The 54996-nt window shown below is 67.7% G+C and carries 68 protein-coding genes (2 of these 68 only partly in view); 56 read left to right on the forward strand and 12 right to left on the reverse strand.

The annotated features are described in order from the left end of the window. Both DMC64_RS04185 and DMC64_RS04190 read left to right on the forward strand, forming a co-directional pair. Positions 1-174 carry the end of an MmpS family transport accessory protein gene (locus DMC64_RS04185; RefSeq protein ID WP_125732157.1) on the forward strand. The gene continues 318 nt to the left of window position 1, outside the view, so the window shows 174 of its 492 coding nt (coding positions 319-492); its start codon lies off the left edge, out of view; it ends in the stop codon at positions 172-174. A 73-nt stretch (positions 175-247) separates the two neighbouring features. Continuing rightward, positions 248-742 (forward strand): GNAT family N-acetyltransferase, encoded by a 495-nt coding sequence (locus tag DMC64_RS04190; protein ID WP_125732159.1) that lies wholly within the window; start codon positions 248-250, stop codon positions 740-742. Positions 743-793: 51 nt separating this feature from the next. Here the strand turns inward: DMC64_RS04190 and DMC64_RS04195 are convergent, their stop codons facing one another. The 4 genes from DMC64_RS04195 to DMC64_RS04210 all read right to left on the reverse strand — a co-directional run bounded on the left by DMC64_RS04195 (position 794) and on the right by DMC64_RS04210 (position 3683). After that, positions 794-1414: a hypothetical protein gene (locus DMC64_RS04195; RefSeq protein WP_125732161.1), complete on the reverse strand. Its 621-nt coding sequence runs from the start codon at positions 1412-1414 to the stop codon at positions 794-796. Between the two features lie 3 nt (positions 1415-1417). Further along, the gene (locus DMC64_RS04200) at positions 1418-2605 is read right to left on the reverse strand and encodes a hypothetical protein (RefSeq protein ID WP_125732163.1); all 1188 of its coding nucleotides are present in this window, start codon (positions 2603-2605) and stop codon (positions 1418-1420) included. A 15-nt stretch (positions 2606-2620) separates the two neighbouring features. Continuing rightward, the gene (locus DMC64_RS04205; protein WP_037332695.1) at positions 2621-2980 is read right to left on the reverse strand and encodes a type VII secretion target; all 360 of its coding nucleotides are present in this window, start codon (positions 2978-2980) and stop codon (positions 2621-2623) included. A gap of 130 nt (positions 2981-3110) precedes the next feature. Beyond that, the gene (locus DMC64_RS04210) at positions 3111-3683 is read right to left on the reverse strand and encodes a YbaB/EbfC family nucleoid-associated protein (protein WP_037332693.1); all 573 of its coding nucleotides are present in this window, start codon (positions 3681-3683) and stop codon (positions 3111-3113) included. A 180-nt stretch (positions 3684-3863) separates the two neighbouring features. Between DMC64_RS04210 and DMC64_RS04215 the strand changes: the two genes are divergently transcribed. The 40 genes from DMC64_RS04215 (at position 3864) to truA (ending at position 28966) form a co-directional block, all read left to right on the forward strand. Next, positions 3864-4010 carry a hypothetical protein gene (locus DMC64_RS04215; protein WP_016331086.1) on the forward strand — a complete coding sequence of 49 codons (147 nt, stop codon included), beginning with the start codon at positions 3864-3866 and terminating at the stop codon, positions 4008-4010. Between the two features lie 323 nt (positions 4011-4333). Then, positions 4334-4708 carry a 30S ribosomal protein S12 gene (rpsL, locus tag DMC64_RS04220; RefSeq protein ID WP_003102113.1) on the forward strand — a complete coding sequence of 125 codons (375 nt, stop codon included), beginning with the start codon at positions 4334-4336 and terminating at the stop codon, positions 4706-4708. Further along, complete coding sequence (rpsG, locus tag DMC64_RS04225) at positions 4708-5178, forward strand: 30S ribosomal protein S7 (RefSeq protein WP_007031033.1); 471 nt, start codon at positions 4708-4710, stop codon at positions 5176-5178. The genes rpsL and rpsG overlap by 1 nt, the downstream gene beginning before the upstream one ends. A 63-nt stretch (positions 5179-5241) precedes the next feature. Then, complete coding sequence (gene fusA, locus DMC64_RS04230) at positions 5242-7341, forward strand: elongation factor G (protein ID WP_037332689.1); 2100 nt, start codon at positions 5242-5244, stop codon at positions 7339-7341. Positions 7342-7465: 124 nt separating this feature from the next. Further along, positions 7466-8659: an elongation factor Tu gene (gene tuf, locus DMC64_RS04235; protein WP_016331088.1), complete on the forward strand. Its 1194-nt coding sequence runs from the start codon at positions 7466-7468 to the stop codon at positions 8657-8659. A gap of 410 nt (positions 8660-9069) precedes the next feature. After that, positions 9070-9375 (forward strand): 30S ribosomal protein S10, encoded by a 306-nt coding sequence (rpsJ, locus tag DMC64_RS04240; protein ID WP_003102098.1) that lies wholly within the window; start codon positions 9070-9072, stop codon positions 9373-9375. A 34-nt stretch (positions 9376-9409) separates the two neighbouring features. Further along, positions 9410-10060 (forward strand): 50S ribosomal protein L3, encoded by a 651-nt coding sequence (rplC, locus tag DMC64_RS04245; RefSeq protein WP_007031036.1) that lies wholly within the window; start codon positions 9410-9412, stop codon positions 10058-10060. A 2-nt stretch (positions 10061-10062) separates the two neighbouring features. After that, on the forward strand, positions 10063-10749 hold the full coding sequence (gene rplD, locus DMC64_RS04250) for a 50S ribosomal protein L4 (protein ID WP_016331090.1): 687 nt from the start codon (positions 10063-10065) through the stop codon (positions 10747-10749). Beyond that, positions 10746-11057 (forward strand): 50S ribosomal protein L23, encoded by a 312-nt coding sequence (rplW, locus tag DMC64_RS04255; RefSeq protein WP_005166778.1) that lies wholly within the window; start codon positions 10746-10748, stop codon positions 11055-11057. The genes rplD and rplW overlap by 4 nt, the downstream gene beginning before the upstream one ends. Positions 11058-11073: 16 nt before the next feature. Beyond that, positions 11074-11907: a 50S ribosomal protein L2 gene (gene rplB, locus DMC64_RS04260; RefSeq protein WP_005166779.1), complete on the forward strand. Its 834-nt coding sequence runs from the start codon at positions 11074-11076 to the stop codon at positions 11905-11907. Positions 11908-11925: 18 nt separating this feature from the next. Further along, on the forward strand, positions 11926-12207 hold the full coding sequence (rpsS, locus tag DMC64_RS04265) for a 30S ribosomal protein S19 (protein WP_003102083.1): 282 nt from the start codon (positions 11926-11928) through the stop codon (positions 12205-12207). A 29-nt stretch (positions 12208-12236) separates the two neighbouring features. Then, positions 12237-12653, forward strand: a complete 417-nt coding sequence (rplV, locus tag DMC64_RS04270; RefSeq protein ID WP_005166780.1) for a 50S ribosomal protein L22 — start codon at positions 12237-12239, stop codon at positions 12651-12653. Continuing rightward, on the forward strand, positions 12653-13510 hold the full coding sequence (gene rpsC / locus DMC64_RS04275) for a 30S ribosomal protein S3 (protein ID WP_037332686.1): 858 nt from the start codon (positions 12653-12655) through the stop codon (positions 13508-13510). The genes rplV and rpsC overlap by 1 nt, the downstream gene beginning before the upstream one ends. A gap of 3 nt (positions 13511-13513) precedes the next feature. After that, complete coding sequence (gene rplP, locus DMC64_RS04280) at positions 13514-13933, forward strand: 50S ribosomal protein L16 (protein WP_005166782.1); 420 nt, start codon at positions 13514-13516, stop codon at positions 13931-13933. Continuing rightward, entirely contained in the window at positions 13933-14181 is a 249-nt protein-coding gene (rpmC, locus tag DMC64_RS04285; RefSeq protein WP_007031040.1) for a 50S ribosomal protein L29, read from the forward strand. Before rplP ends, rpmC begins: the two co-directional genes overlap by 1 nt. Then, entirely contained in the window at positions 14178-14459 is a 282-nt protein-coding gene (rpsQ, locus tag DMC64_RS04290; RefSeq protein ID WP_007031041.1) for a 30S ribosomal protein S17, read from the forward strand. Before rpmC ends, rpsQ begins: the two co-directional genes overlap by 4 nt. A gap of 79 nt (positions 14460-14538) precedes the next feature. Beyond that, positions 14539-14907: a 50S ribosomal protein L14 gene (rplN, locus tag DMC64_RS04295; protein WP_005166785.1), complete on the forward strand. Its 369-nt coding sequence runs from the start codon at positions 14539-14541 to the stop codon at positions 14905-14907. Between the two features lie 3 nt (positions 14908-14910). Then, the gene (rplX, locus tag DMC64_RS04300; protein WP_005166786.1) at positions 14911-15225 is read left to right on the forward strand and encodes a 50S ribosomal protein L24; all 315 of its coding nucleotides are present in this window, start codon (positions 14911-14913) and stop codon (positions 15223-15225) included. A 2-nt stretch (positions 15226-15227) separates the two neighbouring features. After that, a complete protein-coding gene (rplE, locus tag DMC64_RS04305) occupies positions 15228-15791 on the forward strand; it encodes a 50S ribosomal protein L5 (RefSeq protein ID WP_016331092.1) in 564 nt (187 codons plus the stop codon). Positions 15792-15795: 4 nt separating this feature from the next. Further along, positions 15796-15981: a type Z 30S ribosomal protein S14 gene (locus DMC64_RS04310; RefSeq protein ID WP_005166789.1), complete on the forward strand. Its 186-nt coding sequence runs from the start codon at positions 15796-15798 to the stop codon at positions 15979-15981. Positions 15982-16061: 80 nt separating this feature from the next. Then, entirely contained in the window at positions 16062-16460 is a 399-nt protein-coding gene (rpsH, locus tag DMC64_RS04315; RefSeq protein WP_007031043.1) for a 30S ribosomal protein S8, read from the forward strand. A gap of 16 nt (positions 16461-16476) precedes the next feature. Beyond that, on the forward strand, positions 16477-17016 hold the full coding sequence (gene rplF, locus DMC64_RS04320; RefSeq protein WP_125732165.1) for a 50S ribosomal protein L6: 540 nt from the start codon (positions 16477-16479) through the stop codon (positions 17014-17016). 2 nt (positions 17017-17018) lie between these two features. Then, entirely contained in the window at positions 17019-17417 is a 399-nt protein-coding gene (gene rplR, locus DMC64_RS04325; RefSeq protein WP_007031045.1) for a 50S ribosomal protein L18, read from the forward strand. Positions 17418-17448: 31 nt separating this feature from the next. Beyond that, the gene (rpsE, locus tag DMC64_RS04330) at positions 17449-18093 is read left to right on the forward strand and encodes a 30S ribosomal protein S5 (protein WP_007031046.1); all 645 of its coding nucleotides are present in this window, start codon (positions 17449-17451) and stop codon (positions 18091-18093) included. Between the two features lie 2 nt (positions 18094-18095). After that, positions 18096-18281 (forward strand): 50S ribosomal protein L30, encoded by a 186-nt coding sequence (gene rpmD / locus DMC64_RS04335; RefSeq protein WP_007031047.1) that lies wholly within the window; start codon positions 18096-18098, stop codon positions 18279-18281. Then, positions 18278-18724 (forward strand): 50S ribosomal protein L15, encoded by a 447-nt coding sequence (gene rplO, locus DMC64_RS04340; RefSeq protein WP_038519824.1) that lies wholly within the window; start codon positions 18278-18280, stop codon positions 18722-18724. The genes rpmD and rplO overlap by 4 nt, the downstream gene beginning before the upstream one ends. Before the next feature lie 334 nt (positions 18725-19058). After that, positions 19059-19829, forward strand: coding sequence for a hypothetical protein (locus DMC64_RS04345; protein WP_233629561.1), 771 nt, complete (start codon positions 19059-19061; stop codon positions 19827-19829). 50 nt (positions 19830-19879) lie between these two features. Next, positions 19880-20512, forward strand: coding sequence for a LysE family translocator (locus DMC64_RS04350; protein ID WP_125732167.1), 633 nt, complete (start codon positions 19880-19882; stop codon positions 20510-20512). Positions 20513-20834: 322 nt separating this feature from the next. Continuing rightward, positions 20835-22142, forward strand: a complete 1308-nt coding sequence (secY, locus tag DMC64_RS04355; RefSeq protein ID WP_007031051.1) for a preprotein translocase subunit SecY — start codon at positions 20835-20837, stop codon at positions 22140-22142. Then, on the forward strand, positions 22139-22693 hold the full coding sequence (locus DMC64_RS04360; protein ID WP_007031052.1) for an adenylate kinase: 555 nt from the start codon (positions 22139-22141) through the stop codon (positions 22691-22693). The genes secY and DMC64_RS04360 overlap by 4 nt, the downstream gene beginning before the upstream one ends. Positions 22694-22737: 44 nt before the next feature. Then, a complete protein-coding gene (map, locus tag DMC64_RS04365; protein WP_125732169.1) occupies positions 22738-23514 on the forward strand; it encodes a type I methionyl aminopeptidase in 777 nt (258 codons plus the stop codon). 511 nt (positions 23515-24025) lie between these two features. Beyond that, entirely contained in the window at positions 24026-24247 is a 222-nt protein-coding gene (gene infA / locus DMC64_RS04370; protein ID WP_005166804.1) for a translation initiation factor IF-1, read from the forward strand. 36 nt (positions 24248-24283) lie between these two features. Continuing rightward, the gene (gene rpmJ, locus DMC64_RS04375) at positions 24284-24397 is read left to right on the forward strand and encodes a 50S ribosomal protein L36 (RefSeq protein WP_004558882.1); all 114 of its coding nucleotides are present in this window, start codon (positions 24284-24286) and stop codon (positions 24395-24397) included. Positions 24398-24602: 205 nt separating this feature from the next. Then, complete coding sequence (rpsM, locus tag DMC64_RS04380) at positions 24603-24983, forward strand: 30S ribosomal protein S13 (protein WP_005166805.1); 381 nt, start codon at positions 24603-24605, stop codon at positions 24981-24983. Beyond that, positions 24980-25165, forward strand: a complete 186-nt coding sequence (locus DMC64_RS04385; RefSeq protein WP_005166807.1) for a hypothetical protein — start codon at positions 24980-24982, stop codon at positions 25163-25165. The genes rpsM and DMC64_RS04385 overlap by 4 nt, the downstream gene beginning before the upstream one ends. Before the next feature lie 18 nt (positions 25166-25183). Beyond that, on the forward strand, positions 25184-25591 hold the full coding sequence (rpsK, locus tag DMC64_RS04390; RefSeq protein ID WP_004558885.1) for a 30S ribosomal protein S11: 408 nt from the start codon (positions 25184-25186) through the stop codon (positions 25589-25591). 23 nt (positions 25592-25614) lie between these two features. Next, positions 25615-26220: a 30S ribosomal protein S4 gene (gene rpsD / locus DMC64_RS04395; RefSeq protein WP_007031054.1), complete on the forward strand. Its 606-nt coding sequence runs from the start codon at positions 25615-25617 to the stop codon at positions 26218-26220. 127 nt (positions 26221-26347) lie between these two features. Beyond that, on the forward strand, positions 26348-27421 hold the full coding sequence (locus DMC64_RS04400; RefSeq protein WP_005166811.1) for a DNA-directed RNA polymerase subunit alpha: 1074 nt from the start codon (positions 26348-26350) through the stop codon (positions 27419-27421). A 74-nt stretch (positions 27422-27495) separates the two neighbouring features. Next, complete coding sequence (gene rplQ, locus DMC64_RS04405) at positions 27496-28059, forward strand: 50S ribosomal protein L17 (protein WP_038519813.1); 564 nt, start codon at positions 27496-27498, stop codon at positions 28057-28059. 73 nt (positions 28060-28132) lie between these two features. Next, positions 28133-28966, forward strand: a complete 834-nt coding sequence (gene truA, locus DMC64_RS04410; protein WP_125732849.1) for a tRNA pseudouridine(38-40) synthase TruA — start codon at positions 28133-28135, stop codon at positions 28964-28966. On the opposite strand, the gene DMC64_RS04415 is transcribed toward truA, so the two are convergent. The 3 genes from DMC64_RS04415 to eccE all read right to left on the reverse strand — a co-directional run bounded on the left by DMC64_RS04415 (position 28936) and on the right by eccE (position 32038). Then, positions 28936-29895: an endonuclease domain-containing protein gene (locus DMC64_RS04415; RefSeq protein ID WP_125732171.1), complete on the reverse strand. Its 960-nt coding sequence runs from the start codon at positions 29893-29895 to the stop codon at positions 28936-28938. The genes truA and DMC64_RS04415 overlap by 31 nt on opposite strands. 242 nt (positions 29896-30137) lie before the next feature. After that, positions 30138-30860 (reverse strand): hypothetical protein, encoded by a 723-nt coding sequence (locus tag DMC64_RS04420; RefSeq protein WP_007031058.1) that lies wholly within the window; start codon positions 30858-30860, stop codon positions 30138-30140. Then, positions 30857-32038, reverse strand: coding sequence for a type VII secretion protein EccE (gene eccE, locus DMC64_RS04425; RefSeq protein ID WP_037335877.1), 1182 nt, complete (start codon positions 32036-32038; stop codon positions 30857-30859). Before eccE ends, DMC64_RS04420 begins: the two co-directional genes overlap by 4 nt. Before the next feature lie 558 nt (positions 32039-32596). Here eccE and eccB point away from each other — a divergent pair. The 3 genes from eccB (at position 32597) to DMC64_RS04445 (ending at position 35750) form a co-directional block, all read left to right on the forward strand. Continuing rightward, positions 32597-34210: a type VII secretion protein EccB gene (gene eccB, locus DMC64_RS04435; protein WP_081975680.1), complete on the forward strand. Its 1614-nt coding sequence runs from the start codon at positions 32597-32599 to the stop codon at positions 34208-34210. Between the two features lie 68 nt (positions 34211-34278). Continuing rightward, a complete protein-coding gene (locus tag DMC64_RS04440) occupies positions 34279-34593 on the forward strand; it encodes a hypothetical protein (protein ID WP_037332667.1) in 315 nt (104 codons plus the stop codon). Between the two features lie 5 nt (positions 34594-34598). Further along, the gene (locus DMC64_RS04445) at positions 34599-35750 is read left to right on the forward strand and encodes a WXG100 family type VII secretion target (protein WP_125732173.1); all 1152 of its coding nucleotides are present in this window, start codon (positions 34599-34601) and stop codon (positions 35748-35750) included. A 95-nt stretch (positions 35751-35845) separates the two neighbouring features. On the opposite strand, the gene mycP is transcribed toward DMC64_RS04445, so the two are convergent. Then, entirely contained in the window at positions 35846-37486 is a 1641-nt protein-coding gene (gene mycP / locus DMC64_RS04450; protein ID WP_125732175.1) for a type VII secretion-associated serine protease mycosin, read from the reverse strand. A 23-nt stretch (positions 37487-37509) separates the two neighbouring features. After that, positions 37510-38874: a type VII secretion integral membrane protein EccD gene (gene eccD, locus DMC64_RS04455; protein WP_081975679.1), complete on the reverse strand. Its 1365-nt coding sequence runs from the start codon at positions 38872-38874 to the stop codon at positions 37510-37512. A 512-nt stretch (positions 38875-39386) separates the two neighbouring features. Between eccD and DMC64_RS04460 the strand changes: the two genes are divergently transcribed. From DMC64_RS04460 to DMC64_RS04480, 5 genes are all read left to right on the forward strand, one after another. Next, positions 39387-43394, forward strand: a complete 4008-nt coding sequence (locus DMC64_RS04460; protein WP_037332658.1) for a type VII secretion protein EccC — start codon at positions 39387-39389, stop codon at positions 43392-43394. 68 nt (positions 43395-43462) lie between these two features. Continuing rightward, positions 43463-45412: a type VII secretion-associated protein gene (locus tag DMC64_RS04465; RefSeq protein WP_199754873.1), complete on the forward strand. Its 1950-nt coding sequence runs from the start codon at positions 43463-43465 to the stop codon at positions 45410-45412. 12 nt (positions 45413-45424) lie between these two features. Further along, positions 45425-45787, forward strand: coding sequence for a hypothetical protein (locus DMC64_RS04470; RefSeq protein WP_125732177.1), 363 nt, complete (start codon positions 45425-45427; stop codon positions 45785-45787). Positions 45788-46020: 233 nt separating this feature from the next. Next, on the forward strand, positions 46021-46341 hold the full coding sequence (locus tag DMC64_RS04475; RefSeq protein WP_081975678.1) for a WXG100 family type VII secretion target: 321 nt from the start codon (positions 46021-46023) through the stop codon (positions 46339-46341). Positions 46342-46393: 52 nt separating this feature from the next. Continuing rightward, positions 46394-46678 carry a WXG100 family type VII secretion target gene (locus tag DMC64_RS04480; RefSeq protein WP_037332651.1) on the forward strand — a complete coding sequence of 95 codons (285 nt, stop codon included), beginning with the start codon at positions 46394-46396 and terminating at the stop codon, positions 46676-46678. A gap of 121 nt (positions 46679-46799) precedes the next feature. Here DMC64_RS04480 and DMC64_RS04485 read toward each other — a convergent pair whose 3' ends face one another. Together DMC64_RS04485 and DMC64_RS04490 are read right to left on the reverse strand one after the other, a co-directional pair. Beyond that, on the reverse strand, positions 46800-47546 hold the full coding sequence (locus DMC64_RS04485; protein WP_037332650.1) for a DUF4333 domain-containing protein: 747 nt from the start codon (positions 47544-47546) through the stop codon (positions 46800-46802). A gap of 3 nt (positions 47547-47549) precedes the next feature. Beyond that, positions 47550-48440: a hypothetical protein gene (locus DMC64_RS04490; RefSeq protein WP_037332648.1), complete on the reverse strand. Its 891-nt coding sequence runs from the start codon at positions 48438-48440 to the stop codon at positions 47550-47552. Between the two features lie 276 nt (positions 48441-48716). Here DMC64_RS04490 and rplM point away from each other — a divergent pair, with 276 nt between their 5' ends. The 6 genes from rplM to DMC64_RS04520 all read left to right on the forward strand — a co-directional run bounded on the left by rplM (position 48717) and on the right by DMC64_RS04520 (position 54734). Beyond that, complete coding sequence (gene rplM / locus DMC64_RS04495; protein WP_016331117.1) at positions 48717-49169, forward strand: 50S ribosomal protein L13; 453 nt, start codon at positions 48717-48719, stop codon at positions 49167-49169. A gap of 14 nt (positions 49170-49183) precedes the next feature. Beyond that, a complete protein-coding gene (rpsI, locus tag DMC64_RS04500) occupies positions 49184-49678 on the forward strand; it encodes a 30S ribosomal protein S9 (RefSeq protein ID WP_007031073.1) in 495 nt (164 codons plus the stop codon). Positions 49679-49935: 257 nt separating this feature from the next. Further along, positions 49936-51270, forward strand: a complete 1335-nt coding sequence (glmM, locus tag DMC64_RS04505; protein WP_125732179.1) for a phosphoglucosamine mutase — start codon at positions 49936-49938, stop codon at positions 51268-51270. Positions 51271-51406: 136 nt separating this feature from the next. Then, complete coding sequence (locus DMC64_RS04510) at positions 51407-51718, forward strand: hypothetical protein (RefSeq protein ID WP_037332644.1); 312 nt, start codon at positions 51407-51409, stop codon at positions 51716-51718. Further along, a complete protein-coding gene (locus DMC64_RS04515) occupies positions 51715-54222 on the forward strand; it encodes a hypothetical protein (RefSeq protein ID WP_125732181.1) in 2508 nt (835 codons plus the stop codon). The genes DMC64_RS04510 and DMC64_RS04515 overlap by 4 nt, the downstream gene beginning before the upstream one ends. Positions 54223-54251: 29 nt before the next feature. Then, positions 54252-54734, forward strand: a complete 483-nt coding sequence (locus tag DMC64_RS04520) for a hypothetical protein (RefSeq protein WP_037332639.1) — start codon at positions 54252-54254, stop codon at positions 54732-54734. Between the two features lie 4 nt (positions 54735-54738). Here the strand turns inward: DMC64_RS04520 and DMC64_RS04525 are convergent, their stop codons facing one another. Further along, positions 54739-54996: the end of a cytochrome P450 gene (locus DMC64_RS04525; RefSeq protein ID WP_125732183.1), read on the reverse strand. The gene runs 675 nt beyond the window's last position; 258 of the gene's 933 nt are visible here — the last part of the coding sequence; its start codon lies off the right edge, out of view; it ends in the stop codon at positions 54739-54741.

A 54996-nucleotide genomic window follows, 5' to 3' on the forward strand; every position in this document is an offset into this window, starting at 1 on the left:
TGGCGCAAGGAGCTCACGTGGAAGAACACCGGCACCCCGCCGACCGTCCAGCTGATGGGGCAGGGCGAGGGTGCCGTCGAATGCCGGGTGGTCGTGGGCGGCGCCGTCGTCACGTCGGAGAAGGCCGCCCCCGGGGAGGTCGCCACCTGCGCCGGCCGCCTCGCCCCCTCCTGACCTGCGTTTAGCCCCCTAATCGCGATCTGGCGGCAGGGGGAAAACCGGTGGCCAGGGTCGGCAGAATGTAGGCATGACCTGGAGCTTCGAAGTCACCCCCGTCGATCACCCGGACGCCGCCCAGCTGCTGCGCGAGTACCTGGACGAAATCGCGTCCCGCTTCTACGAGCGCCAGGTCACCGAAGAGGAGCTCGACGGCTTGCTCCTGGAGCACCACAGCCGTGATCTGGTCCCGCCGACCGGCACCTTCCTCCTCGCCTGGCGCGACGGGGTGCTCGCCGGATGCGCCGGGCTGCGGGTCGTCTCGCCCGACATCACCGAGCTCACCCGCGTCTTCCTGCGGAAGTCCGAACGCGGCAAGGGCGGCGCCGCGCTGCTCGTGGCCGCCGCCGAAGACGTCGCCCGCGGCCTCGGCGCCACATTGATCCGTCTCGACACCAGGCGCGACCTGGTCGAGGCGAGGGCCCTGTACGCGCGCCTCGGCTACGACGAGGTCGAGCCCTTCAACAACGAACCCTTCGCCCACCACTTCTTCGCGAAGTCCCTGGAAGTCCCGGATCGCGTTTAGCCCGCGAAAGGCGATCCGGCGGCGCGGGCGGCCTGACCTGCGTTTAGCCCCCTAAACGCGATCCGGTGGGGTGGCGGTGAGCGGGGCCCGGTCGGCGACGTCGGCCAGGTAGTCCAAAGTGCGCAGGAGCTGTTTCCCGCTCGGCAGCACCTTCGGGACCACCGCCACCGTCCGCCCGGACGTATGGAACTCGCGGCACCGGCCCGCGTTCCCCGTCAGCCAGTCACGGACCTCGGGACGCAGGACGAACGCGGGATTCGAACAGTCCACTTCGGATCCGCTGATCGAGAGCGTGCAGTCCGGCATGGCCGCGCCCGTCTCGACGTGCACGACCGTCCGCAGCGAACCGGACTCCCGGGTGCCGTCCTGCCGGAACCCGGCGCCCGGCCGGTGATACCGGTAGACACCGAACGGCTTCCCCCGGTGCGTGCCCACCACCGCCTGGTCGATCGACTCGCCCGCCCGCCGCAACGGGGCGGGCGCCCGGCCCGTCGCGGGCTGCTCGTGCCGCCCGCCCGTGGCACCGAGCCTGGCACCGCTGTAGAAGTCCCAGCCCCGTTCCCGCGCCAACGTGGCCAGCCCGCGTTTCTTCGCCGCCCCGGCGAGGATCCACCAGACGGCGAGCACGATCGGCAACGCCACCGCGGCGATGGCGATGATCCACGCGGTCACGGCTCAGAAGTCCAGATTGTCGGAGGCTTCCTCGGGTGTCTGTTCGTCGTCACCCACCGAACCGTACTGGCCCGCCTTGATCCCGCCCGACGTGTACGTGCCGGCCTTCCCGGCGACACCCGCCGCGACCTCGCCCTTCTCGCGGCCCGTCTCCGGCGTCTTCCAGCTGCCGTCCGAATTCGTGGCCTTGCCGAGCCCGACGGTGTTCAGCGCGGCCTTCTTCGTGGCCGACGTCATCCGCTCGCCGAAACCGTCCGCGAGCCTGCCGCCCATGGCGCCGTCCTTCGAGGCGAACTTGCCCCACGCGGACGCGCCCGGCCCGGCCGCGAGCTGCGCGGTGGACTTGTTGTGGGCCATCAGCTCCTTGTAGTTGCCCTTCCACTTGCCGAAGAACTCCTTGAGCTTGCCGAGGAACTGCTTGATCTTGTCGAGCAGCTGGCGGAGCTTGTTCAGGAACTTCTGCACCTTCGACGTCGTCGAGACCGCGCGCGTGGCCGTCAGCCCGCCCGCGGTCGCCGTCGAACCACCGCAGGTCGGGACGGCCGCGGCCAGCGCCGGGATCCAGATCATGATCAGCCAGGTGATGAACTCGGTGAGGATCGCCTTGATGAACTCCTCGATCACCGTCATCACCATGCTGGAGATCTGCAGCAGCTGGGCGATGTCCCCGGCCTGCGCGGCGATCCCGTCGATGCCCTGCGCGAACTTCGCCAGCTTCTCGCCCGCCGCGTTCGCCGCGTCACCGGTCCACTGGGACAGCGACGTCTTCGCGTCCTCGCCGAACTTCTTGCTGTAGTTCTGCAGGTAGACGCCGATGTTGTTGAAGTTGCCCGCCGCGTTCGACAACGCCGGACCGTCGCCGCTCACCATGTGGATGGCGTCCTGGATCGGCTGGCACACGTTCATCAGGAAGCTGAGCCCCTGGCCGACCAGCCAGCCGATCGGGTCGCTGGCGATGTCCGCCACGCCCATGCACGAGCTGACGAAGCCGGCGCCGCTGGCCGCGATGGTCCCGATGTCGCTCGCCTGGAACCCGTCCGCGGTCGCCTTCTTGACGGTGTCGAAAGTGCTGAAACCACTGCCGATCGGCCCGGGCAGAGAGGTCAGCATCTTGTCCGTGCGGATGGTGTCCGGGTTGTAGTCGTTGATCTCGATCTTGGTGTGTTCGCCGGTGATCTTCTGATCGGCCACGATCAGTCCCCCTCGCTACTTGGCCGGCCCCATCTTCGGTGTCCTCGACTGCGCCGGCTGCTCCAGCAGCTTGAGGATTTCGTTGAGCGCCTTGACGTTGTCGTCTTCGTTCCGCTCGTAGGCGGTGGCGGCGTTGCCGAGCTTCTCCGAAGCCGCGGTCAGCCCCGCGGACATCTCGATCAGCAGATCCTGCAGATCGGTGAGCATCGACGTGTACTCGTGCTTCACGAACAGGCCGACGACTCCCCATGACTCATCGCCGACGTCGGACTGCTGCGTCAGCCGTCCGACCTCGTTCGGGATCTGGACGTCCTGCCCGAGCTTGCCCGAGTAGGTGCGCAGAGCGCTGATCACCACCTCATGCCCTCCGGCCATCGGCGGTCCCTCCCTTCGCGCACCTTCCGATGCGGCTCGTCGTGATCGGCGCCTTGGACCCGGCTGCCCCGCCCGCGGTTCCCAGCGCCCCGGATCGCGTTTAGCCCGCGAAACGCGATCCGGCCCGGGATCAGTGGTCGTCGTCGAAGAGGTTCTTCAGGAAACGGTCGCCGTCCGAGCCGCTCGACGCCGGGGGCGGCGGGGTCTGTGGCCGCTGCGGTTCGTCGGCGGATTTGAGGACGGAACGCTCGGAGTAGTCGTCGGCCTGCTGCTCGGCGGCCGGCTGCGAAGGCGACTCCTCTTCCATCCGCGCCCGCATCTCCTCGACGGTGGTGCCGAACAGGTCCGCCTGGGTCTCCAGCACCTGGTCCACCAGATTGAGGTCGTCGCCCATGTGTTCTTCGACGATCGTGGCCTGTTTGCGGGCCGCTTCGGCCACGGCCTGCTGGATGGTCGACATCAGCGCCGCGGAAAGCGCGTCCGGACGCTGGCGAAGGGCGTCTTCGGTGAACTTGACGTCCATGATCGCGCCGCCGGGCCCCGCGACCACCGTCACCGAACGGTCCGAAGAGGACGCCGTCGCCTCGATCCTGCTGAGTTCGTCCTGCATCCCGCCGATGCTCGCGAGCCGATCGTCGACGTTCCGGAGCTGCGACTGGAACTGGTCGAATTGCGCGACCAGCTGCTCGAACTCGGCGGACATGGAGCCTCCCCATACTTGCGGTACGCCGGGCGAACCGACGCTGTGACCAGTCTCATCGTGACTCATTCACCGGTTCGACGCGACGGGGTGGTTATCGGATCCATCCGGCTCACCCGATAGGGGAATAGGTAGCGTGGTCCGCCGAGCAGGGCGGTATCAGTACTAACGAGGGGAGGCGTCATGGACGCCGAGAAGCAGGAAAGCACCGAGGAGCCCAGGCGGGGGAGTCACGCGGCGCCGGAGGGGGCTCCCGTGCATCCGCTGATCGATCTTTCCCGTGACCCGCACCCGGGCCGGGCGGATCACGCCAAGCCCGAAGAGGAATGAAAGCGGCCGAAACGCCGTTCCATCAGGGTGGCCGCGGCGTCGCGCCCGGCACGATATAGTTATCGACCCCCCGATTTGGCCGGTCCGGAAGTGGCCGGGTATCTTTGGAGACCGTGCCCGGCAGGCGTCGGGCCGTCCCGTGTGCCGTGCGGCACGGACGGGGTGCTCAGGCATCCGGTCCGAAGGCTTCGCCCACGCGGGATCCGACGGAAAATCCCTACGGGAAGTTACCGGTCGCAAGACCGTGACGCGGGCCGACACGCCCGACCGCGGGGGCCGGAGACAACACGTAGTAGCAAGATCGCGAACAGAAAGCTGGTCCATTGCCCACGATCCAGCAGCTGGTCCGTAAGGGCCGCCAGGACAAGGCTGCCAAGCAGAAGACCGCGGCCCTCAAGGGGAGCCCGCAGCGGCGTGGCGTGTGCACTCGCGTGTACACCACAACCCCCAAGAAGCCGAACTCGGCGCTTCGCAAGGTCGCTCGTGTGAAGCTGACCAGCGGCATCGAGGTCACCGCCTACATTCCCGGTGAAGGCCACAACCTGCAGGAGCACTCGATGGTGCTCGTGCGCGGTGGTCGTGTGAAGGACCTGCCGGGTGTCCGCTACAAGATCATCCGCGGTTCGCTCGACACCCAGGGTGTCAAGAACCGTAAGCAGGCGCGCAGCCGGTACGGCGCGAAGAAGGAGAAGAGCTAATGCCCCGCAAGGGTCCGGCCCCGAAGCGGCCGCTGATCTCTGACCCCGTCTACGCATCCCCGCTGGTCACCCAGCTGGTGAACAAGGTGCTGAAGGACGGCAAGCGGTCCCTGGCCGAGCGCATCGTCTACGGCGCCCTCGAAGGCGCTCGCGAGAAGACCGGCACCGACCCGGTCGTCACGCTGAAGCGCGCCCTCGACAACGTGAAGCCCACCATCGAGGTGAAGAGCCGCCGCGTCGGTGGTGCCACCTACCAGGTGCCGATCGAGGTCAAGCCGGGCCGCTCCACCACGCTCGCGCTCCGCTGGCTGGTCTCCTTCTCGCAGGCTCGCCGTGAGAAGACCATGATCGAGCGTCTGCAGAACGAGCTCCTCGACGCGAGCAACGGCCTCGGCGCCAGCGTGAAGCGGCGTGAGGACACCCACAAGATGGCCGAGTCCAACAAGGCCTTCGCGCACTACCGCTGGTGATATCCGCCCGGCTGCCGATCAAAGCCTTGCCGGGCCCCAATTTTGAGACAGGGGAACACTCTCGTGGCACGTGAAGTGCTGACCGACCTGAACAAGGTCCGCAACATCGGCATCATGGCCCACATCGACGCCGGTAAGACCACCACCACCGAGCGGATCCTGTTCTACACCGGGATCAACTACAAGATCGGCGAGGTGCACGACGGCGCCGCGACGATGGACTGGATGGAGGAGGAGCAGAAGCGGGGTATCACCATCACCTCGGCTGCCACCACCACCTTCTGGGCCGACCACCAGATCAACATCATCGACACCCCGGGCCACGTCGACTTCACCGTCGAGGTGGAGCGTTCGCTGCGGGTGCTCGACGGTGCCGTCGCCGTCTTCGACGGCAAGGAAGGTGTCGAGCCGCAGTCCGAGCAGGTCTGGCGTCAGGCGGACAAGTACGAGGTTCCTCGTATCTGCTTCGTCAACAAGATGGACAAGCTCGGCGCGGACTTCTACTTCACCGTCCGCACCATCGAGGAGCGCCTCGGCGCCCGCCCGCTGGTCATCCAGCTGCCGATCGGCGCCGAGAACGAGTTCGAAGGCGTCATCGACCTGGTCCGCATGAAGGCGCTGACCTGGCGCGGCGAGGTCCAGAAGGGCGAGGACTACTCGGTCGAGGACATCCCCGCGGAGCTGGCCGACAAGGCCGCCGAGTACCGCGAGAAGCTCGTCGAGACCGTCGCCGAGACCGACGACGCGCTGATGGAGAAGTTCCTCGAAGGCGAGGAGCTCACCGAGGCCGAGATCAAGGCCGGCATCCGGAAGCTCACCGTCGCCCGCGAGGCGTACCCGGTGCTCACCGGTTCCGCGTTCAAGAACAAGGGCGTCCAGCCCATGCTCGACGCGGTCATCGACTACCTTCCGTCGCCGCTGGACGTCCCGGCCGTCGAGGGCACGCTGCCCGACGGCGAGACCCCGGTCACCCGGAAGCCGTCCGTCGACGAGCCGTTCTCCGCTCTGGCGTTCAAGATCGCCGCGCACCCGTTCTTCGGCAAGCTGACCTACATCCGGGTGTACTCGGGCAAGGTCGCCTCCGGCGCGCAGCTGATCAACGCCACCAAGGAGCGCAAGGAGCGCATCGGGAAGCTCTTCCAGATGCACTCCAACAAGGAGAACCCGGTCGACGAGGCCCAGGCCGGCCACATCTACGCGGTCATCGGCCTGAAGGACACCACCACCGGTGACACCCTGGCCGACCCGCAGAACCCGGTCGTCCTCGAGTCGATGACGTTCCCGGCGCCGGTCATCCGCGTCGCGATCGAGCCGAAGACCAAGGCCGACCAGGAGAAGCTGTCCCTGGCGATCCAGAAGCTGGCCGAAGAGGACCCGACGTTCCAGGTCAACCTGGACGAGGACACCGGCCAGACGATCATCGCCGGTATGGGCGAGCTGCACCTCGAGGTGCTGGTCAACCGCATGAAGTCCGACTACAAGGTCGAGGCGAACATCGGTAAGCCGCAGGTCGCCTACCGCGAGACGGTGCGCAAGACGGTCGAGAAGCTCGACTACGTGCACAAGAAGCAGACCGGTGGTTCCGGTCAGTTCGCGAAGGTCATCGTCAAGCTCGAGCCGCTCGAGTCCACCGACGGTGCCCTCTACGAGTTCGACAACAAGGTCACCGGTGGCCGCGTGCCGCGGGAGTACATCCCGTCGGTCGACGCGGGCGCGCAGGACGCCATGCAGTACGGCGTGCTGGCCGGCTACCCGCTCGTCGGGTTGAAGTTCACCTTGTTGGACGGCGCGTACCACGAGGTCGACTCTTCGGAAATGGCCTTCAAGATCGCCGGCTCCATGGCGATGAAGGAAGCCGCGAAGAAGGCCGGTCCGGTCATCCTCGAGCCGCTGATGGCCGTCGAGGTCACCACGCCCGAGGACTACATGGGCGATGTGATCGGCGACCTCAACTCCCGCCGTGGCCAGATCCAGGCCATGGAGGAGCGCGCCGGTACCCGTGTCGTCAAGGCACTGGTCCCGCTGTCGGAGATGTTCGGTTACGTCGGCGACCTGCGTTCGCGTACGCAGGGACGTGCCAACTACTCCATGGTGTTCGACTCCTACGCCGAGGTTCCCGCGAACGTCGCGAAGGAAATCATCGCGAAGGCGACGGGGGAGTAGTTCCCGTCCGCTCGCGGGCATAAGGAACACTCCTGAACGTCCGCAGCATCCGTCAAGAAACGAATCCCCGTCCGACAGCCACGTTGGCCGGTGAGTAAGCAAAACAGTCCAGGAGGACATTCCAGTGGCGAAGGCGAAATTCGAGCGGACCAAGCCGCACGTCAACATCGGGACCATCGGTCACGTCGACCACGGTAAGACCACTCTGACCGCGGCGATCACCAAGGTTCTGCACGACAAGTACCCCGAGCTGAACACCGCTTCGGCGTTCGACCAGATCGACAACGCGCCCGAAGAGAAGCAGCGCGGTATCACGATCAACATCTCGCACGTCGAGTACCAGACCGAGAAGCGTCACTACGCCCACGTGGACGCCCCCGGTCACGCGGACTACATCAAGAACATGATCACCGGTGCGGCGCAGATGGACGGCGCGATCCTCGTGGTCGCGGCGACCGACGGTCCGATGCCGCAGACCCGTGAGCACGTGCTGCTCGCGAAGCAGGTCGGCGTGCCCTACATCGTGGTCGCGCTGAACAAGGCCGACATGGTCGACGACGAGGAGATCCTGGAGCTCGTCGAGCTCGAGGTCCGCGAGCTGCTGTCCTCCCAGGACTTCCCGGGTGACGACGCTCCGGTCATCAAGGTCTCCGGCCTGAAGGCCCTCGAGGGCGACGCCAAGTGGGGCGAGAGCGTTCTCGAGCTGATGGAAGCCGTCGACGAGAACGTGCCGGACCCGGTCCGCGAGCTCGACAAGCCGTTCCTCATGCCGATCGAGGACGTCTTCACCATCACCGGCCGTGGCACGGTCGTGACCGGTCGCATCGAGCGCGGCCGCGTCAACGTGAACGAAGAGGTCGAGATCGTCGGCATCAAGGAGAAGTCGACCAAGACCACCGTCACCGGTGTCGAGATGTTCCGCAAGCTGCTGGACACCGGCGAGGCGGGCGACAACGTCGGTCTGCTGGTCCGCGGTATCAAGCGCGAGGACGTCGAGCGCGGCCAGGTCGTCGTGAAGCCGGGCACCACCACCCCGCACACGGAGTTCGAGGGCTCGGTCTACATCCTGTCGAAGGACGAGGGTGGCCGTCACACCCCGTTCTTCAACAACTACCGCCCGCAGTTCTACTTCCGTACCACGGACGTGACCGGCGTCGTCACCCTCAAGGAGGGTGTCGAGATGGTCATGCCGGGCGACAACACGGACATCAGCGTCGTGCTGATCCAGCCGGTCGCCATGGACGAGGGCCTGCGTTTCGCCATCCGCGAGGGTGGTCGGACCGTCGGCGCCGGCCAGGTCACCAAGATCATCAAGTGATTTAGGCGCCCCGCCCGGGGGTAATACACCCCCGGGTTAGGGGCGTCAAATCACGTGTGCGACACTATTCAGGTTGCTCGTCCTGGGGCGGCCGAACTCGTACTTCTTCGGAAGACAGGTTCCGGCCGCCCTGGTATGAGCGGCCACGGTCCGCGGAGCACTTCCTTCGGGTGAGGCTAGCGGGCAAGGGCGTTTGAGACGGCGATCCAAGCTTTTCCGCCGGCTCGATGCCTCCTCACGTTGAGGAAGACCAGGCAAGACGAAGATCCCGCGGGATCCGTCTGTGCGTCGGGCACGACACGCCCGACCGCGTGGACCGGGGACAGGGCCGTTGAACTGGGAAAACCTCAGCCAGGCTGAGGTTTGAAAAGACAAAAGCGGCACGAGACGACAAGGAACGAGCAGCCACCATGGCGGGACAGAAGATCCGCATCCGGCTCAAGGCCTACGACCACGAGGCGATCGACACCTCGGCACGCAAGATCGTCGAGACGGTCACGCGTACCGGCGCCCGTGTTGTCGGGCCGGTGCCGCTGCCCACCGAGAAGAACGTTTACTGCGTCATCCGCTCGCCGCACAAGTACAAGGACTCGCGCGAGCACTTCGAGATGCGCACGCACAAGCGTCTGATCGACATCCTCGACCCGACGCCGAAGACGGTCGACGCGCTCATGCGCATCGACCTGCCGGCGAGCGTCGACGTCAACATCCAGTAGCAGCGGCTGGCGAGCGGCGGAGAGTAAGAGACTCATGTCTGACAGGCAAGTGAAGGGCATCCTGGGCACCAAGCTCGGCATGACCCAGGTCTTCGACGAGAACAACCGGGTCGTCCCGGTGACCGTCGTCCAGGCCGGGCCGAACGTGGTCACCCAGGTTCGGACCCAGGAGAACGACGGCTACAAGGCCGTGCAGCTGGCTTTCGGCGCGGTCGACCCGCGCCGGGTGAACAAGCCGCGCACCGGCCACTTCGACAAGGCGAGCGTGACCCCGCGCCGTTACCTTGCGGAGCTGCGTACCACCGACGCCGAGACCTACGAGGTCGGCCAGGAGATCACCGCCGAGGTGTTCGAGGCCGGTATCGAGGTCGACGTGACCGGTACCAGCAAGGGCAAGGGCTACGCCGGTGTCATGAAGCGTCACGGCTTCAAGGGCCAGGGCGCGAGCCACGGTGCCCAGGCCGTGCACCGCAAGCCCGGCTCGATCGGTGGCTGCGCCACCCCGGGCCGCGTCTTCAAGGGCCTGCGCATGGCGGGCCGGATGGGCAACGACCGGGTCACCACGCAGAACCTGACCGTGCACGCGGTGCGTGCCGAGGACGGCCTGCTGCTGATCAAGGGCGCCGTGCCCGGTCCCAAGGGCGGCCTGCTGTTCGTTCGCAGCGCCGCGAAGGGTGGTAACTGAACATGACCAGCGTCGAGCTGAAGACCCCGGCCGGTAAAGCCGACGGCACGGTCGAGCTCCCCTCGGAGATCTTCGACGTGCAGGCCAACGTGCCCCTCATGCACCAGGTCGTGGTGGCCCAGCTGGCCGCCGCGCGCCAGGGCACGCATGACACCAAGACCCGCGGTGAAGTCCGCGGTGGTGGCAAGAAGCCGTACCGCCAGAAGGGCACCGGCCGCGCCCGCCAGGGTTCGACCCGTGCGCCGCAGTTCACCGGTGGTGGCGTCGTCCACGGCCCCACGCCGCGTGACTACACCCAGCGGACCCCGAAGAAGATGAAGGCCGCCGCTCTGCGTGGCGCCCTCTCCGACCGGGCCCGTGCCGGACAGCTGCACGTCATCACCGAACTGGTGACCGGCGAGAAGCCGTCCACCAAGTCCGCCAAGGCCGCCATCGCCGCGGTGACCCAGGCCAAGCGCGTTCTCGTGGTCCTGCACCGCGACGACGAGCTGAGCTGGAACTCCGTGCGCAACCTGGCCGAGGTCCACATCATCACGCCCGACCAGCTCAACACCTACGACGTGTTGGTCAACGACGACGTGGTGTTCACCAAGGCCGCTTACGACGTGTTCGTCGCCGGCCCCGTCCGGGGCAAGGGCGCGAAGGCTTCGGCTCGGTCGAGCGAGGTTGAAGGGAGTGACGAGCAGTGAGTGCGATCGCCATCCCCGATCCCCGCGACATCTTGCTCGCGCCGGTGATCTCCGAGAAGTCCTACGGGCTGCTCGAGGACCACAAGTACACGTTCATCGTCCGCCCGGACGCCAACAAGACCCAGATCAAGATCGCGGTCGAGAAGGTGTTCGGCGTCAAGGTGGTCAGCGTCAACACGGCCAACCGCCAGGGCAAGCGTAAGCGGACTCGCGCCGGCTTCGGCAAGCGCAAGGACACCAAGCGCGCCATCGTGACTCTTTCGGCTGAGAGCAAGCCGATCGAGATCTTCGGCGGACCCACCGCGTAAAGGACTGAGCTGACACATGGGCATCCGCAAGTACAAGCCGACGACCCCGGGTCGTCGCGGTTCCAGCGTCTCCGACTTCGCCGAGATCACTCGGTCCACCCCGGAGAAGTCGCTGCTGCGTCCGCTGAGCAAGTCCGGCGGCCGTAACTCCAGCGGCAAGATCACCACCCGGCACAAGGGTGGTGGCCACAAGCGTGCGTACCGGCTGATCGACTTCCGCCGGAACGACAAGGACGGCGTTCCCGCCAAGGTCGCGCACATCGAGTACGACCCCAACCGGTCCGCTCGCATCGCGCTGCTGCACTACGCCGACGGCGAGAAGCGCTACATCATCGCCCCGGAGAAGCTCAAGCAGGGTGACACGGTCGAGAACGGCCCCCGCGCCGACATCAAGCCGGGTAACAACCTGCCGCTGCGCAACATCCCGGTCGGCACCGTGATCCACGCGATCGAGCTCCGCCCCGGTGGCGGCGCGAAGATGGCGCGGTCCGCCGGTGCCAAGGTGCAGCTGGTGGCGAAGGACGGGCCGTACGCCCAGCTTCGTCTCCCCTCGGGCGAGATCCGCAACGTCGACGTGCGCAACCGCGCCACCATCGGCGAGGTCGGCAACTCCGAGCACTCGAACATCAACTGGGGCAAGGCGGGCCGTAACCGCTGGCGCGGCAAGCGCCCCACCGTCCGTGGTGTCGTCATGAACCCGGTCGACCACCCGCACGGTGGTGGTGAGGGTAAGACCTCCGGTGGTCGCCACCCGGTGAACCCGAACGGTAAGCCCGAAGGCCGCACCCGCCGCCGCAAGGCTTCCGACGCCATGATCGTCCGCCGCCGGCGTACCGGCAAGAAGCGCTGAGCAGGGAGGTAGAAGAACATGCCACGTAGCCTCAAAAAGGGCCCCTTCGTGGACGACCACCTGCTCAAGAAGGTGGACGCTCTCAACGAGTCGGGCAAGAAGACCGTGATCAAGACGTGGTCGCGTCGCTCCACGATCATCCCGGATTTCCTGGGTCACACGATCGCTGTGCACGACGGCCGCAAGCACGTCCCGGTGTTCGTCACCGAGGCGATGGTGGGTCACAAGTTGGGCGAATTCGCGCCGACTCGGACCTTCAAGGGCCACATCAAGGACGACCGCAAGTCGCGCCGCCGCTGAGCGGGCACGAGAGAACAAGGAAGCTAGCGATGAACGCCCAGAACGACGTGGCCGAGGCTTTGCCGACGGCTTACGCGCGGGCTCGCTTCGTCCGGGACTCGCCTACCAAGGTGCGCCGGGTGATCGAGCTGATCAAGGGACGTAGCGCCGCCGACGCCTTGGCCGTGCTCCAGTTCGCCCCGCAGGCGGCAAGCGAGCCGGTCGCGAAGGTGCTCGCCAGCGCCGTGGCCAACGCCGAGAACAACCTCGATCTCGACCCGGACACCCTCTGGGTCAAGAACGCCTACGCCGACGAGGGCCCGACCCTCAAGCGCATCCGTCCGCGGGCCCAGGGCCGCGCGTACCGGATCCGCAAGCGGACCAGCCACATCACCGTCGAGGTGGAGTCGCGTCCCAAGGCCGAGGCCAAGAAGGCACAGGGCAAGAAGAAGGCAGGTGGCCGGTAGTGGGCCAGAAGATCAACCCGCACGGCTTCCGCCTGGGTATCACCACGGACTGGAAGTCGCGTTGGTACGCCGACAAGCAGTACGCGGAGTACGTGGCCGAGGACGTCAAGATCCGGAAGCTGCTGTCCACGGGCATGGAGCGCGCCGGGATCTCCAAGGTCGAGATCGAGCGCACCCGTGACCGGGTCCGCGTCGACATCCACACCGCCCGGCCGGGCATCGTCATCGGCCGCCGCGGCGCGGAGGCCGACCGCATCCGCGGCGCGCTGGAGAAGCTGACCGCCAAGCAGGTCCAGCTGAACATCCTCGAGGTCAAGAACCCCGAGGCCGACGCCCAGCTCGTCGCGCAGGGTGTCGCGGAGCAGCTGAGCAACCGTGTGGCGTTCCGCCGCGCGATGCGCAAGGCGATCCAGACCTCCATGCGCTCGCCGCAGGTCAAGGGCATCCGCGTGCAGTGCGGCGGTCGTCTCGGCGGTGCCGAGATGTCCCGCTCCGAGCACTACCGCGATGGCCGCGTCCCGCTGCACACGCTGCGCGCCGACATCGACTACGGCTTCTTCGAGGCCAAGACGACGTTCGGTCGCATCGGCGTGAAGGTGTGGATCTACAAGGGCGAGCTCGTGGGCGGCCTCAAGGCCAAGGAGGCGCGTGACGCCGCCGCGGCCGCCGAGCGCGCCCCGCGCCGTGACCGTGGTGACCGTCCCTCCCGACCGCGCCGTTCCGGCTCGTCGGGCACGACGCCGACCTCGACCGAAGCCGGCCGGGCCGCCGCCGCCGCGAAGAGCGGCGACGCTCCCAAGGGCGACACGGCCACCGAGGCCCCGGCTGCTGAGACTGCAGAAAAGACGGAGGGCTGACACGTGCTCATCCCGCGCAGGGTCAAGCACCGGAAGCAGCACTCCCCGAAGCGCCACGGTGCCGCCAAGGGCGGTACGAAGGTGAACTTCGGCGAGTACGGCATCCAGGCGCTTGAGCACAGCTACGTGACCAACCGGCAGATCGAGTCCGCTCGTATCGCCATGACGCGTCACATCAAGCGTGGCGGCAAGGTGTGGACGACCATCTACCCGGACCGCCCGCTGACCAAGAAGCCGGCGGAAACCCGCATGGGTTCCGGTAAGGGTTCGCCCGAGTGGTGGATCGCCAACGTGAAGCCGGGCCGCGTGATGTTCGAGATCTCGTTCCCGAACGAGGAGACCGCCCGTGAGGCGCTCCGTCGCGCGATCCACAAGCTGCCCATGAAGTGCCGCATCGTGACCCGTGAAGGTGGTGAGTTCTGATGGCGAAGGCAGGTGCCGCCCAGGCATCGGAGCTGCGTGAGCTCACCGCGGAAGAGCTCGTTCTGCGTCTGAAGGAATACAAGGAGGAGCTTTTCAACCTCCGCTTCCAGATGGCGACCGGACAGCTCGACAACAACCGCCGTCTGCGCACCGTCCGCACGGACATCGCGCGGATCTACACGGTCATGCGCGAGCGTGAACTCGGCCTGTCCGTTTCCCCTGACGCCGAGAGTGAAGGTGCCGCATGAGCGAGCAGCCCAACGCTGAGGCGGCCCCCCGCAACGACCGCAAGGTCCGTGAGGGTTACGTCGTCTCGGACAAGATGAACAAGACGATCGTGGTCGAGCTCGAAGACCGCAAGAAGCACCGTCGTTACGCCAAGGTTCTCCGCAGCACCAGCAAGGTCAAGGTGCACGACGAGAACAACGAGGCGGGCGTTGGCGACCGGGTCACCCTGATGGAGACCCGCCCGCTGTCGGCGACCAAGCGCTGGCGTCTGGTGCAGATCGTGGAGAAGGCCAAGTAAGTAGGGCTCTTTTTGAGTCCCTTAGTTCCGCAAGGCTCGCGCTTCAACGCGAGAACCAGCGCGACATACAGGAGTAGACGTGATCCAGCAGGAGTCGCGGCTTCGGGTTGCCGACAACACGGGCGCGAAGGAGATCCTTTGCATCCGCGTTCTCGGTGGCTCGGGGCGGCGCTACGCGGGCATCGGCGACATCATCGTCGCCACCGTGAAGGACGCCATGCCGGCTGCCGGCGTGAAGAAGGGTGACGTCGTCAAGGCGGTCATCGTTCGCACGCGCAAGGAGCGCCGTCGTCCGGACGGTTCTTACATCCGCTTCGACGAGAACGCTGCTGTGCTCATCAAGAACGACAATGAGCCCCGCGGCACCCGCATCTTCGGGCCGGTCGGCCGCGAGCTGCGCGACCGAAAGTTCATGAAGATCATTTCGCTCGCGCCGGAGGTGTTGTAGAGCATGAAGGTGAAGAAGGGCGACACGGTCGTCGTCATCGCCGGCAAGGACAAGGGTGCCAAGGGCAAGGTCATCCAGGCCTACCCCGAGCGCGAGCGCGTGCTGGTCGAGGGCGTCAACCGGATCAAGAAGCACACGCGGATCTCCCAGACCCAGCGCGGCGCGCAGTCCGGCGGCATCGTCACGCAGGAGGCGCCCATCCACGTCTCGAACGTGATGGTCGTCGACTCCGACGGCAAGCCGACCCGGGTGGGCTACCGCATCGGCGAGGACGGCAAGAAGGTCCGGGTCTCGCGCCGGAACGGTAAGGACATCTGATCATGACCACCGCAGAGAAGATCGCCCCGCGCCTCAAGGTGCGGTACCGCGAGGAGATCAAGGGACAGCTCCAGGAGGAGTTCTCCTTCGAGAACGTCCACCAGATCCCGGGCGTCGTCAAGGTCGTCGTGAACATGGGTGTCGGTGACGCCGCCCGTGACAGCAAGCTGATCGAAGGCGCCATCCGCGACCTGGCCGCGATCACCGGGCAGAAGCCCGAGGTTCGCAAGGCTCGCAAGTCCATCGCGCAGTTCAAGCTGCGTGAGGGCCAGCCGATCGGTGCGCGCGTCACGCTGCGCAACGACCGCATGTGGGAGTTCCTCGACCGGCTGCTGACCATCGCGCTGCCGCGTATCCGTGACTTCCGCGGGCTTTCGCCGAAGCAGTTCGACGGCAACGGCAACTACACGTTCGGTCTCAACGAGCAGTCCATGTTCCACGAGATCGACCCGGACGCCATCGACCGCCCGCGCGGTATGGACGTCACTGTCGTCACCACCGCCAACACCGACGACGAGGGCCGCGCGCTGCTTCGCAAGCTCGGCTTCCCGTTCAAGGAGAACTGAGTCGATGGCCAAGAAAGCACTGGTCCACAAGGCCGCGAAGACGCCGAAGTTCAAGGTTCGCGGTTACACGCGCTGCCAGCGGTGCGGTCGCCCGCACTCGGTGTTCCGCAAGTTCGGGCTCTGCCGGATCTGCCTTCGCGAGATGGCACACGCGGGCGAGCTGCCCGGCGTCCGCAAGTCCAGCTGGTAAGAGTCTTTTTTAACTCCCACTTCGCCACAGGCCCCGCAGTGATTGCAGGGAACCAGGGCGAGAAAGGTTGACAGGTCACCATGACGATGACCGACCCCATCGCAGACTTCTTGACCCGTCTGCGTAACGCGAACTCGGCTTACCACGACGAGGTCGTGCTTCCCCACTCGAAGATCAAGGCGAACATCGCCGAGATCCTCAAGCGCGAGGGTTACATCTCGGGCTACCGTGACGAGCCGGGCGAGAAGCACAAGAACCTCGTCGTGGAGCTGAAGTACGGCCCCAACCGTGAGCGCAGCATCGCCGGCCTCCGCCGCGTGTCCAAGCCCGGCCTGCGGGTCTACGCAAAATCGACCGAACTGCCGTCGGTTCTCGGTGGCCTCGGCGTCGCGATCATCTCGACGTCGTCCGGCCTCCAGACCGACCGTCAGGCCAAGCGCAACAGCGTGGGCGGCGAAGTCCTCGCCTACGTCTGGTAAGGAAGGGGGCACAGACATGTCACGCATTGGAAAGCTGCCGGTCGCCGTCCCCTCCGGGGTCGAGGTGACCATCGAAGGTCAGCAGATCAAGGTCAAGGGGCCCAAGGGCACCCTTGAGCACACCATCGCCGAGCCGATCACCGTCGAGAAGGCCGAAGACGGCACTCTCGAGGTCAAGCGGCCCGACGAGGAGCGCACCAGCCGTGCCCTGCACGGTCTCACCCGGACGCTGGTCAACAACCTCGTCGTCGGTGTGACCGAGGGCTACGAGAAGAAGCTCGAGATCCACGGTGTCGGTTACCGCGTGCAGGCCAAGGGCTCGGACCTCGAGTTCGCCCTCGGCTACAGCCACCCGGTGAAGATCGAGGCTCCGGAAGGCATCACCTTCAAGGTCGAGACCCCCACCCGGTTCTCGGTCTCGGGCATCGACAAGCAGAAGGTCGGCCAGATCGCCGCGGTCATCCGCAAGCTGCGCCGCCCGGACCCGTACAAGGGCAAGGGCCTGCGCTACGAGGGTGAGAAGATCCGCCGCAAGGTCGGAAAGACGGGTAAGTGATCATGAGCGACACGACTACGAAGCGCAAGCCGGTCGGCAAGGACATCTCGACCCGCCGCCGCGTCGCGAAGGCCCGTCGGCACTTCCGCCTTCGCAAGAAGATCAACGGCACGGACCAGCGTCCGCGCCTGGTCGTCAAGCGTTCGTCGCGGCACATCGCCGTGCAGCTGATCGACGACCTCGCCGGCAAGACCCTGGCGTCGGCGTCCACCCTCGAGGCGGACGTCCGCGCGCTGGAAGGCGACAAGAAGGCCAAGGCCGCCAAGGTCGGGGAGCTCGTCGCCGCCCGCGCCAAGAACGCCGGTGTCTCGACCGTGGTGTTCGACCGTGGTGGCAACGCCTACCACGGCCGCATCGCGGCGCTCGCCGACGCTGCCCGCGAGGCGGGGTTGGAGTTCTGATGCAGATGCTCGTGAATGGAAGGAAAGCCTGATGCCGGGACGTACACGGCAATTCGGCGGCGGCCAGGGCGGACCCGGCGGGCAGGGCGGCAACGACCGCAATGACCGTCGCGACCGCCGGGACCGGCGCGACAGCGGCCGTGGCGGGGCCGGCCAGGAGAAGACCCCGCACCTCGAGAAGGTCGTGACGATCAACCGCGTCGCCAAGGTCGTCAAGGGTGGTCGTCGCTTCAGCTTCACCGCCCTGGTGGTCGTCGGTGACGGCGACGGTCAGGTCGGCGTCGGCTACGGCAAGGCCAAGGAAGTTCCCGCGGCCATCGCCAAGGGCGTCGAGGAAGCGAAGAAGAACTTCTTCCGCGTTCCCCGCGTCGCCGGCACCATCCCCCACCCGATCCAGGGTGAGGAAGCCGCCGGTGTCGTGCTGCTCCGTCCGGCCTCGGCCGGTACCGGTGTCATCGCCGGTGGCCCGGTGCGCGCGGTGCTGGAGTGCGCGGGCGTCCACGACGTGCTGTCGAAGTCGCTCGGCTCCGACAACGCGATCAACATCGTGCACGCGACCGTGGCGGCCCTGAAGGGTCTGCAGCGTCCCGAAGAGGTCGCGGCCCGCCGCGGTCTCCCGCTCGAGGACGTCGCTCCGGCTCGCATGCTGCGCCAGCGCGCGGGTCAGGGGGTCTGACCATGACTCAGCTCAAGGTGACCCAGGTCAAGAGCAAGATCGGCACGAAGCACGCTCACCGCGAGTCGCTGCGCACCCTCGGGCTGCGCAAGATCCGCCAGAGCGTCGTGCGTGATGACACTCCCGAGGTGCGCGGCCTTATCCACACCGTCCGCCACCTGGTGGAGGTCGAGGAGGTCAAGGCATGACTGCCATCAAGATCCACCACCTTCGTCCGGCTCCGGGCGCGAAGCGCGACAAGATCCGCGTCGGCCGTGGTGAGGGCTCGAAGGGCAAGACCGCCGGTCGCGGTACCAAGGGCACCAAGGCCCGGAAGAACGTGCCCGCAGGTTTCGAGGGTGGGCAGATGCCCATCCACATGCGGCTGCCGAAGCTGCGCGGCTTCAAGAACCGGTTCCGCACCGAGTACCAGCCGGTGAACGTGGGCGACATCGCCCGCGTCTTCCCGGACGGTGGCAAGGTCGGCGCCGAGGAGCTCGTCGCGAACGGTCTGGTCCGCAAGGGCAAGCTCGTGAAGGTGCTCGGCAACGGCGACGTGAACGGCGTCAAGCTGGACGTCACCGCCGACGCTTTCTCCGGCTCCGCCAAGGAGAAGCTCTCCGCCGCCGGTGGCTCCGCCACCACGCTCTGAGCTTTCTTCGCTCGCTTCACCGAAAGGCCCGCCAGGCTCCGCCAGGCGGGCCTTTCGCTTGCGCTCCCTCGGGCGGCCCCGACCTGCGTTTCGCGGGCTAACCGCGATCTGGCCCGTTTCGCCCGGCGCGCCCGCCGACCTGCGTTTCGCCCCCTAATCGCGATCCGGGCTGCGGGTCGCCGTCCCCGCCTCCGACCTGCGTTTCGCGGGCTAAACGCGCTCCGACGGTCGCGCAGGTGCCCGCCTCCTGGATCGCGGTTAGCCCGCGAAACGCAGGTCGGCCCCGGCGGCCGCGGGCGTGGCGGAGGGGTGTCTGAGCTGGAAGGATCGTGAGGTGGCCATACCTCCAGGGCAGGATCCGCAGCCCGTTCAGCAGCAGCCGGACGCCCCGCCGATGGTCGTATCGGTTTCCGGCCCGATGGATCCCGTAGGCGAGTCGGGGCGGTCGGGCCGGCTCGAGCCCCGCCGACTGGTCGCGGCGGGACTGGCCGCACTCGCTCTGGTGCTGACCCTCATGGGTTGCTTCTTCCCGTTCTTCAACATCGAGCATCGCCTCAGCTTCGATCGCAGCGCCTCGGTCGTCCTCGTGGTCGTCCAGGGGGCTTGGGATACGCAGCTCATCCAGCCCAACGACCAGCCCTTCACCACATCGAAGGCGCCTCTCGGCATCCCGCTCCTGATCGCCGCGGCGATCCTCCTGGCGGCCACGATCGTCTGCGCGCGCGCCGCAGGACTCCGCCGCCCGGCCGTTTTGGACCGATGGCTCAGCACCATCGGGTCGGTGTTCCTCGCCGGAGTCGTCGCCACCGCGGCCACGCTGGCGTTCGGCCGCCCGGTGGATGGAGACAGCGAGACGACGCTGACGGTGGGAGCGGGGATGTGGGCGCTCTTCGCCGCGGTCGTCGCCGCGGCGGGGGCGGCGGTCATGAGCCACCGCGTCCAAAACGACGAGGTCCCGATGAGCGGCGACTCGGCGCTCGCGGAAATGCCCACACCGAAGGACGGCATCTCCATCACGGTGCTCCCGCCGGAGCCGCAGCCGGAGGTCCCGGGCTATTCAGCCTTCGCGCCGCCCCCGGCTCCCGGCGCGAAAGAGCGCGATTAGCCCGCTAAACGCGCTCGCGGTCGCCGATACGGTGGGGGAGGAGGTGGCCGATGACTTGGGCGGTGGTCTTTTTCGGAGCGGCGGTGCTCGTGGCTTTTACGCCAGGGGCGAACAATCTGCTCGGCCTGCACCACGGAATGACGCAGGGGGCCTGGAAAGGGCTCGCCGGCCTGTTAGGCCGATTGGCCGCATTCACCGTACTCATCGCGGCCGTCGCCGCTGGCCTCGGCCAGCTCCTCACGGCGTCCGAGCTTGCACTCACGGTGATCAAATGGGCCGGCGTCGCCTACCTGGCCTGGATCGGCGCGCGTCTGCTGTGGGCGACGTTCCGCGCCGGGCACACCACGCTCATCCAGACGCCGCGAGGCGCTGAATCCGTGCCCGCGCTGAAGATCGCGAGGAAGGAATTCGTCGTCGCGATCACGAACCCGAAGGCGATCCTCATCTTCACCGCGTTCGTGCCCCAGTTCATCGACGCTGCTCACGGCTCCTTTTCCGCCCAGATCGCGATCCTCGGCGCCGTCTACCTGCTCGCCGAGTTCGTCGCGGGCGCGACGTACATCGGCGCGGGCGCGCTCGTGAAGACGCTTCGGCTGTCTCGCCGGGCGACCCGCAACGTCGACCGCGGCACCGGTGTCGTGCTCCTCGGTATGGCAGGAGCCCTGGCGACTTCGAACTCCTGAACGCCCTCCCCGATCACAGTGCGTTTAGCGGGCTAATCGCGATTCGGCAGCGCCAGGAAAGTGGGGAACGGTAAGGCGATCTGTCAAGGTTCCGGGGCGAGAAGCACAAGTCGATCAACCCCGCGGACCAACCTTCGTTCGGAAAACCCACACGCACTGCGGACACGCCCTGTGAAGCTGTTAGAGTCGGCGGCACGCTTCGGGACGAGTGTGCCCCGAAGCGTTCCTGGCTTGTGCCAGAAAGCTGTGTGTTCCCGCCGGCCCCAGGCCGGCCAAGCCGATCGTCGGTAAGACAGCCGACGACGCCGAGGAGGTTCCCCGCGTGCTCAGCGCCTTCCGCTCGGCTCTAGCGACGCCGGATCTACGTAAGAAGATCCTGTTCACGCTAGCCATCGTCGCGGTCTACCGAATCGGTGCCACCATTCCGGCCCCGGGCATCTCGTATTCCGCCGTGCAGCAATGTACGGAGACCGGGTCGCAGGAGGGCGTCTACCAGCTGCTGAACCTGTTCAGTGGTGGTGCACTGCTGCAGCTGTCGCTGTTCTCGACCGGCATCATGCCGTACATCACGGCGAGCATCATCGTCCAGCTCCTCACCGTGGTCATCCCTCGGTTCGAGGAACTGAAGAAGGAAGGCCAGGCCGGCCAGGGCAAGCTGACCCAGTACACCCGGTACCTGACGATCGCCCTCGCGGTCCTGCAGGCGACCGGTGTGGTGGCACTCGCCGACCGCAAGCAGCTCTTCCCGCAGTGCGACACCGCGATCATCCCGGACAACAGCGTCTACACGCTGGCCATCATCGTCATCACGATGACCGCCGGCACCGCCGTCATGATGTGGCTGGGTGAGCTGATCACCGAGCGCGGCGTCGGCAACGGCATGTCCGTCCTCATCTTCCTGAACATCGCGGCCCGGATCCCGATCGAGGGTGGCAACATCCTCAGCAGCGCGGGTGGCGTCGTCTTCGCCCTGATCTGCGTGTTCGGCCTGGTGATCATCGCCAGCGTCATCTTCGTCGAGCAGGGTCAGCGCCGGATCCCGGTGCAGTACGCCAAGCGCATGATCGGCCGCCGCATGTACGGCGGGACCTCGACGTACCTGCCGATCAAGGTGAACCAGGCCGGTGTCATCCCGGTCATCTTCGCCTCGTCGCTGCTCTACCTGCCGGACCTGATCAGCCGCCTCGTCGGCGACGCCAACAGCAACGCGGGCTGGCAGGTCTTCATCCAGAACTACATCGTCAACCAGTCCAGCTGGGCGCACGTCCTGCTGTACTTCGCGTTGATCATCTTCTTCACGTACTTCTACATCACGATCACGTTCAACGTGGACGAGCGTGCGGAAGAAATGAAGAAGTTCGGTGGCTTCATCCCGGGTATCCGCCCGGGCCGCCCCACCGCGGAGTACCTCAGCTACGTCCTCGGCCGCATCACCCTGCCGGGCTCGCTGTACCTGGGCATCATCGCGATCCTTCCGAACTTCTTCCTGTCCGTCACCGGCAGCGGGAACAACCAGAACTTCCCGTTCGGTGGCACGGCTGTGCTGATCATGGTCGGTGTCGGTCTCGACACCGTGAAGCAGATCGAAAGCCAGCTGATGCAACGTAACTACGAAGGGTTCTTGAAGTGACGCGCCTGGTTCTCGTTGGCCCTCCTGGCGCGGGCAAAGGTACTCAGGCGGTAGCACTGTCGGAGAAGCTCCGGATCCCGCACATCTCGACCGGCGACCTGTTCCGCGCCCACGTGGGCGAGCAGACGCCGCTGGGCCAGGAAGCCAAGCGCTACCTGGACTCCGGCGAACTCGTGCCCGACTCGGTCACGAACGAGATGGTGCGTGAGCGTCTCGCCGAACCCGACGCCAAGGTCGGTTTCCTGCTCGACGGATTCCCCCGGAACACGAAGCAGGCCGACGTCCTCGGCGAGATCCTCGGCGAGGTCGACACCAAGCTCAACGCGGTCATCCAGCTCCAGGTCTCGGAAGACGTCGTCGTCGAGCGGCTGCTGTCCCGCGGTCGCTCGGACGACACCGAAGAGGTCATCCGTCGCCGCCAGCAGATCTACGTGTCCGAGACGGCTCCGCTGCTCGAGTACTACGCGGACATCCTGGTCACGGTCGACGGCGTCGGCTCGGTCGACGAGATCTCCGCCCGCGTGCTGGAAGCGCTGCGCGACCGCACGTGAATCTCGGAGGACTGCGTGTACTGCAACGGCTTCGTCGTGGGCGCATGATCGAAATCAAGACCCCTGGCGAGCTCCAGGCGATGCGGGCCGCCGGTCTGGTGGTCTGGCGCACCCTCACCGCGGTGCGCGAGATCGCCAAGCCGGGGGTGACCACGGCCGATCTCGACGAGCTCGCCGAGCAGACGATCCGCGACGCCGGCGCGGTGCCCTCGTTCAAGGGTTACCACGGCTTCCCGGCGTCGATCTGCGCTTCGGTGAACGAGCAGATCGTCCACGGCATCCCGTCGAAGACGCAGGTCCTGAACGACGGCGACATCATCTCGGTGGACTGCGGCGCCATCCTCGACGGCTGGCACGGCGACTCCGCCGTCACTCTCGCGATCGGTGAGGTGTCGAAGGCGGATCTCGCGCTCTCGGCCGCCACCGAGGCGGCCATGTGGGCCGGGATCGCCGCGGTGGCGGTCGGTGGCAGGCTCACGGACATCTCGCACGCGGTGCAGACCGCCGCGGAGAAGGCCGGCCGGGAAGACGGCATCGAGTACGGGATGATCGTCGAGTACGGCGGTCACGGCATCGGGCGCCAGATGCACATGGACCCGTTCCTGCCGAACCTGGGCAAACCGGGCAAGGGACCGCGGCTCAAGACCGGTATGGCGCTCGCGATCGAGCCCATGCTGACTGGTGGTGGCGGGGAGACCGTCGAGCTCGAAGACGGGTGGACCGTCGTTACCGCGGACGGCTCGCGGGCCTCGCACTGGGAGCACACGGTCGCCATCACCGATGACGGCCCGTGGGTGCTGACCGCCCCCGAAGACGCCTGACCTGCCCCTGCGCCCGTCGGAGCGCGTTTAGCCCGCGAAACGCAGGTGCGCCCCGGGATCGCGTTTAGCCCGCTAAAGGCGAACGGGCGTCCGGGAGCGCGATTAGCCCGCGAAACGCAGGTCGCCCCGCTGGACGGTGTAACGCTCCGGCCTGCCGTTGGGGTCCTCGCTCGCTACCCCCATCGGGTGCACCTCGGCCGCCGAGCGTCCCAGGTCCAGCCTTCATCGGAGCGCGATTAGCCCGCTAAACGCAGGTCGGCGCGGGCGTACGATGGAGTGGTCGCATCCGGCGGGCTCAGGGGTCACGTAACACAGTCACCCCCCGTTTGGGGCTCACGACACGGGTTGCGTACACTGTCAAGTCGGTGTACTCATCGCGCCCGGATCCTGCGCGCTCGTGAATTCTCGCGAACGGACATTGGAGCCGGGTAGGAGTGTGCCGATGCACCACCCAGCCAAGCACTCAAGCTCTGACTGATAACACAGCGTAGCGACAGGAAATGCGGAGGACATGGGCAAGAAAGACGGGGCCATCGAGGTCGAAGGCCGCGTAGTCGAGCCGCTCCCCAACGCGATGTTCCGCGTCGAGTTGGAGAACGGCCACAAGGTCCTTGCACACATCAGCGGCAAGATGCGGCAGCACTACATCCGCATCCTGCCCGAGGACAGGGTTGTCGTGGAGCTCTCGCCCTACGACTTGTCTCGTGGTCGCATCGTCTACCGCTACAAGTGATCACGACGAGTTAGCACAAGCAGGAGAGCAGGAGACGTGAAGGTCCAGCCGAGCGTCAAGAAGATCTGCGACAAGTGCAAGGTGATCCGCCGTCACGGCCGGATCATGGTGATCTGCGAGAACCTGCGGCACAAGCAGCGGCAGGGCTGATCACTCGCACTCGTACAGAGTGGATTGACGGCTACACAATCTCCCCGCACCTGCCGGGCCGTGCGAACGGCCCGGTTCACCCCCGGACTTCAGGCCGGGGCCGGGACACCCGAAGCGCAAGCAGAGGGCACGACAGGCGAGTCGGTCCCGGGACCGGACGGGGAGCAGACCTGGAGATGAATTCTATGAAGGAGCATCAACGCCAATGGCACGACTCGCTGGCGTAGACCTCCCCCGCGAAAAGCGGTTGGAGATCGCGCTGACCTACATCTACGGCATCGGCCGTACCCGCTCGAAGCAGCTCATCGCGGCTGCCGAGCTCAACGCGGACACTCGCGTCAAGGATCTGAGCGATGACGACCTCGCCAAGCTGCGGGTCTACATCGAGGAGAACTTCAAGGTCGAGGGTGACCTTCGCCGTGAGGTGAACGCCGACATCCGTCGGAAGATCGAGATCGGGTGCTACGAGGGCCTTCGCTGGCGTCGCGGACTTCCCGTCCGTGGTCAGCGCACCAAGACGAACGCCCGCACCCGTAAGGGTCCGAAGAAGACGGTCGCCGGCAAGAAGAAGGCTGGCAAGAAGTGAGCGTCCAGGGCAAGAAGGTCGTGCGTATGGGCGGCGTCCACCGCCGCGGCTCGGCTTGTGTCTCGCCCAAGGCGCTTTACGCCCGCCCGATGGCGCTCCGCAACCTGTACACCGACGCCGGTTCGATCATCCGGCGCGGACAGGCCGAAGCGGTCGCCGCTCACCAAGAGAACGCGCGCTAACAGGAGAACCCTCAGAACATGCCACCGAAGTCTCGTACTGCGGCGGGGGCCAAGAAGGTCCGCCGTAAGGAAAAGAAGAATGTCGCGCACGGTCACGCGCACATCAAGAGCACCTTCAACAACACCATCGTCTCGATCACGGACCCGACCGGTGCCGTGATCGCGTGGGCGTCGAGTGGTCACGTGGGCTTCAAGGGCTCGCGTAAGTCGACCCCGTTCGCCGCGCAGATGGCCGCCGAGAACGCCGCCCGCAAGGCTGCCGAGCACGGCATGAAGAAGGTCGACGTCTTCGTGAAGGGCCCGGGTTCGGGTCGCGAGACGGCGATCCGCTCGCTGCAGGCGGCCGGCCTCGAGGTCGGCACCATCCAGGACGTGACCCCGCAGCCTCACAACGGCTGCCGCCCGCCCAAGCGGCGCCGGGTCTGAGGAACGGGGAGGAGTAAGAAGAAATGGCTCGTTACACCGGCCCCGCGACGCGTATTTCGCGTCGCCTCAAGGTTGACCTCATCGGCGGCGACCAGGCTTTCGAGCGTCGCCCCTACCCGCCGGGCCAGCACGGCCGCGGGCGCATCAAGGAGTCCGAGTACCTCCTGCAGTCGCAGGAGAAGCAGAAGGCTCGCTACACCTACGGCGTTCTCGAGCGTCAGTTCGTCCGGTACTACAAGGAAGCCGTCCGGCGTCCCGGTAAGACCGGTGAGAACCTGCTGCAGATCCTCGAGTCCCGGCTGGACAACGTGATCTACCGCGCCGGCATCGCCCGCACCCGCCGTCAGGCGCGTCAGCTGGTGAGCCACGGCCACTTCCTGGTCAACGGCGTCAAGGTCAACGTCCCGTCCTACCAGGTCACGAAGTGGGACATCATCGACGTGCGGCCGAAGTCGTTCGCGATGCTGCCCTTCGTCGCGGCCAAGGAGTCGTTCGGCGAGCGTCCCGTTCCCGCGTGGCTCCAGGTCGTTCCGTCCAACCTCCGCGTGCTGGTCCACCAGCTCCCGGAGCGCGCTCAGATCGATGTTCCGGTCCAGGAACAGCTGATCGTCGAGCTCTACTCGAAGTGATCCATCATCGGGCCGGGGTTTCCCCGGCCCGATGTGGGCACGGGCGGCGGCGCCCGGAGTGCGCCGCCGCTTCGCCATCCCTTTCGGTGTCATATGGCGGGCGCCGTTTGGAAAGGAATTAGGAAAGATGCTGATTTCCCAGCGACCGGCTCTCGGCGAAGAGACGGTCAACGAGACCCGCTCCCGGTTCACCATCGAACCGCTGGAGCCCGGCTTCGGCTACACGCTCGGCAACTCGCTGCGGCGCACGCTGCTGTCGTCCATTCCGGGCGCGGCCGTGACGAGCATCCGCATCGACGGCGTGCTGCACGAGTTCACCACCGTTCCCGGGGTGAAGGAAGACGTCACCGACATCATCCTGAACCTCAAGGAGCTCGTGGTCTCCTCGGAAGAGGACGAGCCGGTCACCATGTACCTGCGCAAGCAGGGCCCCGGTGAGGTCACCGCCGCCGACATCGTCCCCCCGGCCGGTGTCACCGTGCACAACCCGGATCTGCACATCGCGTCGCTGAACGGCAAGGGCAAGCTCGAGATCGAGCTCGTCGTCGAGCGCGGCCGCGGTTACGTTCCGGCCCTGCAGAACAAGCAGGCGGGCGCGGAGATCGGCCGGATCCCGGTCGACTCCATCTACTCCCCGGTGCTGAAGGTGACCTACAAGGTCGAGGCGACCCGTGTCGAGCAGCGCACCGACTTCGACAAGCTGATCCTGGACGTGGAGACGAAGCCGTCGATCACGCCGCGGGACGCTGTCGCGTCGGCCGGTAAGACGCTGGTGGAGCTGTTCGGTCTCGCGCGCGAGCTGAACGTCGACGCCGAAGGCATCGAGATCGGCCCGTCGCCGCAGGAGGCGGACACCATCGCCGCCTACGCGATGCCGATCGAGGACCTGGACCTCACCGTCCGGTCGTACAACTGCCTCAAGCGCGAGGGCATCCACACCGTCGGCGAACTGGTCTCGCGCAGCGAGGCCGACCTGCTGGACATCCGCAACTTCGGTGCGAAGTCGATCGACGAGGTCAAGCTCAAGCTCGTCGGTCTCGGCCTCGCACTGAAGGACAGCCCGCCCGGGTTCGACCCGACTGCGGCCGCGGCCAGCTACGACGGTGAAGGCTGGTCCGAGGGCGTCGACAGCATCACGGACGGAATTTCGGACAACGGCCACGACGATGGCCAGGACTACGCAGAGACGGAGCAGCTGTAAGGCCAGCTACGGCTCCCTCACCGGTCGGGTGGGGGAGCGCCGGCCTTCAGCTGTGAGCTGAACGAGGAGAACCGATGCCCACCCCCACAAAGGGACCCCGTCTCGGCGGGTCGCCCGCGCACGAACGGCTGATCCTGGCCAACCTGGCCACTCAGCTGTTCGAGCACGGCAAGATCACGACGACCGAGGCGAAGGCCCGGCGGGTGCGCCCGCTGGCCGAGAAGCTGATCACGAAGGCGAAGCGGGGCGACCTGCACAACCGTCGTCAGATCCAGCGCATCGTGCGCGACAAGGACGTCGTGCACAAGCTGATCGCCGAGATCGGTCCGTTCTTCGCGGAGCGCCCGGGTGGCTACACCCGGATCACCAAGACGATGGCGCGCAAGGGCGACAACGCCCCCATGGCCGTCATCGAGCTGGTGGCCGAGAAGACCGTCACCGCCGAGGCCGAGGCCGCGCGCAAGACGAAGTTCGCCAAGGACGAGCCGAAGGCTGCCGCTCCGGCCGCCGAGGAGACCACCGAGGCCACTGAGGCTGCCGACACGGCCGCCACCGAGGCTCCGGAGGCCACCGAGGCTCCCGCCGCCGACGAGGCCGCTGAGGCCCCCGCCGCGGACGCGGACAGCAAGAAGGACTGACGTCCTGACGGCACCGAACACCCCGGACGAGCCCGCCACTCCCACTGCGGAGGGCGGGCTCGTTCGTCTGCGTCTGGACATCTCTTACGACGGCACCGATTTCTCCGGCTGGGCGCGGCAGCCCGGACGGCGCACGGTGCAGGGAGTCCTCGAAGAGGCGCTCGCGAAGCAGCCCCCAGGGGCCTCGGTCCCGAAGTCCGTCGTCGTCGCCGGCCGCACCGATGCCGGTGTGCACGCTGCCGGCCAGGTGGTCCACGTCGACGCGTCGCCTTTAGCGGGCAAAACGCGCTCCGGCCGTCTGGAACTGGACGAGCAGGGCATCCCCGACCTGGGGCGGATGCGGCACCGCTGGAATCGGTACCTGCCGGGAGACGTGCGGGTGCTGGATGCCCGGGTGGCGGCACCCGGGTTCGACGCGCGGTTCTCGGCCGTGCGGCGCCATTATCTGTACCGCGTTTCGGACGCGCCGTGGGGCGTGGATCCGTTGCGGCGTCACGACACTTTGGCCTGGGGGCGGCCGCTTTCCGTCGACGCGATGAATGAGGCGTCGGAGGCTCTCTTGGGGCTCCAGGATTTCGCCGCGTTCTGCAAGCAGCGTGAAGGCGGGACGACCATTCGCGAGCTGCAGCGGCTCGTGTGGCGGCGGACCGGGCCGCACGCGGTCGAGGTCGAGGTCTCCGCCGATGCGTTCTGCCACTCGATGGTGCGCAGTCTGGTGGGGGCTCTGCTCTTGGTCGGTGACGGCCGGCGTCCGCTCGATTGGCCGGGTGACGTCTTGGAGAGCCGGACGCGCGACAGCGCCGTCGCTCCCGCGCACGGCCTGACGTTGATGGCCGTCGACTACCCACCAGATGCCGAACTCGCCGCGCGTGCCGATCAAACACGCGCCATGCGCACCCCCTCCTGATCCGGACACGGCGCCTTTCGCGGGCTAAACGCGCCGCGGCGGGCCTGCCAGACGGCGTCGACAATGCCTTTGAAGTCGTTCGCCAGGTCCTCCGCGGTGGCGATGACGAATCGCCATCCCTCGGCTTCCACACGTCTTCGGCGTTTGCGGTCATAGGATTGCTCCCTCGGGGTGTTGTGCCATCGGCCGTCGTACTCGATGGCGACCCGGAACTTCTCGTCCGCGAGATCAAGACGAGCGAGGAAACGGCCGGTTCGGGATTTGACCTCGACCTGAGGTGTCGCCGTGATGCCACCGGCTGCGAGCACGATGCGGAGCTCCGATTCCGGATGCGATTCCGCGCGAGGGTCGGACAGGCGTAAAGCATGCCTGGCCAAGCGAATTCCTCTATTGCGACGACCGTAGAACTCGCCGTTGAGGTGCAGATCGGTCAGGTTGTTCGCCCTCATGAACTGGTCAAGATCCGGGACGCCGATACGGAGTCTTCGCGTCCAGCTGGATTTGCGCGGAGAAAGCCGAAGCAGGAGATCCAGCGCTATTCGGCGTTTCCGTGCGATGCGGATGCCGTTCCAGGGTCTCGATTCTTCGGGTTTGACCTCGGTCCGCCGAACTTTGATGCCGACGATCGGGCCGAAGCGATTCTTCTCCGGCACGATCATCTCGACGGGGTCGTTGGGGTTGGCCAGCTCGACGCCGTGAACGGTCGCGGCTGATCGCCCGGTCAGGACTGCTTCTGGCGGTGCCAGTAGCGCGGCGCCTCGGCAGCGCAGCTCGTGGGTGACCTCGACGCCGGCGCGCGTGTAGACGTCCTGAAACAGCCGTCGGACGCTCGAGCCGCGTAACTGGCTGGCCGTGATGAGACCCGCCTTGCGCGCTTCCGAGCCGCGGAAGACATCGGGGAGATGAGATGAATCGAAGGGTTTGGTCATGTCGACACGGTGACCGATAAGACCGACAACCCGACGCCATCACCGCCATTTCCGGCCGACTTATCCACAAGCCCCGACTTATCCACAGTCGACGCGATTGCCCCTTGACTCGCAAACCCCACGCCTCGGATCGCGTTTAGGGGGCAAAACGCGACGTGGCGGCACGCAAAGGGGGCACCGTCCGAAATGGACAGTGCCCCCTTGGAGCGCGATTAGCCCGCTAAAGTCGACGCGGGGCGGGGTTAGTCGCCTCGGCGCACAGGGCCCAGGATCTGCTGCTCTTTCGCGGTGGTGACCAGGCGAAGAGGACGCCACAGGTTGCGGCCCAGCGCGACCACCTGGTCGTCCTTGAGCGTCGTGAGCTGCTTCATCATCTGGGGCGGGAGCCGCCAGATGCGGGCCGCCAGTTCGGCCTGGCCCGGCGGGAGCCGCTGCATCAGGACCAGGTCGGCCGCGTTCGCGGTCGCCCCGGCCTGCGGGTGCAGGTACGGCAGCACGTACACCGTCGTCTGCCACGGCGACCGCGGCGGGAACAGATCCTGCGGCGTCGGGCCGCCGTCGGTCACCACCAGCAGCGGCGCGTCCTCGGACGGACGCGGGAGATCCACCGGCGACAGCCGCCGGATCTGCACCAGCGGCGAAGGCCTGCCGTTGGGCTGGTTCCCCGCGGCCTGGGGGAGCACCTGCCACGCGGCCGGACGTCCGGTCGCCACGACGACCCACGCCCCGACCGCCATCGCCCGCAACGCCACCTGGCGAGCCAGGTAGAGGCCACCGACCAGCACGATCCGGGTCGGTGTCGAGCGCAGCGCGGAGATCGTCAGCGGCTCACCCTTGAGACCGGAGCCGAGGACGATCCCGCCGCGGTCACCGGATGGGCTGATCGCGTCGAGCATCGCCGGGTCGACGGTGAATTCCGGGGCGACACCGGCGCTCTGGCCTGCGTCGCGCATGCGGGTGCTCATGCGGTGCCTCCGATCGGCAAAGTCGCGGAGAACCCGGAGATCTGCAGGCCGCGCAGCGGCGTCAGCGTCACACCCAGCCGGTCCGAGATGCCCTGCAGCCGCTGGTCGGCCGCGTCCAGTTCACGCGGGTTGCGCGCACTCAGGCGAACGATTCCGCGCAGGCCGATCTTGCCCTCGTCCGAGGACGGCGAGATCGACATCGCGACCGTCGCCGACAGCGCGCGGACACTGGTCAACGCGTTCAGGCTGCCGCTGATCTTGCCCTTCGGCCAGCTGGTGATCGCGTAGCTCGCGTGCCCGATGCCTGCCGCGGTGACGCCGGTCCAGCGTTCCTGCAGACCGACCTTCCCCTGCGAACCGGCGACCGCGGTCAGTTCCGCGGCCGAAATGCTGGACCGCAGCAACTCGTCCGGGTCGAGCGGCCGGGTCGGCACGCCCTGTGATTCCAAGGCGTTGCGCACTCGCGACAGCGCGCCGATCAGCGCGCGGTGCGCACCGACGACGCCGCCGCCGCGTTCGCGGATGGCGGCCGGGCACCGGCGCGGGTCCAGCCGGATGGCGACCCACGTCGTCCGCCGCGCGGCCGCGGGAAGCGGGCCGAGCACCTCCATGTAGGAGCTGAGGGCGGGCGAGTCCGACGGAAGCGCGGCGCTGCCCGGGTAGCAGTGCCAGATCATCTGGATCGAGTCGAGGACCACGCCGCGGTCTTCGAGGCACGGCGCGAGCGCGGACAGCGGAAGGCTCGGCGCTCCACCCGCCTGGGTGATCAGCGCGGGCGCGGGTTCGACGAGCAGGACCGCGGTCCACGTGCCGTCGTTCCACGCGATGCCGACCTGCTGGCGTTCGTGGTCCACGCCGTGCGCGACGACGAGATCGGGAACGGCGAGACGAAGCAGGTTCACCCGGGCGTCGTCGGGGCCGGTGACGGCGTCCTCTTCGGCGGCGAGCGATTCGATGCTGCTCGGCGGAAGCGGATTCGCCACACGATCGTGCGAACGGAACATGTACCGCATCGTGAGTCCAGCCCATTGGGTGAACCAGCGGCCGCCCCAGCGCAGGAACGCGACGATGATCGCGAATCCGAGCACGCCGATCGCGATGTACTTCAGCTTCATGTCGATCGCGAGGAGGACGAGACCGACCGCGAGCCCGAGTTCGAGCACGACCAGGTTCGCCACGGGCAGCGGGCCGAGGTTGATCCCACCGGTCCGGCGCCGCGCGGGCGCGGCGATCCGCACCGCAGGAGCAGGCGGGGGACCGGACTGCGGGCCGGGGCCGCCGGACGGAGGACCGCCCGGGCCGCCTGGCCCACCGGGGCCTCCCGGACCACCAGGTCCGCCGGGGCCACCGGGTCCCTTGGGGCCTCCCGGCCCACCGGGGCCGCCGGGACCCTGCGGGCCGCCAGGACCTCCAGGGCCGCCTGGGCCCCCGGGACCGCGAGGAACACCGGGACCTCCCGGGCCTCCGGCCGGGCCGCCCGGACCACCCGGTCTGCTGGGCCTTGGCGGCGGCCCCGGCGGACGACCAGGAGGTTGAGACCCCGGAGGGCCGGGCGGACGTGGAGGAGTGGTGACGGACATCCGCGCTTTCTCTTCCCCTCGTGCTTGCTGCGTACCCGGAAAGCCGGTCCCGAGGAACTTGACACTAGCTGGAGTTGGTAGAAACCCCACACCAGACGGTCCCCGTACGGCTATCCTGCGGAACCGTACCGCGACGGGGAGGACTGTAGGTCGAGAATGCCATCAACACCGACTACTAAGTCTCAAGTTCAGGCTTATCAGTTCGTTCTGCGACGGATGCAATCCGCGCTGGTCCGTCGCGACGCCGTCATGCTCCACGACCCCATGCGCACGCACACGCGGGCCACCATCGTGGGTGTCGTGCTGGCCGCGCTGGGCGTCCTGGTCTTCGTCATCTGGGGCCTGCTGAATCCGAAGCCCTCCGTGCCGGACGCGGGCAACATCGTCATCGGCGAACAGTCGGGAACGGTGTACGTCGTCGCCGGGAACCCGAAGAAGCTGATTCCGACCTTCAACCTCGCCTCCGCGCGGCTGCTGATCATCGCGCAGTCGAAACAAGGGGCGCAGCAGTCGGGGGGCAAGCCTTCCGGGCCCACGCAGGCCTCCGAAGTGAAGAACCCCACAGTCGTTTCGGATGAACAGCTGAAGAACATTCCCCGCGGCCAGCTCATGGGTATTCCCAACGGCCCTCAGCTGATGCCGACGGACTCGCAGCGCGTCACCCCGGAATGGGGCGTCTGCGACGAGGTCAAGTACGACGAGTCGGTGCCCCAGCCGGACCTCTCGAAAACGGAAACGACCGTCTACGCGGGTGTGAAGCAGCTCGGGAACCGTGAACTCGGCCAGAACGAGGCGTTGCTGGCCAAGGGCGCCAACGGCCGGGAGTACCTGATCTACCGGCAGACGCCGGACCCCAACGCCCGCAACGCGAACGCCGTCAAGGCCGAGATCAAGCCCGACGCGAACGCCGTCCGGTCCGCGCTGAAGCTGTCCGATCGGCCGCGCGGTATTTCCCAGGGCCTGCTGGACGCGATCCCCGAGGTGCCGGAGCTGAAGCTCCCGGACGTCCCGGGCAAGGGCGAGCGGCCCAACTACGAGATCGACGATATGAGGGTCGGCGACGTCTTCTCGACGGAGCAGGCCGAGGGGCGGAAGGACTTCTACCTCATCACGAAGGAAGGAATCCAGGCCATCTCCCCGGCGGTCGCCGACATCGTCCAGACCGGGAAGAACGACGGCAGCACGTCGGTCATGTCCGTGCCGCTGGGCAAGATCCGCAACCTCACGCGTGTCTCCCAGGTCGTCGAGCTCGACGCCTACCCGCAGACCGTGCCGACGGTGCTCGACGCGACCCAGGGTTCGCGGGTCTCCTGCCTGAGCTGGTCCATCGCGGGCGAAGGCAGCAGCCGGGACGGGCACACGGCGGTGTTCGTCGACGACAAGCTGCCGAAGGGCAGGAACGCCGACGGATCCGCGCCCGGCGTCAAGATCGGCACCCCCGGTCCGGTCGGCGCGCCGATCAACAGCTTCTACATGGAGCCCGGTTTCGCGGCCGTCGTCCAGTCGGCGACCGGCAAGGAGACCTTCGACAAGGGACCCATCCAGCTGATCTCCGATCGCGGGATCCGTTATGGCGTCCCTGACGCCGTGACCGCGGATTCGATCGGGCTCAACAAGCGGGTTCCGGCCCCTGAGTCCATCGTCAGGATCCTGCCCACCGGCGCTTCGTTGAACACGCAGGACGTGCTCCGTACGTTCGACACGGTGCCGATCGACGACAGGGCCGGTTCGGTCGCCACGCAGTCGCAGCAGGCTCCGGCCGGTAACTGATCACGGGAACCCGCCGGACGGCGCGAGCGTCTCAACGCCCGAGCGGTATCGGGTGAGTGGAGGGTGCAGTGGCCGGCCTGAAGATCGACGGCAACGTCGTCGGTGACTATGCGAAGCGGGTGGACGCGGCCGCCGGAGAGCTCGACCTGGCGGCCGCGGAGGTGACCGGTGAGGGCGTCACCGTCGAATCCCACGGCACGCTGGGGGAGGAATTGGGTCTCGGCGCGTCCTATGGGCGTGCGGCCGAGGCCATCCGGCGTCAGCTGGTGGAGGGCGCGGCCGCACTGAGGTCGGCGTCCGAGGCCCTGCACACCGTGACCGCGCGGCATGCCGGGCACGACGACGAGGCAGCGCAGATGATCAACCGCGCCGTGGAGCTCTGAACCGCATGATCGCCGAATCGGAGAACCCGACGGATTCCATCCCGCACCCGATGGCGGCCGCCGTACGCCCGGCTGCCCCCGAGCCGGCCCCGAGCGCGTTTAGCCCGCTAAACGCGACGGGCTCGGGCGGGGAGGAGCTGGTCGAGGCCGCGGTACCGCATCTCGCCTTCGTTTCGGAGCTGTCCGGCCATCTGGGGCTGATCGATCCGGTCGAGACCTACCTGACCCCGTTGGTGGGGCGCTGGGAGGACTTGAAGAACGAGGCCGACCTCCTGCGAAAGGCGGCGAAGACCGCGGGCAATGTTTCGAAGGAGCTGTCCGAGGACCTCGGGCGTCTCGACGCCGGGTGGTCCGGCAAGGACGCCGACGCGTTCGTCGCGTACATCGTGGACATCCACGCCGCGGGCTCTGACGTCGAAGACGCCCTCACGACGCTGGCGAGTTCGCTCGACGAACTGGTGCTGTCGATCCGACGCATCCTGACCGACCTCGTCGAGGTGCTCGTCGACACGGCCGAACTGACCTCCGAGACCGCGATGCTGCCGGTCGGCGGTGTCCGGCGGGCGCGAACGCAGTTGGAGGAGGCGCAGGAGTCGGCCAAGGCGCTCTTCGAGGCCGCTCGTAACGTCCTTGAGGGCTTTGTGCGGTTCTGTGACGGCGTCGACGACCCTGACGCCAGCTCGCGGAGTATCGAGATCACTCACCGGTACCCGCAGGACGAATTCAAGCTCCACGACGATTCCGAGGCGCCGGGTGCGCCGGTTCAGGAGAATGCCTCCGTCGAGGCCGATTCCGGTACGGCGTCCGATGAGCAGTCGACGTCGCCGTCCGCGGCCGAGGGCAGGCAGACCGGATCGCAGGAACCGTTGATCGAGCAAGGGCAGGCGCTGATCCCGGAGGTCGCGCACGTTCAGGCCGCGCCGGCGCAGGGATCGGGTGTGGCCGGTGCCGGTTCGGCGATGATGCCGATGGGGATGGCGCCCATGATGGGGATGGGCGGCATGGGCGGTGGAGGCCAGACGGCCCACCAGTCCAAGACGCGGCCCGCTTCGAAACCGTCCGATGTGGTCGGTGAGCCCGGTCAGGTCGTCCCGCCCGTGATCGGCGAGGACGAGACCCCGCCGAAGCCCGCCCCGAAGCCCAAGCCCGCCAAGTAGGAGCCCCAGGGGCCAGAGCGACTTTCGCGGGCTAACCGCGATCTGGGCCGGTCGAAGGCGAGCCCGGATCGCGGTTAGCCCGCGAAACGCACGTGCTACGGGGTTTTGCGGCCTGGTGAGGCGGCAGGCCGGTTGCGGCGGACCGAGTGCACCACGAACAGGGTGACGAGCAGCGCCACCAGGCCCCCGCCGGTTCCGGCGAGCGCGACGATCATCGGGGCGGGGTCACGGTCGTTCGCGGGCGGCAGATTCGCGGGCAGCTGAACCGGCTTGGCCTTGTCCGCCTCCGACGGCACGATCGCCGTCAGCGCCGCGATCGGGTCGATGACGCCGAAGCCGACGAAGTTGTCCCGGCCGCCCGGCGCTGCGGGGTGCTGCGCCGTCTCCTTGATCCGGGTCATCACTTGGCGGGCATTCAGGTCCGGGAACTTCTGGCGCACAAGTGCGGCCACACCTGCGACGTACGGGGCAGCGAAGCTGGTCCCCTGGATCTCACCGGGCTGCCCGTTGCCTTCGATGGTCAGGTTGGCCAGGCTGCTGGAGCCCTCCGCGGGGTCCAAGGAAATGATCTTGGTGCCCGGAGCGGCGACACTGACCCACGGCCCATTGACACTGAAATTCGCGACACCGCCGGTCTCGTCGATCGCCGCGACCGACAGCACGTCTTCGGCGAACCAGGGCGGCGTGACGATCGTCTTGGGGGACTTGGGGTCCGGCTGATCGTTCTGCGGGCACTTGTCGCCGACGTTGCCTGCCGCCGCGACGACGACCACGTTCTGCTCGACGGCGTAGTTGACCGCCGCCTGAAGCTCCACCTCGCCCGGGGTGATGCTTCCGGTGGCCGGGCGACAGTTGTCGACCGACATGTTGATGACTTTGGATTTTTGATCGACGGCCCGGACCACGGCCTGTGCGAGCGTTGTCAGCGTGCCCGCGGTCTTGCCTTGTCCCTGCTGTCGTCCGCCTTTGTCCTGGCCCGGCGCGGTTCCGCCGACGGCGCCGTTCCCCTGTGAGGACGGTGGAAGCTGCGAACCCGGATTGTTCGACGATGAAGGCGGAGCAGAGTTGGACGAGGCAGGCGGCTCCGACTTCTTCTCAGCCTCCTCGTAGTTCTGGCTGGACTGCCGGATCGACAGGATCGTGGCATCCGGCGCGACCCCCCGGAACCCGATGCTCGCGTCGGGCGGGTTCGCGGCGATGATCCCCGCCACCTCAGTGCCGTGACCGTCGCAGTCTTCGAGCCCCGGCGCCTTGCCGCCGCCGGGAGTGGCGACGTAGTCACCACCCGATTCGACACGACCTCCGAAGTACGGGTGCGCGGAGACGCCGGTGTCGATCACGGCGACCTTGATGCCCCCGCCGACCGACGACTTCCCGGCACCGCGCATCAACTGGTGCACCCGTTCGATCTGCAGGTACTGCTGGCCCCAGGGCCGATTCTTGATGTCGACCTGGTCGCCGCCGAGTTTGCTGCGCTGGACGCACTCGGTCTTCTTCTCGTAGGTCTTGTCCGGCTTGCCTGTGTCGGCCGGCCTCTCGGACGTGTTCACCGGCGGCGGGGTCGCGTAGTAGCCACCGGCGTCCGGCGCGACGCTGCTTTGCTGCGCCCACGCGGGAAGAGCCACCGACGCCGGCGAGAGAACACCGATACCGGCCGCCAGCAGCACCGTTCCGGTACGTCCGGCGAGGCCGAGGTGGCGGACGCGCGTCCCCCTTGACTTCCGCGCTACGGCCATCAGAGCATCATCCGATCGGGTCGTCACTTGAAGTTGAGGTGGCGCAGCGTCGTGTAGAGATCCATGACACCGAGCGCCAGCGGCAGCACCGTCGCGATGAAGACGGCCTCGAAGATCTCCACGGTCCGCCGCAGCGGCGGCGAGAAGCGCTGGTTCGGGAAGATCACGCCGACCACGAGCGCGCCGGCGCCGATCAGCAGCAGCGCGCCGAACACGAACAGAACGCGGTTCAGCGGGCTCGCCGACCACATCCAGCCGAGCAGGATGCCCGCGCCGGACACCATGCCGGTGGTCAGCAGGGCGATCGCCTGCGCGCCGTTCGCGTACGCCCGCGCCCTGAGGAGCAGGACCAGCGTGGCGACCACGCCGAGGATCGGGCCGAAGACCGTCGGAGAGGTTGAGGCGATGATCGCGAACAGTGCCGTGGCCGCGCCGCAACCGGTCAGCAGACCGGTCATGTACTCGTGGGCGACCGCGGTGCGGCGTTCGATGGCGCGGTAGTCCGGGAAGCCCGAGTCTTCCTTCAGCTCTTCGGCGCTGCCGGGAACGTGCGGCGTCGGGAGGGCGGCGAGCTTGATCGTCGCGCGCGGCAGGATCGAGATGCAGGCCAGCGAGAACGCGGTGGCGCCGGCGGCGATCCCGGCGATCGGGGTGTCGATGAGCGTCGCGGCCAGGAACGTCAGCGCCGCGATCGTGGCCGTCGTCGCGGCCGCGATGAAGGTGGTGATCCCGTGTCCGATGACGAGGATGCAGACCGCCGCCACGATGATCACGAGAGTGCTCGCGAGCAGCAGGTTCGCCCACAGGGACAGCCCCGGCACGATGTAGAAACCGCTGACGAACGCCAGCGGCAGACCGCCCGCCGCGGCGATCAGCACACCGGTCGCCTCGGCCTTGTAGGCCTTGGCCAGTGTCGCGCCGATCGCGACGCACGCGATCGCGCCGACACCGCCCGCGATCGCGGCGGCGAGTGCGTTGCCGCCGTAGAAAGAGCCGCTGGTGAAGAGCGCGAGGGCGGCGAAGAACAGCGCCAGGCCGCCCGCGACGTGCCCGAAGCGGCGCGCCGTCTCCTTGGTCCACGGACGGAAGCTGTCCGGGGAGGATTCGGCGATCGCGTCGACGACGTCGTCGTAGAGCGGGGGCGGCGGGTTCTCGTTGCGCTTGCGCAGCTGCAGCAGTTCGCCGTCGACGACGCCGAGGGACGCGAGGGTCCGGCTCGGGTCGAGTGGCGCGTCGCCCAGCTTCGCCAGCGCCCAGCCGCCGTGGCGGGCGCCGCCGTCCGGCGTCGCCTCCTTCGCCATCTCCAACAGCATGGGCAGCAGGTCCGCCACCGCGACGTCAGCCGGCAAAGCCACGTCGATCCGGGTGCGTGGCGCGACCACCGTCACCCTGCTGAATACCGTCGTGCCCGTTGCCACTGCCTTCCCCCTGCCCTGAGAGTCTGCTCCCGGGGGAACCTATACCGAACCCGGGTGCCCACATCATCGACTGTCGGAAAAAGACCGGCAAAAGTAGGAGAGGCGACCTCCGAAGCCCGCTCCCGGCTGCCGGCGCGTCGACTTTAGCGGGCTAAACGTCACGCGCCGGAGCCCCGGCATCTGGGAGCCCCGACCACCGGATCGCGTTTAGGGGGCGAAACGCACGTCGGGGGTCCGGGCGGGCCGGATCGCGATTAGGGGGCTAAACGCACGTCGGGCGGGTGGGCGGCCGGATCGCAGTTAGGCCGCTAAACGCACGTCGGCGCGGCCGGAGCCCTACACTCCCGGAATGCGTATGGTCCCGGTCGGGGCCGTTCTCGGCGTTGTCCGGATTTCACCGGCCACGTTCGATAGGTTGTCTCGCGCACCCGTACGCGCACCAACGGTGGCCGCCATCGTCGAGTTTGAAGAGGGGTCCTTCGATGAGCACGCTGCAGTTCAAGAAGTCACCGCGCCTGGCGGCGCCGCGGCCGCCGGGCGGCGAGGTGCATCTCGAACCGCCGCCTGAGGTGCCCCGCACCATCCCGGGCAACATCGTCATGAAGCTGCTCCCCGCGGTGATGATCGTCGCTTCCCTCGGGATGATGGTCTTCATGTTCACCACGGGTGGACGCAATCCCATGATGATGATGATGGGCGGCATGATGGTGCTCAGCACCGTCGGCATGATGGCCGGCGGCGCGGGCAAGGGCGGCGGCGCCAAAAAGGCCGAGATGGACGAGGACCGCAAGGACTACCTGCGCTACCTCGGCCAGATGCGCGACAGGGCCCGCGAGGCCATGGTCGACCAGCGCGCCGCGCTCGAATGGGTCCACCCCGACCCGCAGACCCTGTGGTCGCTGGCCGCGAGCCGCCGCATGTGGGAACGCCGCCAGAACGACCAGGACTTCCTCCACCTTCGCGTCGGCCGCAGCTCGCACCGCCTCGCGACGCGGCTCGTGCCGCCGCAGACCGGCCCGGTCGACGAGCTGGAGCCGATCGCCACGCTCGCCCTGCGCCGCTTCGTCCGCGCGCACTCGATCGTCCCGGATCTGCCGACCCAGATCACCCTCCGCGGGTTCGCCGCGGTCAGCATGCAGGGCGACCGCGGTCTGACCCGCGGCCTCACCCGGGCGATGCTGGCCCAGCTGGTCACCTTCCACAGCCCCGACGACGTCCTCATCGCGGTCGCGACGGCGGGCCGTGCCAAGGAGGAGTGGGAGTGGGCGAAGTGGCTGCCGCACGCCCAGCACCCGGCGCTCGCCGACGGTATCGGCCAGCTGCGGATGATGGCGGGCTCCCTCGCGCAGATCGAGCAGTGGCTCGACGAAGAACTCCGTGACCGCCAGCGGTTCTCGCGCAACGCGACGCCCGCCCCGGATCAGCCGCACATCGTCATCATCGTCGACGACGCCGAGGTCACCCGCGAAGAGCAGATCATCCTCGAAGAGGGTCTGGTCGGCGTCACCCTGATCGACCTTTCCGACTCCATCGGCAACCTCGCGGCCCGTCGTGGTCTGCGGCTGGTCGTCGAGGAAGACCGGCTCGGCGCGCGCAGCGCCGGCGGCGTCGAATGGTTCGGCCGTCCGGACACGCTCAGCGTGGTCGAGGCCGAAGCGCTGGCCCGGCTCCTCGCCCCGTACCGCGTCGGCACCGCCGCGCAGGACGCCGCCGAGGAAGAGCCGCTGCTGTCCAACCCCGGTCTGCTCGAACTGCTGGGCATCCCCGGCGACCCGATGACCTTCGACGTCCAGCAGGCCTGGCGGCCGCGCCCGGTGCGAGACCGCTACCGAGTCCCGTTCGGCGTCGGCGAGTACGGCCAGCCGGTCGAGCTGGACATCAAGGAAGCCGCGATGGAGGGCATGGGCCCGCACGGCCTGTGCATCGGGGCGACCGGTTCCGGTAAGTCGGAGTTCCTCCGCACCCTGGTGCTCGGCATGCTCGCCACGCATTCGTCGAGCACGCTGAACTTCGTCCTCGTCGACTTCAAGGGTGGTGCGACGTTCCTCGGTCTGGACGCCGCTCCGCACGTTTCCGCGGTCATCACCAACCTCGCGGACGAAGTCACGCTGGTCGACCGCATGAAGGACGCGCTGGCCGGCGAGATGAACCGGCGCCAGGAAGCGCTGAAGAACGGCGGTAACTTCAAGAACGTCTGGGAGTACGAGAAGGCCCGCGAGAACGGCGCCGACCTCGACCCGCTGCCCGCGCTCTTCATCGTCTGTGATGAGTTCTCCGAACTTCTGGCCGCGAAGCCGGACTTCATCGACCTGTTCGTCGCCATCGGCCGTCTGGGCCGGTCGCTGCAGATGCACATGCTCCTCGCGTCGCAGCGACTCGAAGAGGGCAAGCTGCGCGGTCTCGACTCGCACCTTTCCTACCGCATCGGTCTGAAGACCTTCTCCGCCGCGGAATCCCGTGCCGCGATCGGCGTGCCCGACGCGTTCGAGCTGCCGTCCGTTCCCGGTGGCGGTTACCTCAAGTACGACACCTCGACGCTGGTCCGCTTCAAGGCCTCGTACGTCTCAGGCCCGTACCGGCCCGCGGGGATCAAGGCCGCCGGCCCGGTCGCGACCGTGGTCCGCGCGGACAAACGCCCGCAGCTGTTCGTCCCGGACTTCGTCGAACTGCCGAAGGAACCGGAGCCACAGCAGATCGAGGCCGCGCCGGTGGAAGAGGCCAAGTCGGAGGAGGCCGTCGAGCCCAGCGAGCTCGACGTGATCGTGTCCCGGCTGATCGGCCAGGGCCCGCCCGCGCACGAGGTCTGGCTGCCGCCGCTCAAGGAGCCGAACTCGCTCGACACCCTGCTCCCGAACCTGAACCCCACCGACGACCGCGGTCTTTCCCCGGTCGGGTTCTTCGGCAACGGACGGCTGCAGGTGCCGATGGGCATCGTCGACCGCCCGTACGAGCAGCGTCGTGACCTGCTGTGGGCCGACTTCTCCGGTGGCGCCGGGCACGGTGTGATCGTCGGCGGCCCGCAGTCCGGCAAGTCGACCATGCTCCGGACGCTGATCATGTCGATGGCGCTGACCCACACCCCCGAGGAAGCGCAGTTCTACGCACTCGACCTCGGTGGCGGTACGTTGGCCGGTCTCCAGGGCCTGCCACACGTCGGTGGCGTCGCGGTCGCGCGGCGCGAGCCGGACAAGGCCCGCCGGATCGTGGCCGAGCTGACCACCCTGCTCACCGAGCGGGAAGGCCGGTTCGGTGCCATGGGCATCGACTCGATGAACGAGTTCCGCAACCGCAAGCGGCGGGGCGAGATCAAGCCCGAGGAAGACGCCTTCGGTGACGCGTTCCTGATCGTCGACAACTGGAAGGCCCTGCGGGACGACTTCGACGAGCTGGAGACCTCGATCACCAAGCTCGCCACCCAGGGTCTTTCCTACGGCGTGCACGTCATCATCGCGGCGAACCGGTGGGCGGACATCCGCCCGGCGATCAAGGACATGATCGGTACCCGGTTCGAGCTCCGCCTCGGTGACCCGAGCGAGTCGGACATCGACCGCCGGGTCGCGGTGAACGTCCCGGCAGGCCGCCCCGGCCGCGGTCTCACCAGGGACAAGCTCCACCTGCTGACCGGTCTGCCGCGGATCGACGGATCGAGCAACCCGGACGACGTCGCCGCCGGCGTCGCCGACGCGGTCGCGAAGATCAAGGCCGCGTGGAAGGGCCGCCCGGCGCCGCAGGTCCGCCTGCTGCCGGAGATGGTCACCTACGACGAGGTCCTGGCCATCGACTCCAAGCGCAACACGAAGCTGGTGCCGATCGGTGTCAACGAGGAAGACCTCCAGCCGATCTACCTCGACTTCGCCGCCGATTCGCACTTCTACGCGTTCGCGGACGGCGAGTCGGGCAAGACGAACCTGCTGCGCCAGATCACCAGGGGTATCACCGAGCGGTACACGACGCAGGAAGCGGTCATCATCCTCGTCGACTACCGGCGCACGATGCTCGGCTTCATCGGCGGAGACCAGCTGCTCGGCTACGCGGTGTCCGCCGCGCAGCTGGAGAGCATGGTCAAGGACGTCCACGGGTCGATGACCCGGCGACTCCCCGGGCCGGACGTCACGCAGGAGCAGCTGAAGACGCGATCTTGGTGGACCGGTCCGGAGCTGTTCGTCATCGTCGACGACTACGACCTGGTCGCCACGCAGACGAGCAACCCGCTGAAGCCGCTCGCCGAGTTCCTCGCGCAGGCGAAGGACGTCGGTCTGCACATCGTCGTCGTGCGCCGCAGTGGTGGCGCTAGCCGGGCGATGTTCGACCCGATCCTCGGCAAGCTCAGGGAGATCGCGGCGCCCGGTATGGTCATGAACGGCTCGCGGGACGAGGGCAACCTGGTCGCCAACGTGAAGCCGAGCCAGATGCCGCCGGGACGAGGAAACCTCGTCACCAGGAAGCACGGCAAGCAGCTCATGCAGGTCTCGTGGATCCAGCCGGACTGACCTCCCGCGGAACCAGGTGAGGGAAGGGCCGGGCGTGGGGTGACGACGACGATCTGCGGGAGTGGCTTGTGACAGTGCGGGTTGCGGTGGACTTCGGGACATCGAGCACCTGCGTAGTCGCTTCGATCAACGGCCGCGAGCCGCAGGTCGTCGTGGTGGACGGGCAGCCCTTGATGTCGTCGGCGGTCTACGCCGCGCCGGACGGGACGCTGTTCGTCGGCCAGGAGGCGGAACGGCAGGCGGCGGTGGACCCGTCGCGCTACGAGCCGAATCCGAAGCGCCGGATCGACGAAGGCGACCTGCTGCTGGGCGACAACGTCCTGCGCGTGACCGACGTCGTCCACGCCGTGCTGAAGCGCGCGGTGACCGAGGCGCGGCGGCTCGCCGGTGACGCCGAGGTCGAACTGCTCGTCCTGACCCATCCCGCGGATTGGGGCGCGACCCGGACCCGGCTGCTCCGGCAGGCCGCGGGCGGGCTCGCGCGCCAGGTCGCGCTCGTGCCGGAGCCGGTCGCCGCGGCGGTCTATCACGCCGCGACGTTCGCCCCGGCCGACCTCAACTCCGAGCGCACCGTCGAGTTCAGCGGCCGTCCGGGAGACGCTCTGGCGGTCCTGGATCTGGGTGGCGGCACCGTCGACGTCTCCGTGGTGCAGCGCATGCCCGGCAGCCCGGCGGATCGCAGTTCGCCCGCTAAACGCGCCGGGTTCCAGGTGCTGGCCACCCGGGGGGATCCGAGCTTCGGGGGAGCGGACGTCGATCAGGCGCTCCTGGAGCATGTGGGTTCGCTGGTGTCGTCCGTCGATCCGCCGGAATGGCGGAAGCTCGTCGAGGGCCGCGAACTCACGGACAGGCGACGGCGCCGCGTGCTGCGGCAGGATGTGCGCGGCGCGAAGGAGACGCTGTCGCGGCACGCGTACACCGACGTCCCGATGCCGCCGCCGTTCGCCGACGCGCATGTGACCCGGGAGGACCTCGAGCGGCTCATCGCGGGGCCGCTCGGGCGCGCGGTCGAACTGACCGTGGCCGCGATCGGCGATTCCGGGCTGCGCCCGAAGCAACTGACGGCGATCTTCCTCGTGGGCGGGTCGAGCCGGATCCCGATGGTGTCCCGGCTGGTGCACGAGCGGACCGGGGTCGTCCCCACCACGCTGGACCAGCCGGAGACCGTGGTCGCCCGCGGCGCGCTGCGGGCCGTGCTGATCGACCCGGACCGGACGGGTTCGCTGGCGGGCTCCGCGGTCTCCCGGGTCGGCGGTGCCCCCGCGCCTGTCCCCGCTCCCGCCGACCGGCGTCCCGAGGCCCCGCGTCCCCCGTTCCCTCCCGGCCCACCCCCGCAGAGCGCGTTTAGCCCGCTAAACGCGACGCGGCAGCAGGGGCCGCCATCGCCGCCCATGGGACAGCAGGGGGTGGCGCCCCTGCCGCAGTGGCGGCCGGGTGAGCAAGCTCGTGAGACCAAGCCCGCCGAGCGCGGCGGGAAGAACAAGAAGACGCCTTGGATCATCGCCGCGGCCGTGGTGGTCGTGGCGGCGATCGCCGGCGGCGTCCTCTTCGCGGTCAACAACGGCGAGGCCGAGCCGGAGGGCCGGACGCTCGCCCAGTACGACTACCGCTTCATCGCGCCGCCGGACTGGACGCAGACCGACGACCGCGTCGCCAAACGTCAGGTGGTGATCCACCCGAGCGACTCCCTCACCGGTGACGACCTCGTGGTCGCCCAAGAGAACGTGATGGACTACGACGCGACGGCCGACAGACAGAAGCTCGTCGACGAACTCGGCGGCCTGGCACGGCTGGAGCCGGACAAGTACAGCGGCTTCAACGGCGCCGCGGAATACGCCGGCAAGTCCGTCATCTACTACCGCGAAAGCAAACCGAGTGCCCGCGTCGACTGGTACGTCGTCGCTCAGGGAAAGATCCGCGTCCACATCGGTTGCCAGTACGGCACCGGCTCACCGCACGAACAACGGGTGAGCGCGGCCTGCGAGCAGGTCGTCAAAACGATGGTGGTCGTCAACTGAAGGGGGAGGCTCATGCCACCCGAACCCGAGACCGCCGCTGAGCACTTCGCGCGCACAGGACGCGACGCGGTCACCTATGCCCGGCAGGTCGCCCGTACGGCCAAGGCGCGCTACGAACGCCGCCGGGGCGAGAACGCCGAACTCGCGAAGCAATTCGGCAAGGGACGGCTCGCGGGCGGGGAGACCGCGCCGACGCCCGCCGTCGTCCGGAACGCCGCGAAACGGTTCCGCGCGGGCGCCGGTCTTCCCGTTCCCGCGTTGCCCCCGGCGGCGGATTTGGTTCCCCTTCGGCCGGAACCCGTGGCCAGACGGCCACGTGTGGGTGACGACGACGAGGACTTTTCGCAGTCGCGAATCATGAGCCGCGGCGATTGACCGGCCTCTGTGCATTCGCTAAATCGCGTGGTGGAAGCCCTTTTTCCCGCGTGAATCGCAGGGCGCGGGCCGGATTCCCGCGGGCGGTTCCCGCCGGGAGCGTTAACGCAAGCAACTACTTGAAACCAACGAGCGACAAGAGGGAACCAGACGTGGCAGTGTCTCCGTCGTAGGTCCGTACCAAACGAACTTCACCGAGTACGGATAAACCACGAACGAAGGGGGTAGCTCCCATGGCTGGCGGATTTACCGGGACAGTTGAGCAGTTCACTCAGTCCGAGAAGCGCGTGACCGAGGTCCGCGTTTCGATGGACCAGAACCTGAGCAAGCTTCGCGACAACATCGAGGCCACCCGCGCGGGCTGGACCGGTGACGCCTCGATCGCGTTCAACAACGTGATGAAGCGCTTCGACGAGGCGGGCCGTGGGCTCAACCAGGCCCTCCAGAACATCGGTGACCTGCTCGAGCAGGCCGGCTCGAAGTACAACGCTTCCGAGCAGCAGCAGCAGGAACTCATCAACTCGGTCAACAAGGGCTTCGGCGTCCTCGGCTGATCTTGCTTCACCCCGTACAAACCAAGACCATTCTTAATCACTGGAGGAACCCATGGGCGAGTTGAAGGTCGATTACGCCACGATCCACGCGGCGGCCGACGACTGCAAGACCACCGGTGGCGAGCTGGAGTCCCTCTTCGGGCAGCTGAAGAGCGACCTGGCCCCGCTGGTCAACACCTGGGACGGTGACGCGAAGACCGCGTACATGGCCGCTCAGCAGGAGTGGGACAACAAGTTCGAGGAGCTCAAGCAGCTGCTCGCGCAGGTCGCCGGCGTGCTGCCGCAGCTGGCCGACGGCTACCAGGCCACGGAGCAGGGCGTCACCGGCCTGTTCTGAGTCTCCCGGCTCCAACGAGCAACGGCGGGCAGGCATCTTCGGATGCCGAGCCCGCCGTTTCGTTTGTGTCGAAGGAAAAGCCGCGACGGTCGCCGTCGCGGCTTTTCCGTGTCCGCACCGGTCAGTGCGGCGCGCCGACCTCGAATTCCGGGGTGGTGTTCAGCACCCGGACGGTGACTTTCTTCTGCTGTCCCGAAAGATCGATCGAGCAGTCGAACGTGGCGCCGTTCTCCACCGGCTGGCCGGACGGGCAGCTCACGTTCTTCACGTCCGGCTCCCCGTAGTTTTCGTTGAGCACGCGGACGACACCGTCCTGGACCGATTTCTGATCGAGCGTGTCACCGGCGAAGGCGCCGAGCAGCCAGGCTCCGACGCCGCCCGCGACCACGACGGCCGCCGCGATCCCGCCGATCAGCAAGGTCTTCTTGGAAGCCTTGGGCTTCTTCGCGGGCTCCGCTCCGAAGGCACCGAGCCCGCCGTACTGAGACGGCTGTGCCTGCTGCGCGGGCTGGAACCCTCCGCCGTACTGACCCTGCGGGGGAGTGCCCGGACTTTGTTGCTGTGCCTGCCAATCCTGCTGCTGCGGCATCGGCTGCTGCTGCGGTTGCTGCGGTTGCTGCCACCCCGGGCCCTGCGCCGGGGGTGCGCTTTGCTGCCAGGGCCCGGAAAAAGAGCCGGTGACGCCGGGCTGCTGCTGCCATTGCCCGGTGTAGGAGCCGGTGTTCGCGGCGCCCGCGTCGTTCTGCTGCCACTGCCCGGCATGCGGTCCGGTCGCCTGGCCCTCCTGTTGCCAGCCCTGCTGCTGATTGCCGGGATTCGCCGGGGGCTGCCACCACTGCTGCGGCTGTTGCGGCTGCTGTTCGGTCATGCCTCAGACGCCTTTCAGCTCGTTGAAGCGGCGGTTGAAGTCGTCCTTGGCCGCCTTGTCCGGCAGCACGGTGATCTGTGAGGCGTCCGGCAGCTTCGGCAGATCCTGCGGGCTCGCCTTGCCGGTGAAGCGGAAGTCGTAGCGCAGCTCGATCTTGTGCCCGTTGCCCTCGATCTTCGCCTCCATCACGATCTGGTTCAGCGTCCCGTCCGAATTGAGGGAGACGGTGGTGTGCACCGGGGCCTTCTTCATCTCGTCCGTGATCCCGCTGCTGATCGACGTGGGCAGGATCTCCACCCGGCGTTCGATGAACTTGCCGAACGGGACGTCGGCGGTCAGCTCGATCCGGTTCTCCGGAAGGCTCTTGGCGCCCTTCACGATCTTCTTGTCCGCGTTGTAGGACACGGCGATCGCGTCGGCCATCTTGCAGGCGTGGATGATCCCGACCCACGCGCACGGGATGGCCAGCCCGGCTTCGGACTTCAGCATCGAAACCCACGGCGTCGGGGCGAGGCTCTTGTAGACGGGGCCGAGGTACACGTACTCGACGGTCCCGTCGCCCGGGGTGTACCAGTCGATGCTGTCGTCCGGGTTCTTCTGCGAGCGCTGGCGGCTGACCCGGCTTTCCGGGGACCCGGTGCGGGCCGAGGAGATCGTGCTGCGGACGTACTTCTCGTCGAACCGGAAGTAGGCGCCCGACTCGCTGGTGACGTCGCGCTGCTGGCCGATGGTGTCCTGCAGCTTGTTCATCGCGGTTTCGAACTTCGTGCCGACGTAGGTCGCCGCGTCGTCGCCCTTCGGCACGGCGGTGCCCGCGCGCCCCTGGCCGCAGGCGGTGGTCAGCGCCAGCACGGCGCTCAGCACGCACAAGATGGTCGTTGGACGTTTGTTCATCGCCGTTCCCCTGATCGAGTCCCCCGCGCGCGGTGCGCGTCCGGATCGTCTCATCCTCTCCCGCGAAGGATGATGCCGTGGGCGGTTCCGCCACACCGGCGAGGTACAGTTGCGGGGCGCCCGCCGGGCGCCGGTCCTAGTATGGGACCCCGGACCGACCCCCGCTTCGCAGTAGGGTCGGGCGTGGGGGTATCTTCATTAGTCGTTGTGCGCTGCGGCGCGTAAGCGCTAGGCCCGCACAGAACCCACACGCAATGTTGACGACGAGGTAGACCCTTGCCCACGTACAGCCCCAAGCCCGGCGACGTCACTCGTGCCTGGCACGTGATCGACGCCGAGGATGTCGTGCTCGGCCGGCTCGCGACCGAGGTCGCCACGCTGCTGCGCGGCAAGCACAAGCCGACCTACGCCCCGCACGTGGACACCGGTGACTTCGTCATCATCGTCAACGCCGAGAAGGTCGCGCTCACCGGTAACAAGCGCGAGCAGAAGTTCGCGTACCGGCACAGCGGTTACCCCGGTGGTCTGCGGAAGCGCTCCTTCGGCGAGCTGCTCGACACCAAGCCCGAGCACCTGCTCGAGAAGGTCGTCAAGGGCATGCTGCCGAAGAACAAGCTCGGCCGCGCCCAGGCGAAGAAGCTCAAGGTCTACGCCGGCGCCGAGCACCCGCACGCCGCGCAGCAGCCGCAGGCGCGCGAGATCACCAAGATCGCGCAGGTCGCGAAGTGAGTGAGGAACAGTCTGTGACCAGCACCGAGACCGAGGCCGTCGAGGCTGTCGAGACCCCCGCGGTCGGTGACGCCGTCGCGACCAGCGAAACCCCCGCCGCCCCGCGCCCGTCGCGTGCCGCCGGTGGCAACGCCCAGACCGTCGGCCGCCGCAAGGAAGCCGTCGTCCGGGTCCGCGTCGTTCCCGGTACCGGTGAGTTCAAGCTCAACGGCCGCACGCTCGAAGAGTACTTCCCGAACAAGGTGCACCAGCAGCTCATCCGTGAGCCGCTGGTGACGGTCGACAAGCCCGACTCGTTCGACATCTTCGCCAACCTGCACGGTGGCGGGATCTCGGGCCAGGCCGGTGCGCTGCGCCTCGCGATCGCCCGTGCGCTCGTCGAGGTCGACGCCGACGACCGTCCGGCCCTGAAGAAGGCCGGCTTCCTGACCCGTGACGCCCGCGCCACGGAGCGGAAGAAGTACGGCCTCAAGAAGGCCCGTAAGGCTCCGCAGTACAGCAAGCGCTGATCGCGCCTCTGGCGCAACCCGCGGAAGCGCCCATCCGTCTTTCGGATGGGCGCTTCCGTGTTTCCGGGGTCCTTCGGTTCCCCGCTCGCCCCCAGCCCCACCTGTCACACCCGCCACATGTGCCCCACCCGTGTCGCGTTTAGCCCGCTAAAGTCGCGCGCGTCGCGTTTAGCCCGCTAAAGGCGAACCGGGGGTGCGGCAGGGTGGGCAGGGGCACTGGCTAGGTTGTCGTGGTGGTTTTTCAAGGAGGTCGACAGATGGCTCGTCTATTCGGTACCGACGGCGTACGTGGCCTCGCCAACGAGGAGCTGACCCCGGAGCTGGCGCTCTCGCTCGCCGCCAGCGCCGCCCGCGTCCTCGCCGCCCACGACCGCTCGCACCGCCCGGTCGCGGTCGTCGGCCGTGACCCGCGCGCCAGCGGAGAGATGCTCGAAGCCGCCGTCGTGGCGGGCCTCACGTCCGCCGGCGCCGACGTGCTCCGTCTCGGCGTCCTCCCGACGCCCGCCGTCGCGTATCTCGTCGGCGCGCTCGAAGCCGACCTCGGCGTGATGATCTCCGCCTCCCACAACCCCATGCCCGACAACGGCATCAAGCTCTTCGCGGCGGGCGGCCACAAACTTCCCGACGGGATCGAGGACGAGATCGAAGCCGGTCTCGCCGCCCCCGTCACCCGCCCGACCGGTATCGGCGTCGGCCGGGTGAAGGACGTCCCCGACGCGGGTGACCGCTACGTCCAGCACCTGCTGTCGGCCACGCCGCACTCGCTCGAAGGCCTGCGCGTCGTCGTCGACTGCGCCAACGGCGCGTCCTCCTTCGCCGCCCCCGACGTCTATCGCAAGGCCGGCGCTGAGGTCATCGCGATCCACGCGGACCCGGACGGCGTGAACATCAACGAACACTGTGGGTCGAATCACCCGGACGCGTTGCGCGCGGCTGTCGTCGAGCACGGCGCCGACCTCGGGATCGCGCACGACGGTGACGCCGACCGCTGTGTCGCGGTCGACGCCGCGGGTGAACTGATCGACGGCGACCAGATCATGGCCGTCCTCGCGCTCGCCCTCGCCGAGACCGGCGAGCTGACCAAGAACACCCTGGTCGCGACCGTGATGAGCAACCTCGGCCTGCACCTGGCGATGCGCGCGCACGGCATCGACCTCGTCACCACCGCCGTCGGCGACCGCTACGTCCTCGAAGAGCTCCGCGCGAGCGGGTTCGCGCTCGGTGGCGAGCAGTCGGGCCACGTCGTCCTCCCCGCCTACGCGACCACCGGCGACGGCCTCCTCACCGCGCTGCGGGTGATGAGCCGTATGGCCTCCACCGGCAAGTCGCTCGCCGACCTCGCCGCCGTCATGAACCGCCTGCCGCAGGTGCTGGTGAACGTCCCGGTGGCGGACAAGGCGGCGGTCGCCGTCTCGGCCGCGGTCCGCGACGCCGTCGGCGCCGTCGAAGCCGAACTCGGCGAAGAAGGCCGTGTCCTGCTGCGCCCCTCGGGCACCGAGCAGCTGGTCCGCGTCATGGTCGAGGCTCCCGCGCACGACACCGCGCAGGCGGCCGCGGACAGGCTCGCGGGAGTCGTCTCCTCCGCCTCGTAAGCCCTCTCACGTTCTTCCCAAGTCGCTGCGCTGCGGTTACCGGCCCGGTACATTCCGTGTGCAAGGAACGGCACCGGGAGGGCTTGGGCCACGTCTGATCTCCGACGCAGATCGTTGCCCAGGGTGAGGGGGAGACATGGCCGGCGGCCACAAGGTCGATCCGCAGGCGTTGACGCAGGCGGCCAAGGCACTGAGCGACATTCCGAAGCACGCTTTGGAACAGCCCTTGGCCGCGGTCAAGGACATCCAGCTGATCGCGATGGACTTCGGACAGGGACACCAGGAGAGCTACGGCCCGTACCGGCCCGCCGTCACGCGGCTGGCGAACATGGCCGACAGCTACCTCAAGGCCGCTGACCTGTTCGCGCAGAAACTGAACGCGTCGGGTGGCAAGTACGAGGCCAACGAAGCCGACGCGAACCAGGCCGTGAAAGCGAGTGGCCGGTGACCGCCCAGGAAGAAGACGACCTCCCGACCCGCGCCGAGGTCGAGCAGATCATCAACGACGAGCGCATCCCTTGGGACGTCCGTCGGGATCTCGCCCTCCAGTACATCGACTACATCGAAGACGAAGACCCCGACGAGGTCGGCTTCGCCAGCGATGAGGACAAGAACGGTTTCCGTGACGCCGTAAAGGCGCAGATGAAGATCAGCGAAGGCGATCTCAACGGGAACAACTTCTGGGGCGGGATGCTGTCCGACATCCCGGTGATCAACAGCCTGGAAGAAAGCGTTCAGGTCGCGTACGGCAACGCCAAGGGCTATGTCGACAAGTTCGCCGAAGAAGGCCGCCAGGCGAACCAAAAGGCCAACGCCGACGCCAGGGCGGGCCTCGATCAGATGGCCTCGAAGGCGACCGCCACCAATCCCGCCGCGGAGACCTCGGACCAGATCCTGGACTTCGGCAAAGCGTCGTTCCAGAACATCGAGACCTTCGTCCCGCTCTACAACCGTTCGGTCGCGGCGGTGCATTCCGGCGCTCCGGCCGACGTCAACCAGCTGCGTGAGCTGTACGACCAGCAGCGGAAGATCCCGTTCGGCAAATTCGCGGCCGGTGCCGACGAGTTCACGAAGCTGAAGGAAGCGGTCGCGACGTCCTCCGGGGACGTTTCCGGAGAGATGAACAAGAACCTCGGGGGCTGGGAGGGGGCCGCCGCCGATCAGGCGCGGACCTATCAGCAGAACTACGAGGCCAAGACGAAGGTCGTCGCCGACGGCGCGGAGCACGCGGCCGTCGCGATGATGACGGCGGCCGGGTCGGTCGCGAAGTTCTGCCGTGACAAGGCGGACTGGATGATCAAGGCTTCGTGCGACCGGATCGGCGAAGTGACCGCGCAGGATCTGGACCGGATCATCCGCATCGCGGAGCTCGGCAACAACGCGAGCCAGGACGACTTCAAGCATTGCTCGAAGTTCCTCGACCAGCAGTCGCGCGACATGATCAACGACGACGATTGCGACCTCGACGGCGACACGATCGAGCACATCATCGGGCAGGTCAAAAACTACCTGACGGGAACCTTCAATCCGTTCTACTCGAAGTACCTGAACGACTTCCGGACCATGTGCGCCAATACGCACACCGCGGTCGCCGGGGCCTGGCAAGGGCTGACCGATTTCTTCAGCCAGCTCGAAGAGAACCCGTTCGTCAATCTCGACGCGGCCGCCGGAACGTCGGGCGGCGGGTTCAAGACCGGCGGCGGCCAGGAGAACGGCGGCGGGCACACCGGCGGTCCCGGCACAGGGCCCGGTAGCGGTGGTGGCGGCAACACCACGCCGATCGGCGACGCGAAACCTCCCGCCCCGCCGGCACCGCCGAGCCCTCCGGACCCGAACATCAACCCCGTCACGGAGAAACCGCTCGAAGTCGACCCGGAGACCGGCGAGGCGTACCCGATCGATCCGCGCACCGGAGAGGCGGTCAAGCCGGAAGGCCCGGAATCCGTCACCGTCGAGCAGGGTGATCACAAGATCTCCATGGCCGAGCCCGGCAAGGACGGCAAGATGGGGATCTCGGTCGACGACGGTTCAGGGCAGCCGAAGGACTACAAGCTCGACTTCGGCGACTCGCGGCCGTTGCCGGACGACACCCCGAACCGCGGACCCGGCGGCGACACGTCGGCAGGCGGCGCGATCCATCGTGACACCGCACAACGACCGGACGCGCCGCGTGTGGACGACCAGGCGTTCAAACCCGGTCCGGACGGCAAGATCCACATCGAGGACGGCGCCCTCAAGATCACCGCGGAGCGGCCGGACGGGCCGGACGGGCCCACCCGGGTGACGGTCGACGACGGCAGCGGCAAGCCGACGACGTACACCCTCGGCGAAGAGAATCCCGTGGCCAAGACGGCCGCTGGAGCCGGTGGCGGCGCCGCCGATGCCCGTTCGGACGCCGCGGTGCCGGGCGGCAGGCACGCCGCCGAGCACGTTTCCGGTCAGCCCGTGGAAGCGGTGGCGAGGGACCACGCGACGGCGCAGGCCGCTCCGGAGCCGGCGTCGCACGGGGAAGCCCAGTCCGTGCGAACGCACGAGGTTCCGGCTTCCGGCGCGGTCGAAGTCCCGGCGGCCGCCACCGAGCAGACCACGCCGGCCGCGGATTCGGAGTCGACGTCGCCGCAGTCGCTGAGCGATCCCATGGGTGACGACGGTGGACTCGGCGAGACCTCCGATCCGGCGGGTGCCGGCGGCGGCGCGTCCACCTCCGCGACCTCGGGGCTCGGCTCGGCGCCGGGCGGTGGTGGCGACCAGGCCGCCGCCGCCATGAGCGGTGGAGTGGGCATGATGGGCGGCGGCATGATGGGTGGTGCCGGCGCGGGCGGCGGCGGTGGCGAGGACCAGCAGCGCTCCTCGAGTGGTTACCGCGTCGACGGCGGCCTCTTCGACACGGCGACGTCGAGCAGCCGGATCAGCGGTTCTCTCGACGACGACGGTGTCATCGGGTTCCGCTAGCGGCCGGCATCGGCGAGGGAGGACTGACCATGGGTTCCGAGGACGCGCTTGCCGCGCTGAAGAGCAAATTGGCGAATCTGGAGAGTGAAAACTCCGCCAGGATGGCCCTACTCGACAAACGCCGTGAAGAGGCGCTCGCCGAGGCCAAGGAGAAGTTCGACAAGCAGTCGAAGATCCAGGGCGGCGTCATCGTCCGGTTGCAGGAGCGCAACCGCAAGGCCAAGGCCGCGGGTGGCTGGGCGACCGAGTCGACGTTGAGCGAGAAGGTCGAGGACGACGGCGACTTCGGGTTCGAGGAAGACGAGGCCGAGAACGAGCGCCGGGCCGGGTATCGGACGGCGGAGGAGCAGCCGGTCGCGTACCGGCCGCCCGCTCCTCCGGTGCAGGCGCCGACACCTCCGCCGCCTCCGGCGCCCGTTCCGGAAGAGCGTCCGGCCGGGCGGCACCGGCGGGCGGCGGCCGCGCGGGGTGACGACGACGATTTCGCCAACACCGATTGGCTGGCGACCTGAGCGGTCAGGTCCGCAGCGTGACGATGGCCCGCTCGACGCCGTGGAAGACGGCGTGCGTCTTGTACCGCACGTCTTCGGCGACGTGGTCGGGCGACAGGATCTCGGCGAGGGCTCGAAGCGCGACTTCGCCCTCGGCGACCGCGACCCGCGAGCCGGGACAAGTGTGCCTGCCGAGGCCGAAGGCGAGCTCGGCGTCGGGGCCCAGCGGGATGGCCAGTTTGTCCCCGGTCGTGAAGTCCTTGCCCGCCAAGGAGAACGGCGT

It is taken from the genome of Amycolatopsis sp. WAC 04197, assembly GCF_003947475.1.
In the GTDB taxonomy this organism is placed as follows: Bacteria; Actinomycetota; Actinomycetes; order Mycobacteriales; family Pseudonocardiaceae; genus Amycolatopsis; species Amycolatopsis japonica.

What these genes read in the sequence shown, in the direction of transcription:
- DMC64_RS04310 (WP_005166789.1), top strand. Translation starts at nt 15,796, where the DNA reads ATGGCCAAGAAAGCACTGGTCCACAAGGCCGCGAAGACGCCGAAGTTC.
- DMC64_RS04470 (WP_125732177.1), top strand. Translation starts at nt 45,425, where the DNA reads ATGCCACCCGAACCCGAGACCGCCGCTGAGCACTTCGCGCGCACAGGA.
- rpsD (WP_007031054.1), top strand. Translation starts at nt 25,615, where the DNA reads ATGGCTCGTTACACCGGCCCCGCGACGCGTATTTCGCGTCGCCTCAAG.
- rpsG (WP_007031033.1), top strand. Translation starts at nt 4,708, where the DNA reads ATGCCCCGCAAGGGTCCGGCCCCGAAGCGGCCGCTGATCTCTGACCCC.
- DMC64_RS04210 (WP_037332693.1), bottom strand. Translation starts at nt 3,683, where the DNA reads ATGTCCGCCGAGTTCGAGCAGCTGGTCGCGCAATTCGACCAGTTCCAG.
- rplF (WP_125732165.1), top strand. Translation starts at nt 16,477, where the DNA reads ATGTCACGCATTGGAAAGCTGCCGGTCGCCGTCCCCTCCGGGGTCGAG.
- rpsE (WP_007031046.1), top strand. Translation starts at nt 17,449, where the DNA reads ATGCCGGGACGTACACGGCAATTCGGCGGCGGCCAGGGCGGACCCGGC.
- DMC64_RS04215 (WP_016331086.1), top strand. Translation starts at nt 3,864, where the DNA reads ATGGACGCCGAGAAGCAGGAAAGCACCGAGGAGCCCAGGCGGGGGAGT.
- rpsH (WP_007031043.1), top strand. Translation starts at nt 16,062, where the DNA reads ATGACGATGACCGACCCCATCGCAGACTTCTTGACCCGTCTGCGTAAC.
- DMC64_RS04205 (WP_037332695.1), bottom strand. Translation starts at nt 2,980, where the DNA reads ATGGCCGGAGGGCATGAGGTGGTGATCAGCGCTCTGCGCACCTACTCG.
- rpmC (WP_007031040.1), top strand. Translation starts at nt 13,933, where the DNA reads ATGGCGAAGGCAGGTGCCGCCCAGGCATCGGAGCTGCGTGAGCTCACC.
- rpsQ (WP_007031041.1), top strand. Translation starts at nt 14,178, where the DNA reads ATGAGCGAGCAGCCCAACGCTGAGGCGGCCCCCCGCAACGACCGCAAG.
- DMC64_RS04445 (WP_125732173.1), top strand. Translation starts at nt 34,599, where the DNA reads ATGATCGCCGAATCGGAGAACCCGACGGATTCCATCCCGCACCCGATG.
- rpsS (WP_003102083.1), top strand. Translation starts at nt 11,926, where the DNA reads ATGCCACGTAGCCTCAAAAAGGGCCCCTTCGTGGACGACCACCTGCTC.
- rpsJ (WP_003102098.1), top strand. Translation starts at nt 9,070, where the DNA reads ATGGCGGGACAGAAGATCCGCATCCGGCTCAAGGCCTACGACCACGAG.
- rplE (WP_016331092.1), top strand. Translation starts at nt 15,228, where the DNA reads ATGACCACCGCAGAGAAGATCGCCCCGCGCCTCAAGGTGCGGTACCGC.
- rplD (WP_016331090.1), top strand. Translation starts at nt 10,063, where the DNA reads ATGACCAGCGTCGAGCTGAAGACCCCGGCCGGTAAAGCCGACGGCACG.
- eccB (WP_081975680.1), top strand. Translation starts at nt 32,597, where the DNA reads ATGCCATCAACACCGACTACTAAGTCTCAAGTTCAGGCTTATCAGTTC.
- rplV (WP_005166780.1), top strand. Translation starts at nt 12,237, where the DNA reads ATGAACGCCCAGAACGACGTGGCCGAGGCTTTGCCGACGGCTTACGCG.
- rplO (WP_038519824.1), top strand. Translation starts at nt 18,278, where the DNA reads ATGACTGCCATCAAGATCCACCACCTTCGTCCGGCTCCGGGCGCGAAG.
- DMC64_RS04400 (WP_005166811.1), top strand. Translation starts at nt 26,348, where the DNA reads ATGCTGATTTCCCAGCGACCGGCTCTCGGCGAAGAGACGGTCAACGAG.
- rpmD (WP_007031047.1), top strand. Translation starts at nt 18,096, where the DNA reads ATGACTCAGCTCAAGGTGACCCAGGTCAAGAGCAAGATCGGCACGAAG.
- rplX (WP_005166786.1), top strand. Translation starts at nt 14,911, where the DNA reads ATGAAGGTGAAGAAGGGCGACACGGTCGTCGTCATCGCCGGCAAGGAC.
- DMC64_RS04480 (WP_037332651.1), top strand. Translation starts at nt 46,394, where the DNA reads ATGGGCGAGTTGAAGGTCGATTACGCCACGATCCACGCGGCGGCCGAC.
- DMC64_RS04420 (WP_007031058.1), bottom strand. Translation starts at nt 30,860, where the DNA reads ATGAGCACCCGCATGCGCGACGCAGGCCAGAGCGCCGGTGTCGCCCCG.
- DMC64_RS04460 (WP_037332658.1), top strand. Translation starts at nt 39,387, where the DNA reads ATGAGCACGCTGCAGTTCAAGAAGTCACCGCGCCTGGCGGCGCCGCGG.
- rpsM (WP_005166805.1), top strand. Translation starts at nt 24,603, where the DNA reads ATGGCACGACTCGCTGGCGTAGACCTCCCCCGCGAAAAGCGGTTGGAG.
- rplB (WP_005166779.1), top strand. Translation starts at nt 11,074, where the DNA reads ATGGGCATCCGCAAGTACAAGCCGACGACCCCGGGTCGTCGCGGTTCC.
- rplQ (WP_038519813.1), top strand. Translation starts at nt 27,496, where the DNA reads ATGCCCACCCCCACAAAGGGACCCCGTCTCGGCGGGTCGCCCGCGCAC.
- rplR (WP_007031045.1), top strand. Translation starts at nt 17,019, where the DNA reads ATGAGCGACACGACTACGAAGCGCAAGCCGGTCGGCAAGGACATCTCG.
- DMC64_RS04475 (WP_081975678.1), top strand. Translation starts at nt 46,021, where the DNA reads ATGGCTGGCGGATTTACCGGGACAGTTGAGCAGTTCACTCAGTCCGAG.
- DMC64_RS04350 (WP_125732167.1), top strand. Translation starts at nt 19,880, where the DNA reads ATGACTTGGGCGGTGGTCTTTTTCGGAGCGGCGGTGCTCGTGGCTTTT.
- rpsK (WP_004558885.1), top strand. Translation starts at nt 25,184, where the DNA reads ATGCCACCGAAGTCTCGTACTGCGGCGGGGGCCAAGAAGGTCCGCCGT.
- DMC64_RS04490 (WP_037332648.1), bottom strand. Translation starts at nt 48,440, where the DNA reads ATGAACAAACGTCCAACGACCATCTTGTGCGTGCTGAGCGCCGTGCTG.
- infA (WP_005166804.1), top strand. Translation starts at nt 24,026, where the DNA reads ATGGGCAAGAAAGACGGGGCCATCGAGGTCGAAGGCCGCGTAGTCGAG.
- DMC64_RS04510 (WP_037332644.1), top strand. Translation starts at nt 51,407, where the DNA reads ATGGCCGGCGGCCACAAGGTCGATCCGCAGGCGTTGACGCAGGCGGCC.
- glmM (WP_125732179.1), top strand. Translation starts at nt 49,936, where the DNA reads ATGGCTCGTCTATTCGGTACCGACGGCGTACGTGGCCTCGCCAACGAG.
- DMC64_RS04485 (WP_037332650.1), bottom strand. Translation starts at nt 47,546, where the DNA reads ATGACCGAACAGCAGCCGCAACAGCCGCAGCAGTGGTGGCAGCCCCCG.
- mycP (WP_125732175.1), bottom strand. Translation starts at nt 37,486, where the DNA reads ATGGCCGTAGCGCGGAAGTCAAGGGGGACGCGCGTCCGCCACCTCGGC.
- rplC (WP_007031036.1), top strand. Translation starts at nt 9,410, where the DNA reads ATGTCTGACAGGCAAGTGAAGGGCATCCTGGGCACCAAGCTCGGCATG.
- DMC64_RS04415 (WP_125732171.1), bottom strand. Translation starts at nt 29,895, where the DNA reads ATGACCAAACCCTTCGATTCATCTCATCTCCCCGATGTCTTCCGCGGC.
- map (WP_125732169.1), top strand. Translation starts at nt 22,738, where the DNA reads ATGATCGAAATCAAGACCCCTGGCGAGCTCCAGGCGATGCGGGCCGCC.
- DMC64_RS04520 (WP_037332639.1), top strand. Translation starts at nt 54,252, where the DNA reads ATGGGTTCCGAGGACGCGCTTGCCGCGCTGAAGAGCAAATTGGCGAAT.
- DMC64_RS04190 (WP_125732159.1), top strand. Translation starts at nt 248, where the DNA reads ATGACCTGGAGCTTCGAAGTCACCCCCGTCGATCACCCGGACGCCGCC.